This is a genomic window from Ruegeria sp. AH7, assembly GCF_056541325.1.
This window is the reverse complement of record NZ_JBQFYF010000008.1, coordinates 1-57,671: the sequence shown is the minus strand read 5'-3', so window position 1 is coordinate 57,671 and position 57,671 is coordinate 1. Positions and strand designations below refer to the sequence as shown.

Here is a 57,671-nt window from a genome sequence, read left to right as displayed (position 1 = left end):
ATTGTTGACCAGAACATCCAGACGTCCGGCCTTGGCGATGACTGCGTCAATCACGCGCTGCGGCGTAGCGGGATCGGTGAAATCTGCGGTGATCCCTTCGAAATCATCATCCGCCCCGCGTTGTGCCGTAAAAACGCGCGCGCCTTCTTGTTGCAGCCGTATCGCGACAGCGCGGCCAATGCCGCTGCGACCGCCTGTTACCAGCGCTGTTTTGCCTTCAAATCGCATCATGAAACAGGTTTGCCTCCGTTCACTTCAACCAACGTGCCGCACACATAGCGCGACGCGTCTGACACAAGGAACAGTACGACATCGGCAATGTCTTCGGGCTCGGCGATCCGGCCCAGTGGTACGGTTTGCCCTAGCTCAGCCACCGCTGTGTCCGGATCAAACCCCCGTTTTTTAAAACCAGAGCGCAGCATGGGCGTATTCACTTCGTTCGGACAAACCGCATTGATGCGAATGCCCTGGTGCGCGTGATCCATCCCCATACATTGGGTCAAGGACGCAATGGCCGCCTTGGTCATGCAATAGACCGCATGGTTAGGCCCCGGACGCAAACCCCAGCATGAGGCCGTGTTGACGATAGCTCCGCCCCCGACATTGGCCAAGATTGGGATTGCGGCGCGGCAGATGCGAAACGGGGCCTCGATATTTACACCCAGCGACAAAGACCAATCATTGTCTGACGTCTCAGTAACGGATCCGCGTGTTATGACACCGGCATTATTTATGACGATGTCCAAACCGCCCAAAGCCGAAGCCGCCGCACTTGGCAGACCATCGGTATAATCGGGGTCCAAAAGATCCCCCGGCAAATGCGCTTCGGCACCGATCCCGTCGACATCTCGATCCGCCACTGCGATACGAGCGCCCGCGTCGCGCAAACGCTGCACCAAGGCCATGCCAATTCCACCCGCAGCACCCGTTACAAGCGCCGATTTTCCATTCAGTTCCATATTCTCATCCAATGCATCAGGCCAATGTCAACCATACGCCGCTCCGATCTTTTTCAGCTTCTGCAAGCTTCACATCTGCCGCCAAGACCTGATTAAAAAAGAGCCCGCCTATATGCAGACGGGCCAGGTCGGGGAGATTGCTTAGTAGCTTTGATTCAGTTCATCCGCTGCCGGTATCTCTCGCTCACGCCGTGCGATATAGTCCAATAACTCTTCATTCTTGGCGATATCCAGCGTCGGTTGTTGATACTCGGCCAACAACTTACGCGCATGGTTCAGGGCACGTTCGGTGATCTCAACTTCACCTTCGGCCACCCATTGTTCGATCGAGTTGTTATCAAACATCTCGGGCATGAAGAAAGCCGTCTGGAAATTGTCCTGCGTATGCGGATGGCCCAGATAGTGCCCGCCGGGTCCGACGTCGGGAACCGCGGCAAGCGCTTCGTCAAAATCACCCCATTTTGGCCCCTCGGCCATGCGATAGGCCATCGCGCATTGCTCGGCGTCGACAATGAATTTGGCAACGGAACAGTGCATCCCGGCCTCGTTCCACCCGGCGCTGTGCCAGATATAGTTCGCGCCCGCATGAATGACCGCGCTCAGCGTTGTGGCCGACTCATACCCCGCCTGCGCATCAAAGGTTTTGGCCCCGCCCAAAGTGTTCGATGTACGCCAAGGCACGTCGTAGTATCGCGCCATCTGACCGATCATGAAGTTCATCAGGCTGATTTCCGGCGTGCCAGCCATCGGGGCGCCGGACTTCATAGAGACGGTCGACAGATAATGGCCATAGATCGCCGGAGCCCCTTTGCGGATCACTTGCGTGTAAGCCAACGCACTCAACGCCTCGGCATTCAGCTGTGCGACCGTGGCGGGAACGGAGGCAGGCGTGTTGGCCCCGCCCAAAACGAACGGAGAGCACAAAACCGGCTGATTGCGACGACAGAAGGCCCGCATTGCCCCCAGCATCGTCTCATCCCAGACCAACGGCGAATTGCCGTTGCAATTGCCGGTGGTGACTGGGTGATCCTCAAGGAAATCCTCGCCAAACAGGATCGCGCACATGTCCATCACGTCCTCGGCATTCTTGGGGCTGGTCGTCATGCCCATGAACGTCTTGTCCGAATGTTTCATCGACGAATAGGTGATACGCAGATGCCGCTGGCTGATCGGGTGATCATACGGTTCGACGATGTGATGCGCCGAGGAATGCAGCGCGGGCATCATGTGGCTGAGTTTGTGAAACATTGCCAAATCGTCCAGTGTTGGATTCCTGCGCACATCGTCCAGATCGCGCAGGAATGGTGCACCGGTCATAGGCACAAAGATCGAGTGCTTCCCACCCAGCCGCACGTTCTTATTCGGATCACGCGCGTGATATGTGAAATCCGACGGGATGGTTACGAGCAACTCGCGCACCAGGCCACGATCCAGATAGACCAACTCACCTTCGACTTTGGCCCCTGCACGCTTCCAATCTTCCAAGGCAATTGGGTCGCGGAACTGCACGCCTACGTTTTCAAGGATGTCCATCGATGCAGTGTCGATGCGCTCAACTTGGCTTCCGTCCATCACTTCGCACAGAGGGATGCCGCGGGTCAGTCCTGGCAGCATCTCGAAGTTTGGAGCGGTACGTATGGCGCGGCGTGCCGAGCGCCCACCGGCGCGTGTCGTAGTACGCATGTTCACGGGGCAATCCTCCTTCTTCCCGCTTACTTTGGCGGGATCAATCGGGGATTACCTCTCTGATTGCGATATGTGATTGCAGGAAGCGACACGAAAAACGCCGCCCAAGGGGGCGGCGTTCTGGTTTTGTATATTCAGGCTTGAAGCTTATTCAGCGGCCTGCGCGTTTGTGGCTTCGTGTTTGTCGCGTTGACCGTCGCGGAACAGTGCCTTGGCCAGCGAGATGCACATCAGCCCCATCACCATCGTGAACGGAAGCGCGCCGATGATCATAGCATTGCGCAAAGCGTCCATCGGATTGTTGTCACCTGCGGCCAGGATCAGCGCACCGATTACGGCCGTCAGGATGACACCCCAGATGATACGATGCTTGATCCCGGTTTCCTGGCTGCCACCCGACATGATGGTGTTCATCACCAGAATGCCCGAGTCCGCCGAGGTTACCAGGAAGGTCATGATCAGGATCACGCACATGACATTCAGCATGGACAGCAGCCCACCATCGATCATGTAGGACAGCGTCACAAACAGCTTGTTGGTGTTCGATGCACCAATGATCGCACCTTCAGCAGCGCCTGCCAGTTCCAGATCAATCGCAGTGCCACCCAGAACGGTCATCCATGCAAAGCACACCAGCGCTGGTGCGAAGACACAGCCCAAGATGAACTCACGCACCGAACGACCCTTGGAGATACGCGCCAGGAACAGGCCCACGAAGGGCGAGAACGCGATCCACCAGGCCCAGTAGAACGTGGTCCAACCGGCCTGCCATCCGAACTGGCGGCCCTGTTCACCAGCTGCGTAGACTGCAGCCAGCGTCTCGGCATCCAGCTCGGCGGCTGCACCTGTCAGGCCATCCTTGAAGCCATCAAAGCTGCCCCAGGCATTGGTCGCGCCTGCCATCAGATCACCAGCCATCGGCTGTGCCGCTTCCGGCAGACCAGCGGCGAAGGCATCCGCAGACATTGGACCATAGGCGCTAAAGCTCAGTGACAGGAAGTGAAGGATGTAGTCCACCATCGCTGTACCATAGGTGGTCATCGCGAAGACGAACGACCCAAACACTACGAATGTTCCCAGAAGGATGATCGACAGAACCAGGTTGAGGTTCGACAGGTACTTAACCCCGCGCCCAACACCTGAAACCGCCGAGATGATCGACAGGCTCATGATGACCAGCAGACCCGAGATCAGACCCACTTTGCTTGGCGTCGGGACTTCGCCACCCAGGTCCATCACCCATTGCATACCGGTGATCGCGTATACACCATCGATGAATTGGCTGACGCCATATCCAATCGTCACCGAGACGCCGAGGATTGTCGCCACAACACCCAGTACGTCGACCACATGACCCAGGAACCCGTTCATCAGGCGACCGAACAAGGGTGTCAGCGCCGACCGGATGGTCAGTGGCATGTTGCGGGTATAGGCGTAGTAAGCCAGCGACAGGCCGGTCACCACGTAAATGGCCCAGGCATGGAAACCATAATGCAGGTAGGTAAAGCGATAAGCCGACTGCAAGGCTTCGGGGCTGTTACCCTCGACCGCGCCCGAGACAACAACGGGGTTCGAACCCCACAGACCCAGCGGTTCAGCCGTTGCAAAGACCATCAGCCCGACGCCCAAACCGGCGCCGAACATCATCGAAAACCATGAGAAGTTCGAGAACTCGGGCTTTTCACCCGGTGTACCCATGATCCGCTTACCGGTTGAAGGAATAATGGCGACGATCGCCAGAAAGAAGAAGAACAGGCCAACAATAATCACATAAAAACTATTGAAGCTTTCCAGCAAGCGGCCGTTCCAGCTGCCCAACGTGCTGTTGGCATTCGCGGGGAAAACCAGCGCCCACAGCACAAGAGCCACCATGATGCCCTTACTGATCAGCGCAATCGGCACGCTGTAATTTTCATAGAAACCGGCATCAGCCGTTTCTATCTCAAGATCCGTGAATGGTTCAGGTACCGACATATCTCTCCTCCGTGTTGTCGATCCGAGGGGACGGAGAGCTGCCGCAGGAGCGATGCCCTCTCATTATTCTTCAAGTTATCGTTTGCTTACTGCTTCCCAAGCCGTGTGTTCAGACGCGCCTACAGTTCTTGTTTTCTTGGAATACGCCCACGAGGCTTCACCGTTCCTTGATTCGCGATAGCGACAATTCAGACCCGCATTTTTCGGGTCGTTGGTGAAGCGGCCCACAGTTTCGGCGAGTGTGTTTCATGTTCTATACCGAATGTGATCCAAGTTCTTCTGTTTGCGTAAAGCGCCCCTTGCTAAATTGTCGCACCAAAACCGACCTTTTTACAGGTTTAGACGACCCGTGGATCGCGGTTCCGGCAATTTGCCGTATTCTCGATGCATCAATTGCTTTCTTTCAATGGCAAAAATTTTCATAGTCACGCGAACAAGACTAATCTGTAATCAGCCAGGTCTGAAATGTCCCGACGCCACTATAAACTGCCGCCTCTGACCACCCTTGCGGCTTTCGAAGCTGCGGCGCGCCACCTCAGCTTTAAAAACGCCGCCGAAGAGCTTTCGGTGACGCCCGGCGCAGTCAGCCATCAGATCAAAGCACTCGAAGGGTATCTGGAGGCACCGCTGTTCCAGCGCAAACACCGCAGCGTTGATCTGACCGATGATGGCAAAGCATTGTACGAGGCGCTGTCGACCTCATTCGCCCGTATCTCAAAGACCCTGTCTACCATACGGGATCGCTCGCTTGGCGGAAAAGTGACCGTGGGCTCAACCACCGCAGTTGCAGCCCTTTGGCTGTCCCCATCGGTGATCCGGTTCTGGCGAGACGCGCCCGAGATCAGCGTTGACCAGATCTCGCAGGACCGGCCTTTTCGGGATCGTCCTGACTTGGATTTCTTTATCCGCTACGGGCGCGACAGTGACGCAAACTTGGACCACACCCCGCTATATCGTGACAACCTGATCCCGGTTGGCAGCCCGGAATTGGCCGAGCGCCTGAACCGAACAGGGTTAAAGGATATTGCAGCCCAACGCCTGATACATCTTGATTCCGAAGACAACAGCTGGACCACATGGCCAGATTGGTTCCGCGAACTGGGTTATGAGGAACGACTGACATCCGAGGCGCGGGTCAACAGCTATTCGGTCGCTTTGCAACTGGCCCGTAAAGGGGCTGGTCTGGTACTGGGGTGGCAGCGGTTGATTCAGCCCATGTTGCAGTCAGGCAAACTGGTTCCCATCGGCTCACATTATCTGACGGCACCCAACCAGTTTTACCTTGTCGGTCGGCCAGATGATGAGCTGTCCGACAACGCCCGAGCGCTCAAAGATTGGATCATTCAAGAGGTGCGCGAAGGGACGGTTTAATTCAACTCAACCTGTGATGAGGTTTTCTGATATTGATGAAAACCCATTCTGTCCGCCAATAGGTTTTGCAATGCAATCCAGCCGCAGGAGAGCCTGATGAACAAACATAGCCCGCTTTCGTCGGTTCTGGCCGATGTGAACACCGCCAACGGCCTGCCAAACGAACACTATGTCGACCCCGGCGTTTTCGCCGAGGAGCGACAATCGGTTCTTTATGCAAACTGGTCCGGCATTGGATTTGGCAAAGACGTCCCAGAACCCGGTGATGCAAAACCGGTGGATTTTCTGGGCATGCCCCTGCTGATCGTCCGTGACCGTGATGGCGAGATTGGCGTGTTTCAAAACACCTGCCGCCACCGCGGGATGATCCTTGTGGATGCACCCAAGAAAATCGGCGGCGCCATTCGCTGCCCCTATCACAGCTGGTGTTACAGCCTGAAAGGCGAGCTGCGTGCGACACCCCATGTCGGCGGCCCTGGTCAGAACAAACATGAAGATGTCAAAAACGAAGACCTTGGGCTGGTGCGTATCCGTTCGCATGTGTGGCGCGATGTGATCTTTGTGAATGTCGACGGCAATGCCCCGGCCTTTGAGGATGCGCATGGAGAATTGCTGGAACGCTGGAGAGAATTCGAAACTCCCCTGTTTCATGGCGGCGATGAATCCTCGTTGAAACTTGAGGTCAAAACCAACTGGAAGCTGGCGGTTGAAAACTATTGCGAAAGCTATCACCTGCCGTGGGTCCATCCGGGGCTCAACAGCTATTCCCGGCTGGAAGATCACTACAACATCGAAATGCGCGGGCATTATTCGGGTCAGGGCACGTTGGTCTATCGGCAGTTGACCGATCAGGATGGCGCAACAATGCCTGATTTTCCGGGCCTCAGCGACAAATGGGATGAAGGCGCGGAATACATCGCTCTATACCCGAACGTCTTGCTGGGCGTTCAGCGCGATCACAGCTTTGCAATCATCCTGGAACCTGTCGATCAGGGCAATACGGTTGAGCATATCGAGCTCTACTATGCCAAAAGCGAGGCTGATACACCCGAACATGACGGGCTGCGCGCCTCGAATGCACAACTATGGAAAACCGTTTTCGAAGAAGACGTTTTTGTCGTCGAAGGCATGCAAAAAGGGCGACATGGTATGCTGTTTGATGGCGGCCGGTTCTCGCCAGCGATGGATGGCCCAACGCACAACTTCCACCACTGGGTGGCAACGCAGATCGAGAACGGACGCTCCGAATAATCTCGACATCGCAGGTGGATTTAGCAGAAATGGACAGGGCAACGCTGGATGACTTGTTGCTGGATGCGCATGCGCGCAATGATCCAGCTGCCCTCGTCACATATTACACGATGGCCGCAGATGAGCGCGAAGCCGCGGGCGACATCGACGCGGCCTGTTTTTTCCTGACCCACGCCTTTGTTTTCGCGCTCGAGCATGGCGCGCCCGAGGCCGACGGTCTCAATCAGCGTCTGGTGCGCCATGGTCGGGCTGATCGCCTAAAGCTCTGATCTCCGCAATTCCGCCCGCCGCATTTTGAGATGCGCCCGTCGTTTTGATCCGAACAAACGACAGCTTGCTTCTTACTTCAGCATCCTTATCTATGCTGGGATGATCACCATATGGTTGTGCTAAGGGGCGAGGGCTTGGATCAAAAAACGGATATGTTGATCATAGGCGCTGGCATCGCCGGGATGACCATGGCGCTTGAGGCGCGCAAACTGGGCATCCGCGACATCACCATTCTGGAAAAGGCCGATGATATCGGTGGGACATGGCGCGAAAACACATATCCCGGTGTTGCCTGCGATGTCCCTTCGCACCTTTACAGCATGGCGTCTCATCCAAACCCGGATTGGAGCCAGGTCTATGCAGGTGGGGCCGAGATACAGGCATATCTGCAAAACATAGCGCAAAAAGAAGACTTGTATGACCTCTGCCAGTTCAACCAGCGCCTGAAATCCGCCAAATGGTGCGGCGATCATTGGTACGTTGAAACCGACGACGGACAGCGCTGGACCGCTCAGTTTCTGGTTTCGGCCATCGGGGCGTTGCACATTCCCAAAATCCCCAAAATTCCAGGCGCCGACAGTTTTACAGGACCCAGCTTTCATTCCGCCCAGTGGGATCACGATGTTGATCTGACCGGAGCGAATATAGCTGTTGTTGGCACCGGCGCTTCAGCTATCCAGTTTGTCCCGGAAATCGCCAAGATCGCGAAGCGGGTAACTGTCTTCCAACGCAGCGCCCCTTACGTGCTGCCGCGCATGGATGGACCGGTCGCACCATGGGTCAGACGGCTGTACCGGCGGGTTCCGCTGCTGGCGCGGATAAGGCGGAGCCTGATCTTTGCCTATTTCGAATTCCGCCACCGCGTGTTCCGGCGCGAGAAGCTGATGGTTAAATACGCCATGCACCTTTGGCACAAAGCGTTGCATTCCGCTGTATCGGACCCGGCAGAGCGGGAGAAGCTGACACCGAACTACCAAATCGGATGCAAACGGATCCTAAGTTCGAATGATTGGTATCCAGCCTTAATGCGCGACAATGTCGATGTCATCCCATCGGGCGTGGCGGCGATTGAGGGTGATACGATCACAGCCAGCGATGGGACAAAAGTAAAGGCCGATGTCTTGGTCTGGGGGACCGGTTTTCACGTAACCGATATTGCGGAACGTCTGGACATTACAGGCGCAGACGATCTGACGCTGCGCGACGCCTGGTTAGACGGGATGCAAGCCCACCTGGGCACTGCAGTCGCCGGGTTCCCGAACTTTTTCATACTTTTAGGACCGCATACAACACTGGCCCACAACTCGGTCATTTTGATGATCGAGGCGCAGGTGCGCCATATCGGCGAAGTGCTTACGTCGATGTCGGATCAAGGCCTTCGCACAATCAACCCGCATGCGGAAAAGCAGGCCGCATTTACAAAGGAAATGCAGGATCGGCACGCAGACGCTGTTTGGCAAGACGGTGGTTGCACATCGTGGTATCAGGATGCCAAAGGCCACAATACGGCCCTGTGGCCCGGAACCGCTGCTGAGTTCCAGAAACGCATGGCCGCCGCAGGCATCGAACACTATATGCCCTTGCCCGACGCAAAAGGAGACTGATGAGATGACAATTGTTCTAAGCTTGCTGGCGCTTCTCGTGGTCTTTCTTTTGGGCATGCACCTCTGGACGCGGCATCTGACCAAGGTTGGCCTTCAGACCGTTCCTCAATTGGGCCAGATCATCCCGGTTTCGGGCGGTAGTATTCACTACGTCGAAAAAGGTGACCCCAACGCACAAACGATTGTAATGATCCACGGACTGGCCGGGCAATTGCAGCACTTCACCTATGGGCTGATGGATGAGCTTGCGGATGAGTATCACGTGATCGCCTTGGATCGATCAGGTTGTGGATATTCCACCCGCGACACGGCCGAGATGGGCCGTTTGCCGGATCAAGCCCGCATGATCACCGAATTCCTCGATGCCAAGGGCGTCACGGACGCCGTACTGGTCGGGCATTCACTGGGCGGAGCGGTCTCACTTGCCATCGCTCTGGACTACCCAGACCGCGTGTCTAGCCTGGCCTTGCTTGCGCCCTTGACCCATCAAATGCCAAAGCCGCCAGAGGTGTTTAAGTCCCTCGAAATCCGCACGGCCTGGATACGCCGCCTGATCGGAAACACCTTGGCTGTTCCCATTGCGTCCAAGACCGCACCCCATGTCTTGCAGGTGGCCTTTGACCCCGAAACAGCCCCTGATGATTTCCTGGAACGCGCTGGCGGTGCGCTTGGCTTACGCCCATCAGCCTTTATCACCGCATCCCAGGATCTTGTCGGGGTAGATGACAGCATCGCAGCCCAAAGCGCGCGCTATCCCGAGCTGAAAACACCCGGAGGTGTTTTGTACGGTTCACAGGATACGATCCTGTCCCCTGCAATGCATGGGCCGCAAATGCAGCAGTTCGGACTGACATATCAAGAGGTTGAAGGCCTGGGTCATATGACCCCCATCACCGTGCCAGAAACATGCGCCGATTTCATACGCAAGGTGATCCAGAACGCTGCGAAGGCAGACAATACATCAACTGATGTCGGTTGAGGTTAGATCAGGAAAATTCCCTGTCGAAGCGACGATTTCCCCCTTGACCCTCTCCAACGGCTCGCTTACATCGCCTTTCACTCATGGCGGAGTAGCTCAGTTGGTTAGAGCAGCGGAATCATAATCCGCGTGTCGGGGGTTCAAGTCCCTCCTCCGCTACCACTAAACCCCCCACTTTTTTGGAACGGTTTGAAACCAGGGCGCTAAGGCGGCCTTTCACTTCGACCGGCACGCTGCCTTCCTCGGTCGGAGACACAACGATCTCCGAAATCAAGCCGCGCACCGCATCACGTGCTTTTGGATTCGGATTGCCGTCATGCGACTGCATGGAAGAGATCATTTCATCCAGTGCCGTGACATAACTGGTTGCTGTCGCAGGATTGAATTCGAGCGCCTTCTCCTTCTCGTCAAAGCTGGCCAATACGTCCGCGGCAACTGAGGCGCGTTCTTTGGCCTCGGTCAACTTTGCCTCGCCTTCGACTCCTTCAAGAATTTCCATCTCAAAAAGCTCGATACGGCGCGATAGCAGCTTGTTAGCTTCTGCTACAGCGCGTTCGAGCTTCTTCCTGTCCGGTTTGTCCGCTGCGTTGAGTTTGCGACGTTCTTCATTGTAGGTGCGGATGAACTCATCGATGTAGGTTGGCTCAGACAACTCCTTTCGCAGTTCGGTCAGCAGAGCGCTCTCGATCTTGTCGAGGCGAACCTTCCCGTTATTGTTGCAGGAGCCACTCTCTTTGGCCGTTGAGCAATGGATGCGGATGGTATTGCCGTTTCTGTCATGAATCGACATGCCGCCACCGCAGCACCCGCATTTGATCAGCCCCGAGAACGGGCGCACAGGGTTTCGGGTCGATTTTCCCGATCGCTTGGCCGCAGACTGCGTGGCCAAACGCCGCTGAACTGCGTCCCAAAGATCCTCTTCGACAATACGAAGGTGCGGAACTCCCACAAATTTCCAGTCTTTGACCGGCTTTTCACGGCTGACCCTTTTGCCTGTTATCGGGTTTCGTACCATTTTGACGCGATCCCAAACGAGTATGCCAGCATAAAGGGAATTTCTGAGAATACCGTAGCCGCGCTTGCCGTTTCCATTCAGCGTTGACGCGTTCCACTTCGTCCCACGAGGCGGTAACTCACCGCGAGCGTTGAGCTCATGAGCAATATCTCGCGGGGAGGCTCCTTCTGCGTAGGCCTTATAGATTTGGCAAATAACTTCTGCTTCGTGTGCCTTGACCTGGAGCTCCCCGGGTTTTCCCGCAATAGGTGAGTAACCATAAGCCTTACCGCCGGCACTCAAACCTTTGGCTATGTTGCCTGACATTCCGCGATGCACTTTTTCACGCAGATCTTTGAGGAAAACCGTACCGACGAAGCCGCGAAGGCCAATCTGGAGTTCCGACTGTACCCCCTCGCTGGCTGAAATGATTTCGACGCCGGCTTAGCTAAGCAGTTTATGCACCTTATGAAGATCACCTGCGTCCCGGCTGATCCGATCAACACACTCCACGACCAGTGCATCAATTTCCCCCGCACTCGCCGCTTCGAGAAGATTAGCAAAACCAACTCGCCCAATCAGAGTCTCAGAGGTTTTGGCCCTGTCTTCGAATGTCCGGACCTCCCTATAGCCTTCACTTGTCAGGTAGCGTCGGCAGAGCTCCACCTGATCTTCAATGGAGCGCTCCGACTGGAGCGTGGTCAAATAGCGGGCGTAGATCGCAGCGCGGCGTTGCATTCTCTCGAGTTCCTCGCGTCTTGTTGTGCTGCCGCCCGGGCCAATTCCCGGACGAGCTCAAGCAAACCAACATCTGGCGTCGGGTTTTGCTTTGCTGCCGGGGACTTGGTGATCTCTTCACAAATCGAAAAATCGGTTTGGATCGGTTTTTGAACTGTCATGGTGCTCGCTTTATGTTTCAACGAGCGTGAGATCGGTCTCCTTTAGAAAATTTAGAAACGCAGTTTAAACCGAACGGTTCGGAGAGCGAGAAACGCTCTCCGATAGCGGCAAGCTAAGTCTGCGCTTCTGCGATCACTCGACGAGATATGCGGTCGGCACGACGCAGGTTCTGGATGAGTTGAAGACGCCTGCGAAGCGTTACCAAAGGTTCAACCGTCAGGTTCAATTCGGCTGCTTGATTTGTCAGCCGCCAATTTATCCACGCACCGCCCAGGCAATTCTCATCCGTGATCACCTCGCTCACCCATCCGGCTTCTATCTAAGCCAAGACAGGCTGGAGCAGAGATTCGAGATCGTCGAGATCGCGATCACCGAACATTTCGCCCGCACCGAGGCGCGAGCCAAAACGATAGGCTATGCGCGCGCCGCTGGGCTCCAGACTGTCGATCAGCATGTCGAGTGCCTTTGACGCTGAGGGCACCATGTTGAGCGCTTCGAGGATCGCGGCCTCGATCGGCAATAGCTGCTGTGCGATGCTATCATACATAGCGCACCTCCCGCGTATCCGGCCGTCCCTTGCGACGCGTTTCCACCGTGACGGCGCGTATCTTTCGACCCGAGCCTCTGCTGCCGAACCTACGGGAGCGCCGGATATCGCGTTCTGCATGTATTCGTGCGCGAACGCGATGAAGTCGATCCAGCGCTGCGTCGGCGAGTTCACCCAATACGGGCGTTCCATCGGAGTTTCTGTCGAAGCCGCTGTTGTCGACAGATACGGAAACACGTCGAGCCGCATTGAAGCGTGTTGGCGCCCTCAAAGAAGCCTGTTCCCGCTCCTCTTCCGAACGCACATCGACGCAATAGGCCTGCTTACGTGGACAGGGGTTCGTTGTGCCGTAAGCCAGAACCGCAAAGCGCTCACCGGCCATTTCCTCGACATCAATAACCAGCGTCGGCCGAACTTTGGGATCATCCTCTCCCATCGTTTCATGGGGGAAGCGAAACGCGACGACATCGCCAACTTTCAAACGGGATTTCCAGTTCTCGGAGGGCAGCGCGATTTCAGTTTAAGTGTCATGAGACATCCTTCATCGAAGTTGAAAAGAGCAGCGTCTTCCACCGTGTTTGGGCTGGTTCCCACTTTCGGCTGCGCGACATCCGGACTGCGCAGTCGAAGGTGGGCGACCTGCTTTTTCCGCTGTTTCGGTTCTCGTCCGTGCGCTGTTGTCCGGTCTGTTGCAGCTTTCCGATCTGTCGCCAGCGTGTTCGAAGTGTTTCCAATGGGTCGGTTGACGGGTGTTTCCGACTGCTGTGCCTCTGTTGGAGGTCCACAGAGTTCTCTGTGTCCAGAATGGTTCCCCTGTAGTGGACATGGACCTGTCCGGTCCGGAGCAACGGGCAGCTCTGGGAGTGTTCCTACCTTCTTGCGCGCGTAATACTGGGACCTACCGAGACCATAGTTCAGCCAGGGCTTGTTTCTCGATGCGTTGTTTTCCAGTAGGTACTGATCTCGCGAGGTACTCCCCTGAACAGCACGTCGTGCTCGTTCCCGTTCAGCTTTTCTGCGGTGGCGCTCTTCCGCTGGCATCACCTGACGCATGCTCAACTGACGCGCCATATCCGCTGATACGTCGAGACGCTCCGCAACAGTCGAGCCGCTGTAACAATATCTCTCGCTCTCGCGTGCATTGTCGCAAGCTTGCAGCTTTGACTTAGCAAGAGCCTGCTTGATGATTGCGTTTGTTTCATTCCTGCATAGCCTGGGGGTTGCCGTATCTGCCGCTCGTTGAATGTGACCTTCGATGCGTTTGGTGTCTGACTGATGGGTCAGGCAGGTGGCATAGAAGTGCAGCCAGGTGTTTCGGTATCCCACAGGGATCACCCCACCGTGGTAAATCCGGTAAGCCTCGAGATCTTTCAGGATCTGTTCAAATCGCTCAGCTTGGGTCAATCCCCGCGGCATTGTCTGACTACCCGGCTCCCGATCCTGACGCTGCTTGCGGCGCTCCGTAAGCTCGGAACGGGTGGGCCGCCCGACGGCGGCAAAAATCTGATCAGCAAGGACATCAAAATCCTGGCGTTGGCAATTCCCACCAGACACCCGAACGACCCGGCCCGATTTCTCGTTTCGAGTGCCAGGAATGCGAAAGACGCGAGCTGGGTCGTTGCAAGTACGATCCGAACCAAAGGGAGCAAGCAGATCCATCAATGCCCGGATTGCCGCCTGCCAGCGGGATAGTGCAGCAGGTGGCATCGAATGGATCAACCAGATTGCCGCCAGTCCTCGTCCCGTCCGCAAATAGAATGATGGCTCAGAGACACTGCGCATCAGAAGATGGTCTGCGACGGCTGCCTGAACGTTCTCTTCACCCTCAGCGCGCCAGCCGGGATCGTTGTGAAAGTCCAAATTGACATAGAGCGTATTCAGACTTGCCAGGCTGGAGTTCCTGCGTCGACCATTGAACCGGTTCAACGAGATGAACGATGTGCGATCCAGCAGCGCATGAAGGCACGCTACAATCCCATCCGGAGAGCGGGTGAATTGTTGGCTGGCCTCCCCGGAATTCTTGATCAGAACGGCAGGCTTACCAACCGCACCGACGGGATGGAGAAGCTGAACATACTCCTTTGGCGAAACGGTGTGGGTGTCATCTGAATGCGGGGCAAAGTCGCGCGGATCGGTGTGCTTCATCCGCGGGAATTGGCTCTACGGTTGTAGGCACAGAAAAATCCAAGCAAAGAAAGGCAAGGCCCGGGTGACGTCCCATGCTCGTCAACCGATCAACGGCTCGAGTCCAAACAATATCGATCGCATCCAGTATTGTGCCCTGCAAAAACGGGATTCGGTGTCATCTTGTACGCTGACGCGGCTTGCGTGTTCTTACACGCCGTATGTTGGAAACCCGATCATTCTGCTGGAGCTGAGGTAGGTGATACGCCTCAAGGTCGACATCAGAGGAGAATTCCTCATCGAGGATGTCTAATGGCACGACGTTTATGCCTTCTGTCGCCCATCGAACCGCTTTCTGGTATGCTGTCTCAGTTCTTAGACATTCTATTTGCGACGAAGCTTCCAGCGCAGCTTTCACTTCGCGATCGGATCTCGCCTTCAGCATTCGACGTTTCTCATCGCTGGCCGTTTTCTTGCGGGCAGCCTCTCTCTCCTGCGCGATACGCTCCGCTTCGAGGTCGTCTCTCTGACGCTCCAGGGCGCGCAGCTGCAACCAGGAGTGCCAGAGTGTTGAATTGTGTTCTTGGACAGCCTGGCGCCGTACTCCGGCAACGGTGTCGTCGCTTCCGCTTTCTTGCAATCTGCGGCGCGACCTGGCGGATCTGCGTGGCCCGACATGATCTTGTCTTGCCAGGCCTTGCGGTGCATCGCCTGTCTTGGCCATCTCGGCATACGAACGAAGATCAACCCGCGCTGGAGAGCCAATCTTGCGCAGGGCCGCGTTGGTCCGCTTTTCCCATTCTCCGCGGATACGCTTGATTTCTCCGGGGCCTGAGGTTCTGTCGTCAAGAACACGCGTTTTCTCTCCAAAACCACCCGTGATCCTATCAACCTTCCGCGTCGTCATCAGGATGTGAGCGTGGAAATTCAGGTTGGTCTTCGATGGATCGAAGAGCCTCTGCTCGTAGTCTTCCCGCGTCAGTTCGAGTTTGCCCGCATTGTGCCGTTTCTCTTCCTCAGGACACAGGAAACGCGTCGCGTGAACGTCGGCTTGAACGGCAACGCCGTATTCATCGCGAAGCCAGAGGCAGAAGCCGCGGACAAGCCCGACCTGCTCGAGAAGCGGTAGCTCGCGTGGCAGGGAGGGGCGCAGTTCGCGGATGACTCTTGCATTCCTTCGGCGTTCAGAACGCTCGGCTGCGTTCCAGAGCTCCTCGGCACTTCCTGTCCAGTTGATCAATTCATGCGACAGGAGGCCACCCTTTCTGCCCGGCGAAAACCGTCGTCCAACCCGCGCATCCCGGAAGGTGGTGCGTGCGGTGTATGTGGCGGATTTGACGGCGGAGCGGCCGTCAGCACGAGAATGTAGGATGACTTCGAGTCTGCTGGCGGGGTGTATCATGTAAAGGACATCGGGCCCCAACCCGATCTCCGCACAAAAAAAGCCCGCGGCAGGCGCGCAAGCAAACCCCAAGTTTGCGTAACTGCGCGCATTGCCCAGCGGGCATGCGGACGGCCGCTCACGAGGCGGCCTGGCGAAGCCACATTTTCCCGCCCGGGTAGCGAAGCCGGGATCCAAGCCGCATTTCTTGTCCGACCACTGAAAAGGGAGGGCGAATTGGCGGACCTGGATCAACAAATCGAACAGGCGCGCGCGAGACTCAGGGACCTTCAAGCCCGGGCGAGCAAACAACGACGACGCGATGAAACGCGCAAAAAGATTATCTATGGCGCTGCTGTTTTGAAGCTTCTCGAGGAAATTGAGAGAGACAAAGCTGATCGGTTGCTCAAGCTTCTGCACGAACGTATCTCACGCGACTCAGATCGAGAGCTGTTAGGGCTGTAAACCCAGTTAGATCCTCTTGAGGCACTGCCCGCTCTCAGAAGGGTTGGCTGACTTGGGCCTATTGAAAGAAAAAACTGGCGCGGCTTACCGCGCTCAGTATCGTCAGGTCGCGACGTGCGAAACATCCCTGTCTGGCGAATAGATGTCGAGAATATTCCAATGCCCGGTTGTTGGTGTCGGGTTGTTGATCATTGGCACATCGAGCACGGTTGGTTTGCCACTGGCGATTGCCGCTTCCAGTGCGGGCAACAACTCGTCAGCAGCGCTGAGTCTGTGCCCTTCCGCGCCATAGGCTCGCGCTATGTCAGCATAGCCCGGTCCGTTTGCGGGTGCGGCGGCTGATCCGGGGAACATGGTTCCATAGGTCAAACCGTAATGCGCTTTTTGAAGGCCGGCGATCGTTCCGAAGGCGTTGTTGTTCATAACCAGCCAGATGATGCCCAGATCGAGTTCGACGGCCGTTGCGAGCATCGACGGGTTTTGACCGAAGCCACCATCGCCCACCAGACTGATCACCACGCGATCAGGTGCCGCCAGTTTCGCGCCGATCGCACCCGGCGGGCCAAAACCCATCGTCGCGAACCCGCCCGGGGTCAGTATTGAACCGGGTGTCAGGATATCGAATTGCTGTCCGACTCCGTTCTTGTTCCACCCAACATCCGTGGTGATGATGGCATCCTCGGGCAGTGCTTTGCGAGTATCTGCCAGAATACGTTCGGGCATCATCGGAAAGGCCGATGAGGTTGCCATTTCCACGTTGCGCGCTTTGAAGTCCGTCCGGAAGTCAGCGATCTTCTGTTCCAGTGCGGGGCGTTCGAAGCCCTCAGGATATATCTCGCGAGCGACCCGGTTGAGGACGCGCAGCGCGGCTTTGGCATCCGCAACGACTCCGATCTCGGTGGGATAATTCCGGCCGATTTCCTGCGGTTCGATGTCGATATGAATGACCTTTGAGCCGGGAATGTTGAACGTATAGCCGGGATACCAACTGGAGCAATCGGCCTCTTTGAACCGGGTGCCCACGGCAAAGATGTAGTCGGCATTCAGGCAGGACTGGTTCACCAGTTCGGTGCCCCAAAACCCGGTCATGCCCAGCACAAGCGGATGGTCGTCCCGCAATGCGCCCTTGCCCATCAGGGAATGCGCGACGGGCAGACCCATATGTTCGACAAACTCGCGCAGCTCCTCGCTGGCCTGCGCCAGAAGGATACCGCCGCCGACATAGGCGACCGGGTTTTCGGCTTTAGCCAACGCTTCGACAATCTCTCTCGCTGTCTCGTCGTCAATCGATGGTTTCTTGAGCGCGCGCGTGTTGTCGCGGATACGGTCGAAACTGTCTGAGGAGATCACCTCTGAAAAGATATCCATGGGGACATTGACTAGTACCGGCCCGGGCTGGCCGCTTTCAGCGAGATGAAACGCCTTTTCCAGAATCTCGGCCATCAGGTCCGCCCGATCTACGCGCCATGCACGTTTGACAAAGGGCCGATAAATCTCCCACTGGGCAGCGTCTGCGTGCAGGTTCACTTCCTGATGTGGATGTTTGCCGTAGTAGTGCGAAGGAATATCGCCCGCGATCACGACCATAGGGATACAGTCCAAGGCCGCGTTGGCGACCCCGGTGGCGCAATTGGTCAGTCCCGGGGAGAGGTGGGACAGCACCACCGAGGCCTTGCCCGTCACGCGGGCATAAGCATCCGCCGCGTGGCTGGCGATTTGTTCGTGTCGTACTGTGACAAAATCGATAGGACTTTCCGCCAGCGCAGCCAGAACCGCGATGTTCGTGTGCCCGCACAGGCCGAACACATGTTTGACCTCACGACGCTCAAGGAAATCAACGATGTGTTCGGCGACGGTTTTACCGTCCAGTTTGCTTGCGTCCATCACGCGACCTCCTGTCCGTAGAACTCACCGAACAAGTCCGGCTCCGAGGGGCGATCCTCGGGGATGGGACGGCTGACCCAAGTGTAGTTCATCATGTGTTTCATCGTGACGTTTTCGTTGGTGATGTTGCCGCCCCAGATGCCGCAACCCAGACTGCTGGTCATAGGCATACCATTGGTCCAAGCACCCGCATTGGCCTTGGATTGAGGCTGCCGAACCATCATCCGGCTGACCGGAGCCAGACGCGCCAACCGGTCGATATGATCGTCATTGTGGCTGTAGATGCCGCAGGAATGGCCCTTGCCCCCGGTGTTGTAGATCTGGCTGACCGTTTCCAGCGCGTCATCAAACGTGTTGAAGTGATAAAGCGCCATCAGCGTGGTCAGTTTTTCCTTGGAAAACTTGTGCTCTGGCCCGATTTGCCCCTGATTTTCAACCATCAGAAACTTGCGATCTTCGGGGATGCTAAAACCGGCGACTTTGGCCGTTTGCTGCGGCGGACAGGCGATGGTCGGGAAGGTGCGATTGCCCTTTTCGTCCCACATGGCCGCTTCAAGCATGGCCTTCTCTTCATCCGAACACAGGTAGCCGCCCTCGGCTTGAAGCGCCTTGACCATATCGTCGTAAACTGAGCGCTGGATGATGATGTTGCCGTCGGCCGAGCAGCCCGAGCCATAGTCGGAGGTCTTTGAAAGACGAGTGTTCTGCGCGGCGATGTCCAGATCGGCGGTTTCATCGATGACGATGGACGAATTGCCCGCGCCGACGCCATAGGCCGGGCGACCAGAACTGTAGGCCGCTTTGACCATCGGCTTGCCACCCGTTGCCAAAGTCAGGTCGCAGATCTCCATCAGATGTTGCGTCAATGGGATCGACGGTTTGCGGATCGACTGGAACAGGTCTTCGGGTGCGCCTGCTGCTCGACAAGCTGCGCGCATGACCTCGACCATCTCAAAGGTAGTATGGGCGGTCCGAGGGTGCGGACTGAAGATAACCGCATTTCGGGCGTTGGCGGCGGACACGCCAGTCACCGGTGGTGTCATCGCTGGATTGGTCATCGGAATCAGGGATGCGATCACACCGGCAGGCTTGGCATATTTTACCAGACCCTTTTCTTCGTCTACTTCTACGATCCCGGTCGATGGTGTCCGCAAGACATCACGCAGCACCATGTGAATCTTGAATCGCTTCGCGGGGCGCCCTTCGCGATCTCCGATACCGCTTTCGTCCACGCCTTGCTGGGCCAGACGCGTGAAGGTCTTCTCGTTCCCAGCATACCACGCAATTGCCTGAGACAGGCGGTCCAGCCTGTCCTGATCCCAATCCTCGATTTCGGCCATGGCAGCGCAGGCGCGCGCCAGCATATCGGCCGCGAGTTGTCGGTCGTTTTCAGTGAGCTCTTTGCCCATGATGATCCTCTTGGTGTATTAGAATTGCTGCATCGGGCATGCGGCGCTGTGACCGCGCCTCGCCGAATGTTCGCTTGGCGTGGCTGAGACAGCGACGCGCGTGTTCTTCATATCCCAACTCGGCAACGCGGCTTTGGTTGGGCAGTTCTATGGAGTAGTCGACGGGTGGCATCCGTTCGATGATGCCGGTGAAGTCAATCCAGCCTTCGCCGGGGTACAACCTTGCATCACGGGCCAACTGGATCATGCCCTCACGCGTATCGGCGATGCCGGGCAGACAATCAGAGATATGCAGGAAGTGAAACAGGTCCGAAGGGACGTGCAAAAGCTCCCCGAGATCCACTCGGCTGAGGTGCAGATAAAGCGTATCGACCAGAATACCGCCATTCGGCTGATCAGAGGCGCGGACAATATCCAACGTCTCGTCCAGCGTGCGCAGGCGGGAAAAGCTTGGAAACTCCAGATCCACTGTCAGCCCATAGGGCGCTGCCAGTTCGCAGGTCTCGGAATAGACGTCGATCAGGAAGTCACGATCATCACGGGTGTTGGTCCACGCGCTCATGATCATGCGTTTTGCGCCCAGCTCTCCGCCAATTTCCAACGAAGGCTCAAAACTGCGCGGGTCGACATCTTCGGTGATGCGCGCAAGTTCGACATCAAGGACTTTCAAGCCGGTGGTAGACAGAGCCGTTTTGGTGGCCTGCACCTGCGCCTTGTCGATTGGGGATTGGGTGAATTCACCGGGCACATGCATCGGAATAAACCGGGGGCTGACGGCATCGTACCCGGCCCGCGCGGCGATATAGACCAACTCGGGCGGTGTGCAGCCAATCAGCGTCAGATGCGCCAAGGAATAGAGAGAGGGGCTTGCGCCAGCCTCTTCGGGTTTCACCATGAACGACAGCTCCACGTGTCTGCGAATCTCAAATTCATCACACGTAGTAAAAAATATCTGATATTTTTTAAAATATCAACTTTTATTGCTGGGCAGGAAATGAAAACGCCCGAGCAATAGCCCGGGCGTGTTTAACCTTTGTGTTGGCGGGGCTTTAGATGGCGACCCAGTCCCCTCCGGACTGGTGAGAGCGCACAGAGGCATCAATGAATCGAACACCGTCTGCGCCTTGATCGACACTGGGATAAGAGAGCCAATCGGCCGGAACGGTAACGCCATCCCGACGCGCCGCGACGGCCATGGCAAATTCCGTATAGAGATTGGCCCAGGCTTCGATAATCCCTTCGGGAAAGCCGCGTGCGGTACGGATCAGACGTTCCGCACCGGGGCCGATGCCGTGCCCGTGACCTCGACTGATCACACGGTCCGGCTCACCGAACCGATTGAACTTCAGCCGTTCCGCATTCTCCAGATCCCACTCCAGACCGCCTTCGCTGCCGAAGACCCGCAACCGCAATCCACCCCGATTTCCGGGGGCAAGACGCGTCGCCATCAGGGTTCCCGGAACCTCGTTTTGATAGCGGGTGAACATGAACACAGTGTCTTCCAAGGGCTTGGGCGCGCCGCAAACATGGAACTCGGCCCGCAGGTCGGTCATGGGCAGACCCGAGACAAAACTGGCGAGATGCGCGGCATGGGTTCCGATATCGCCGACACAACTGGTTGGACCTGAAATCTTGGGGTCCAGCCGCCATTTCACATGGGGCGCATCGGCCACATCATCGGGCGTCATCCAGTCTTGCATGAACTCAACATGGATCTGGTTGATCTTGCCAATACCGCCTTCCGCCACGATTTGCTTGGCTTGCCGGATCACCGGAAAACACGACATCGCATATCCGACGGCAAAGACCTGTCCCGTGCGCGCGGCGACCTCCTCAAGCCCCTCGGCCTCGGCAACTTCGTTGGTCAGGGGCTTGTCGCACAGTACATCAATGCCTGCCTCCAGAAACGCTTTGGAAGCTTCAAAATGAACGTGGTTCGGGGTAGTGATCATGACGGCATCTACGCCATCCGGGCGTGCCGCCTCGGCCTGTGCCATCTCCTCGAACGACGCATAGCACCTGTCTGCTGGCAGGAACCACTCGGCCCCGCGCGCCTTGCTGCGCTCGGCATCTGAACTGAGCGCGCCTGCGGCGACGTCCCATCGGTCGCTCATCCGCGCTGCCATCGCTTGCATGACAGAAATCCGTCCACCGCCAACAACGCCCAGCCGCAAACGGCGAGACAACCGGGGGAATGGGCCGTCAAAGTTCAGGTCTTCGGGTAAAAGTCTCTCAGCCATTCTGAACCTCCATTTCCGGGACCCGTACGCCTTCCGGCAGCATTTCCACCGCCATGAAGATGCTGGGGGTAATCGTCTCGTATTGATGCCAGGGATAGTTGCCTTCGTCGTCATACATCGGCTTGTGGGTCGTGCCGGGGGCCATGAATTCTTCGAGGTAAAGCGTCTCAACATCCCGCTCTCGGCATTGCTGCATTTTACCGAAGCCAACGATTTGCGTGTGCACTTCGCGAAAGCCGGGAACCGGGCAGAACGGATGATCCTTGTGCAAACCGACATTCAGCGGAACCGAGCCCGAGTGGTACATGGTCAGACCAACGTTACCCACGAAGACCTTCGGCGACATGTAGTGGCTGACACCGCGCAAACGCTCCTCTTGGCGAACATCAAAAGCAGATGGCCATGTATCTTTCACCCATGCGAACAACTCATTCTCATCGGCATGGGCGTCGAATCCGTGGACAATGACGGCACGTTCCACGCCGTTAAGCGCGCTGTCTTGCACGATCACAGACGAAAGCGGTGCAACGGTCTGATCCACGACTGAAAGGTCTCGTCCCCCAAGGTTCAAAACAATTGCACGACCCTCGACAGGTATTCTGTCTTCATCGGTGATATGATGGACGCGAAAGAATGGCTGGGCAAAGTCGAGTGTCTCAATCGGCATTCGCCAACTCCTTCCTCTCATCATTCAGGAAATCGACCGGCAAAGGCTCCGGTGCTGAGCAATGGCTTTCTATCGTCTGATAGGCGCCAAATTTCGGTGCCCGTTCTATCGCGTCCATGACCTCGAAAACGTGGTAGGCAAGCGCTCCACTTGCACGGGGTTGGCGTCCTTCTTGTACCGCCAGAGCCAGATCCAAAAGGCCAAGCCCGCGGCTATCCTCATTGAACCCATGTTTGTTTTCGACCACCTGCCAGTCTTCGCGACCGGTTGGACGAGGTTGATGAGACCAGCGCGAGGTGTCCCGCGTTTTCAGCCAGACATCCCCTTGAAAGATATTGGCACCATGAACCGGGTCAGCATCAGGAATGCTGATGGTGCCGTTTTCACCGTAGATCTCGAACCGAGGCGTTTCGCTGTCCCAGACGTCGAAGCTCATGGTCATCGACCCTATGGCTCCGGATGAGAACTGAAGCAAGCTTAGGGAGTGCGTGTCGACCTCGACATCCATCCATTCACCGTTGCGCGGGCCATTTTCGATCATTCTTTTGTCGAACGTGCGTCGCGCCATTCCGGCGACGCAGTCAACGGGGCCAAGGCAACAGACCATCGCCGTCAGGTAGTATGGCCCAAGGTCCAGCAAGGGCCCGCCACCGGCTTGATAGTAGAAATCCGGATTGGGATGATGTCGTTCGGTGCCGTGGGTTCCGACATGGGCAAAAACCCCGGTCGGTATGCCAATGGCACCTTCATCGATCAAGCGCCGAACGGTCTGCCAGCGACCGCCCAGAAACGTGTCGGGTGCGCAGCCGACCAGCAGCCCCTTTTCCGAGGCCATGTGCAGGATCGCCCTTCCATCCGTTCGGTTCATAACCAGCGGCTTCTCGGAATAGACGTGCTTGCCCGCCTCCAACGCGCGCAAACTGATTTCCGCATGCGCCGCCGGAATCGTCAGATTCAAAACGCAGTCGATCGTCGGATCATTGAACACCTCATCTGGCGCACAGGACTTGGCGATACCGTATTGATCTGCTTTGGTGCGGCTTTCCGAAGGATCAAGGCTTGCGCAAGCCACGACCTCAACGTTTGAGAATTTGGATAGTGTTTTTAGATAAATATCGCTGATACGACCACAGCCGATAAGGCCGACCCGGAAGGATTTCGATGTCTCACCTGTCATCATTCCTGTCTTCGTAGAGGGGTAAGTAATCCGGGGGCATCGGCCCTTTGTTGCGGCCACCCTGGTTCATCTGTTCCCAGGCGTGGGCGAGTATTCCGACCGAACGGGACAGGCAGAACAACCCGCGCGACAAGGGCGCAGGAAAGCCAAGTTCGCAGAAGATCACAGCTGTCGCGCCATCAATATTCATGGCAATGGGCCGACCGCCGCGTTGGCGACCGAGTTCGGCCTGAACCTCTTCTCCTATATTAGCAAAGCGACCCGATACAGTGCCTTCTGCCGCCGCATCACGAACAAGTTGCATCAACCGGGGTGCGCGTGGGTCGACGGGCTTGTGAAACCTGTGACCAAAGCCCGATACGATCTTGCCGTAGGTCTCGCGCCAGCCGTCCAAGCCATCCCGAACAGCATCATTCAGCGAAACTCCCGCATCCATGCGGACTGCGATATCATAGTACAGCTCTGCACACTGCTCGCCTGCCCCGCCGTGCACGTCGCCCAGCATGTTCACCGCAGTTGCCATCGCATTATTGAGACCTACCCCGCAGGTCGCAGCCATTCGCGCCGCCGCGATCGAGGGAGCCTGCGGGCCGTGATCCACGCCTGCGACCAAAGCAGCCTCGAACAGGCGCGCCTGCGCGTCGCTGGGCAGATCACCCCGCACCATCAGCCAGATCATCTGCGGGAAAGATACGCTCCCGATCAGATCCTCTATGGCGTTGCCGCGAAAAGCGATCTGTCCGGGTTTCATGTCGATGATCGAGGTGCGCCACCATTGGCGAACAGCCCGCTCATCCATTGTCATGTTTTCATCCAGCACGGTCATTGAGTCTGCACCTCTTTGAGCGTCTGGGTTTTGCTTTGCGCAGCAAGGCGAATGGGCGCGTTACGCGCGCCATAACCGGCATACCCCAAGCGCCGCTCAACAATTTCGAAGAAGAAGCCGTTGAAGATGGGGCAGCTGTATATCTGAAAATACTCGGAACCCGCTGCCCGATCGTAGAGAATGTTGCCTCCGCGCAGTTGGGCAACCAAATCGTCATCCAATCCAAAAGCCGCTTGCAGATCAGCGTAGTAGTTTTCAGGGATGGACAGGCTGGGAAAGCCGGACTTGAGCAACTGGGCTGAGGTTTCAAAAATATCATCCGACTGGAAGGCAATGTGCTGAACACCGGCTCCAAAGCCATCTTCAAGGAATGACGCCGCCAGTGTTCGACGCCCAACTGCCCCATTCAGGTTTAAGCGCACTTCGCCTTCGGGACTTTCGATAGCCTGGCTTTGCACGACACCAGACGGGTCGGCGACGTTCACGATAGGGGATTTTGCCATCTCGAAAGTCGAAATGTAGTAGAGTAGCCAGCTTTGCATCTCATCATGACGCATCGTCTGGGCCAGATGGTCGATACGACGCAGACCGGCAGGTTGGGTGGCTTTGGTTTTCGCAACCGGCTCGAACTCGATGTCCCAGACACGGTGTAGATCGGATTTCTCATCGATGAAATGGACAACACTACCACCGACACCTCGGATTGCGGGAATGTCCAGCTCGCCGGTGCCCACCGGCTGTGAGAAATTCGGCGCGCCCAGTGCAGTCGCGCGTTGAACCGTTTGATCCGCATCCTTGACACGCAATCCCATATCACAAACCGAAGGGCCGTGGCCCAGAAACGCCGAGTGGGCAAAGCCTTCCTTTTCGGTATTCACGACGATGTTTATGGCACCCTGCCGCCACAGCTCGACAGACTTGGTTACGTGCTTTCGTTCCATGCGAAAACACATGGCCGAGAGCATATCGGCCAGCTGCGCACCGCTTACTTCATCAGAAGTAAATTCGACAAATTCAAAGCCTGACGCATAGACCCGTTCCGGCAGGTCCGGGATGCCAAAATCAGTTCCCGGCTCGGTCCGGGATACCTCATCCAGGAGGTACAGCAGCGACCTGTAGCTGTCTCGGGCCAGTGTCCGGCCACCGGGTTGAGGAGCTGCTTCATTGACACGCGCAATAGACCAAGGCCCCTTGTACCCAGCGCGGGACAACACCCGCACAAAGCCCGCAAGGTTCAGCGACCCAAGCCCCGGCAGAAGCCCAAAGTGCCGTTTGAGCCGACGTATGTCCATCTCAAGTCGGGGTGCATCGGACAGTTGCACATGGAACAGCCGCCCTCCGGGAATATCCCGAAGGCGGGCGGGTTTGGACCCGTCGGCAAGCGAGAAGAAAGAATTCAAAGCCAACCCCAGATGAGGGCTGTCGACAGCATCAACGACGCCTAACGCCTGTTCATCCGAGTGAATAAGATCCGACCATGGCAAGCCCATATAGGCCAGACGCATCCCCATTTCTTTAGCGATTTGGGCCGCCTCGCCAAGATCTGCGATTACCTGTTCTCCGGTCGCAGCGGCATCGACCTCGAATGCGGACCCAATTAGCAGCAGATCCGTACCCAACTCGCTCATCAGATCGAGTTTGCGCTTAAGCCGATCAAAGGCGCGCTCCCGTCCGGCGCCGGCCTGACCTTCAAGGTTATGGAAGGGTTGTAACAGGCAAATCTTCAGGCCGAGATCTGATGCAATTTTCCGAATTTGCGATGGCGGCCCGTCAAAAGCGGTCAAATCCGGTTCGTGCAATTCGACGCCACCGAATCCCGCGTCAGCGATAGCACTCAGCTTTTCAGCCAGATCACCGGGGATCGACGTTGTCGAAACCGACAGGCACATTATCCCTGATATCCAAACATACGCGGCAACCACAGGACCAGATCCGGCATCAGCATCATGATCACCAAGGCGAAGATGAGAACCGCGAGGAATGCCCAGATTTCGGAGATGATTTCGCGCAGCGGAATGTCCGTCACGGCGTTGATCACAAAGAGTAGAATGCCATAGGGCGGCGTGATCAGACCGATCATCGAGTTCACGACAACCAGCACTCCGAAATGCACCAGATCAATCCCGAGCGCTTCGCAGGTTGGAATGAACAGGGGCACGATCACCAGAATGATCGTTGTTGCGTCCAGCACGCATCCCAGCGCAAGGATCAGCAGGTTGACGAGGATCAGAAACACAATCGGGCTGACATCGGAACCCTCCAGCAGGGCTGAGATCGACTGTGGAATTTGTTCCTGAATGACGATGAAGTTCAGGATGAACGCACCACCAATGACCACGCCCACAGCGGCGGAAGACCGTGCGCTGTCGACGAACACCTGATATAGCCCCCGGAAGGTCAGCGCGCGATAGAACAACGCTGCCAGCAGCAGGGCGTAGAAGGCAGCAACTGCGGCGGCCTCGGTCGGCGTGGTGACGCCGCCATATATGCCGTACAGCAGGATCGCGGGCATCAGCAGCGCCGGGAACGCATTGGCGGTTTTTGCGGGCAACTCGCGCAACGGAACAGGTTCTTCCAGTGCAAAGTTCCGCTTTCCGGCCAGATAGTAGTTCATCGCCATGAGGACGACGCCCATGATCAGGCCGGGCAGAATCCCTGCCAGGAACAGCGACCCGATAGAGGCTTTCGACACCAGCGCATAAAGGACCATCGGGATCGAGGGCGGAATGATCGGGCCAATCGTCGCCGACGCCGCTGTGATTGCGGCTGCATAGCCCCGGCTGTAACGACCATCCTTGGTCATCATCTCAATGATGATCTTGCCGATCCCGGCAGCATCCGCGACGGCAGAGCCGGACATGCCGGAGAAAATCAACGACGCAACTACGTTGACGTGCCCGAGGCCGCCCTTGAAACGACCGACCGCAGCGACGCAGAAGTTCAGCAGACGGTCCGTGATCGACCCCGCGTTCATGATATTGGCGGCGACGATGAACAACGGCACGGCAAGCAGGATCGTGCTTTTGTAGAAGCCTTGCAGGATTTTTTCGCCCGCCAGCGCGACGTCCAGACCAGCGACACCCAGATACATCAGTGACGCCAAAAGGATGGAATAGCCGATAGGGGTCCCGATACCTGCCAGAACAAAAAGGGCCAGCAGGCAGGAAAGAAGTTCAAAACTCATTTGCTTGCGTCCCCGTCGTCTTCCACGTCAACGCGGGGATGTTCGTAGACCACGTTAAATCCCACGACCATTTCAAGTTCAGTTTTAGGTGGGCCGTTGCGCATGATGTCAAAGAACAGCCATCCATAGCGCGCGGCTACGACCAGCATGAACACCGCGTAGATCGAAAACACCGTGCGCAGCGGTACCTTCTCGCCCGAGAAGGGGTTTCGCACGGTCGCGGTCTTGCGGATTTTCATCCAATCGATGTAATCCCACGTCGGCAGGAAACTGTAGAGCATCCCAATGACGATGGCGGCGGCTGCGAGCATCGCAAAGACCTGACGGACACGTCGGGGTACCGACAGGTAAATGATGTCAAACTTCACGTGATCCCGCTCGCGCACGATGAAGGCGCAGCTAAAAAAGATCACCCAGACCCACAAAATGCCGATCAGTTCAAGCGTCCATCCAGCGGGGGTAAAGAAGTACCGCAGAAGAATTTGTAGAAGGAAGATCAGGAAGATTGCCGCCAGCATCCCGCCGGCAATCGCCTCGGTCAGTCGGGAGAACCCTTTGATAAAGGCTTTCATTATGGTTCTCCCTCCCTTGTCTTACTGGGCTCAGTTGCCCAGAGCGTTGATCTGATCCAGAACGCCTTCGGGCCATGAACCTGCAAACTCGCTGTCCAGATACATGGACTGTACCTGATCACGGAACGCTGCGAGATCGGGTTCGTAGATCTCCATCCCCTGCTCTTTCAGGAAGCTGACAAGGTCCTCTTCTTTCTGAAGCTGCTTCTGGCGGCCGGATTCAGCTGCAGCATCCGCAGCTTCCTGAACCTTGGCCTGCTGTTCCGGTGTTAGCCCGTCCCAAACCTCTTTGCCGATTGCGATATAGTTCAAGTCGACCAAGTGCGATGTTAGGATGATCTGATTGGTCACTTCGTAGAACTTGGCATCCACCACGGTCGGCAGCGGGTTGTCCTGACCATCTACGGCGCCGGTCGACAGAGCTGTGTAAACCTCTGAGAACGCCATTGGTGTCGGGGCGGCACCCAGCGCTTTGCCAAGGAACTGCCACGCATCTGTGCCCGGCATCCGCAGGTTCACACCCTCCAGATCAGCCGGAGTGCTGACGGTCAGTTCATCCTTGGGCTGGCGCAGGTTCACCTGACGACGGCCCAGATACATGACCGACAGCAGTTTGACGCCCAACTCTTCTTCGGCCTTTTGCTTGAAGGCATCCATCAAGGGATCGTTGAAGACAGCCACCTGATGCGCGGCGTCCTGGTGGACATAGCCTGCGGTAAATATCGAAAACTCGGGGAAGAACTGTGCCAGCTCCTGCGCCGAGGTGATCGACATTTCCAGGTTGCCCCGGCTGATGGCGTCCAATTCGGTTCCTTGGGCGAAGATGGTTCCGTTGTAGCTAGGCTCATAGCTTGCGAAATCAGCGACCATGGGTGCGAAAACCTCGGCCATGGCGACCGAGCGCTGATCGGTTTCCGACCCCGACGTTGCGAGGCGAAGTTGCACTTTGTCGTCTGCAAGCGCACCACTTGTTGCGCTGAACAGAACACCGGTTGCAACCAGGGCTGATACAGCAGCCCGGCGGGTAAGTTTGGTAATCACTTTGCTCCTCCCTGAGACATCATGATGCTTTTTTCCGATTCTGAGTTTTGACCTATTTTGGACATTTTGCAAGATTTTTTACAAAATATCAGATATTTTGTACAGCTGGTACATTAGCGATCGGTGTCTGCTGAAACCTATCTATCCTGATCGTTCCACCGGTTCTGCAAGAATTCTGAATGGCCTCAATGACTTGAAGCGTTCTGAAACCTTCCCATCCAGACACAATCGGCTCGGCTTCGTGCCGAGCTACTTCAACAAAGTGCCTAAGCTGATTGACCAAAGGATCAGAAGCGCCCTTCTTGAGCGCTGTGGACGAGATGGGAGTCCACCAGTCTCTTTGCTCATCCCGATAGCTCCAGAGCCGAAGGTCAGGGACGGATAGCGACCCATGAGAACCGCCGATCATGTAGCTGCTTTCGGTGGTTGGTGGATAGATTGGATATTCCTGAGACGTCATCTCCCAACTCCATGGCGCGACGATGCTGTCGGACACGCTTATGGTACCAATGGCTCCGCCTTCGAATGTCAGCAACGCGCCAGCAACATCCTCGTTGTCGTACCCGCGTTGCGATGCAGCCGACTGAGCCTGCACGGTCACGACCTCTCCGGCCAGATACCGAAGAAGATCCACATCATGGACAAGATTGACCGAGATGGGCCCTGCACCGGGTTTCTTTCTCCAGGGCGCAGCATCAAAATATTCGTCTGGCTTATAGAACCAACAATTCGCATGGACAGCGCGCACATCTCCAATCCTCCCATCGACAATGGCTTCCTTAGCTGACCGAATCAGGGGATTGTGCCGACGATGATGCCCAACCATCAGAGGCACATTCGCCTTCTCCGCTGCTTGAATAAGCTCAAGTGCAGCGGTGGCTTCGACGGCGATCGGCTTTTCGACAAGAACGGGACAACCATGTCGAACACACGTGAGGCCTTGTTCAACATGAAGAGTGGTAGGGGTCGCCAGAACAGCTCCGTCCGGCGTCTGATTTGCAAACATTTCCTCCAACGTCTCGTAACACGCGATCGCGTGCTCAACGGCGTAGGCACGACCTTCGTCGCTGGGATCGACCACCGCGACGAGATCAACATAGCGCAACGCTCGGATAGCGTCTGCGTGGCGGCGTCCAACAAGACCAATGCCCACAATGGCAATGCGAAAATTCTTAGACACTTTGCTTCCTTCCGGAGGGTCCGGAAAATCCCGAAACCGAAGATTGTGATCGAGCTGCTTTACCCAACTTGGCCACGACCGTATTGGGCTTTTCGCGATTCCGCAATAATGTATGATATTTTTATTTTTACCATACATCGGTTTGGATTGCTGATGTCTCTGAAAAATGCTAATTGAACGAGGAAACTGATAATATCGGGTGAAACGCATGGTGAAACAGCCGTCTACGATAGGTGCAAGCACCTATCAGCGCATCAAGCGGGACATCATCTTCGGGGAACTGCAGCCCGGCTCCAAACTGAAGCTGGACGCCTTGAAGGAACGCTACTCAGCAAGCCTTTCGACACTTCGTGAAACGCTGAACAGGCTCGCTAGTGACGGATTTGTCGAAGCTCCCGAGCAACGAGGTTTCCTGGTCACGCCGGTTTCACGAGATGACCTAACCGAGATATCAGAGCTGCGCGTTCTGTTGGAATGCCACGCGTTGGAGTTGTCCATTGCGAACGGCGACACAGACTGGGAAGGCAACCTTGTTGCCGCACACCACAAACTGCACCTGATGGAACAGCAGCTTCTCAAGGGCGATGAGTCCGAGAAAGAAACCTGGAAACGATATGATTGGGAGTTTCATCAAGCAATGATCGCGGCCTGCAACTCCAAAAACCTTCTGTCTCTGCACTCGATCATATACGACAAGTACCTGCGGTATCAGATGCTCGTGTTGACTTATCGAGGTGAAGAAGCGGTCAAGGAGCACAAGGGCATGTTCGATGCCGCGCTGGCCAGAGACGCCGACACGGCGAAGAGGCTGTTGGAAGATCACATTCGAAATGGCCTCCAGCATACCTTGGAGGCTATGTAAGACGTTCCCCTTGCCGCAATAGCGACAGCCTTCAACGCAGAGCACCCCGGTGAAGGCCAATTTCTTTTGATCGAATTCGCCAGTCAGGGCACCGCTACGACAATTGACCTTTCGGCTTACCCCTTGAAGGTCACGGCACCCATATTTTACAGAGTGTTAATGTGTGGGGTTTGTGTCCAAGACGGACCTCCGCTACCAGTTCCCCAACAGGGTCGATCGATGAAGTAAAGATCCCTACGCGGTTGCGCGATTATACTGCTATCTACGTACCTTGTGTACCTTCAAACTATCCAGATAAGCCCGTTTTTCGATCTGAACCTCTTCATCGCCTAAACCTGACCGGTTGAGCTCAAGGAAATACGCAGCAGCCCCAGAGGGTTGGACATTCGCATTCTTGACAGGAATCAGATCATCCGACCGCACATTTATTACGGACAGCACCTTTGTAAGTGCCAGGAATCGGTCGTCAGTGTCTGAGACATTGATCCGTAAGACATGCGCTTGCGCAGAAACCGTCTGTTCAACCCTGCTCACAACTGCATCCAGATCGGACGCAGGTTTGAGCTGTTGGGTATAGTCTGAAAGGTGCTCCAGAATTCTGTTGGATTGAATGTTTTGCCAATAAACACTTTTGATCCAGTCAGACGGGTTTCTGGTTGTGTAGAAAAAGGTCACGCGGGCTTTGCCGCCGGCGAACAGCTGCACTTCTTCCAAGAGAACCTGAGCAAGTACATGTGTTTTTGTGTATGACCAGACATTCTTCCGCCCCGGGATCATGCCTGCGAATTCTTCGCTACTGATCAGCAGGGGTTTGTCTTCCTGATCTACAAAGGGTTCAAGCGCCGCACGCAGCTTCGTGCGAAAGCCCTGGAGTACTCGGTCTTGCGATAGAACGGCGTATCTACGCGCCGAAAACCCGGCCTCTTTCAGATCGCGCGGCAGAAGGATGTTAACGCGTTTTTTCAGAAGCTCCCGGTTTCTGAAAAGCATCGATTGAAAGGTTCTGGTTCCCGTTTTGTGAAAACCCTGATGAATAACCACCTTCATGTCAGAACCCTAGTCTACACCGCGCGACGGTCTGAAAAGCCAAACTCTACCGGGCAAAAACTTATTTGTGAGCGACTGATAAAGACCCCAAGCGATAACCAATTGCGAACAATGGCCAGCATATATCCATTAATGTTTCTAAAGACCGGTCAAATCGATCAATGGAGTCGCGCGCGTTACCTCAAACTCATGCGAGCTATCGGGCAGGGCAATGCTGATCTCAAGGCTTTGAGCACGTTCAAAGCGGCTGAAATAGGCAAACTCGATGGTCGTCAGCGCTGCGATGTCCTGACATTGGATTACATAATCAGCTCGAAACTCAGAATGTTCGGCATCTTCATCCGGCTCATTGCTGGATTCAACAACCTGCGTTTGATCAACGATCCCCTCTGATGTCAGCGCCACATTGGCCGATGCGGTAAAACAGCCCGCATCTTCGGCAAGGACAAATAACTCCAATGGCTTAGATAAATCCGAAATCGCGACCGCAACCTTAGCGCGATCCTCATCTGTCTCTGCTTGGCTTTCAAACCCGACAATATCCGCGCTGGGCACGGTTAGTGACAGTGAGAATTCCGCCCCTGAGAACACCATGCTCAACTGCCCAGTGCCATGTTTGTGCTGGTAGTCTTGCTGTGTTGCATGGGCCATCACGCCCGTCGACAACAAAGACAAGAAAAGAAACAGGCGCATCATCAACCACGTACCACCAAAAATAGAATCACAACGCCGAGTTTAGCCCGAATCGCAAGGTGCGCAACGCAGGTCGCTACGGCAAGTATCGCCAGATATGGGGATGTGCGGCAGTTTGCCCATACGTGAGCGTATATCCGACAATAAAACTCAGGTTGACATTTCCGACTCATTCACTCAACTTTTTGGGTGTAAAAAACAGTGTGGCCACTCAGCCCGCACCGCCCTTTATTGACAGGAAAGATCAAACCACATGTCCAAGTCTATTGCCGCTGCCAGCGCCCTAGCCTTCTGCGCCGCAACCACCGCATCGGCCGCCGATGCGCCTGCAAAAGCAGATGTCCTGAACACCTACGCGAATATTGCTGAAGCCAAGTATGACGATAGCCTGATCGCTGCCAAGTCACTGCAAGCGGCCGTGAACGCTCTGATCGCAGAGCCATCGGATGCCACCCTGAATGCGGCCCGTGCCGCCTGGCTTGCCGCGCGCGTACCTTATCAGCAAAGCGAGGTTTACCGTTTCGGCAATGCCATCGTCGATGACTGGGAGGGCAAGGTGAACGCCTGGCCGTTGGATGAAGGTCTGATCGACTATGTTGACGCGTCCTACGGTGGCCCGAGTGATGAGAATGAGTTTGCCGCTCTGAACGTCATCGCCAACCCCAGCTTTGAGCTGTCTGGCAATGCGATTGACGCCTCTGAAATCACCCCTAAACTGCTGGCAGAAACCCTGCACGAAGCTGATGGCATCGAAGCCAATGTAGCAACCGGCTACCATGCGGTCGAATTCTTGCTGTGGGGTCAGGACCTGAACGGCCACGGCGGCGGCGCTGGCAACCGCCCTTGGACTGACTTTGCACAAGCGGACGAATGTACCAACGGAAACTGCGACCGTCGTGCCCAGTATCTGAGCGCCGCAACAGACTTGTTGGTTAGCGATCTGGAATGGATAACTGCACAATGGGCCGAAGATGGTGAAGCCCGTGCTGCACTGACCCAGAACGAAGACGCGGGTATCAGTGCGATCCTGACAGGCATGGGGTCGCTGTCTTATGGCGAAACCGCAGGTGAGCGGATGCGTCTTGGCGTAATGCTGAACGACCCGGAAGAAGAGCATTCCTGTTTTGCCGACAACACACATAACGACCACTACTACAACGGCGTTGGCATCCAGAACGTCTATCTGGGCAGCTACACCCGGATTGATGGCACCCCGGTCAATGGTGCGTCATTGTCCGATCTGGTCATCGCAACCGACCCTGCGCTGGATACCGAGATGAAAGCCAAACTGGCGAATACCATGCTTGCCCTGGGCGTGATGAAATCCACCGCCGAAGCCGGGTTCGCCTATGACCAGATGTTGGAACGCGGCAATGCCGGTGGCGAAGCATTGATCATGGGGGGTGTGAACGGCCTGATAGACCAGACCAAAACGATCGAACGTATCGTTACCGCGCTTGAGTTGGAGAATATCGAATTCGAAGGTTCGGACAGCCTGGATAACCCGGATGCAGTGTTCCAATGAGCTAACCCTGGGACCAGAGACGCAAGGAGGCGTCTCTGGTCAAGTTGGCACTGCTACGTGCCAAGTCGTTGATCTTGATCTCGAACCCTACGCTGCGACCAAATGAGATCACCACAAGAACCTTATAGACGGATATGCAATTGGCGGACGAACGCAATCGAACCCATCTGTAAGGTGCTGATCAAACAATTGATCGCTGATGAAGAAAGTCACATCGATGCTTTGGAAACGCCAGCTGATCTGCCTGAGCGGCACAGCACAGCCATCTATGCATAGCTCAATACCGCAGAATTGGGCAAAGGCGTACACCGTTATCGTGCTGACGTTCTGCACACTTGTCGCCACCCCCGCAGTGCCAAACCAGCTGCAAGATCTGCACCTGAACGTCATTCCTCGCACCGCCGAAGAACAGGATCGCATTTCCAAAGTTACTGCGCCACCGCTGGACTTTTTCGCTCCGCAACGCTTTGAAGACCTGCCCGGAGGGGCGGCGACCGTCCGTGTGCGCAATGATGCCGACGCATTTTCCCAGCCTTCGCGCAATCTGAGCTTTGAACAGGAGCTGGACTTCAAAGTCGGAAACGGGTTGTTCAGGAAAATCTGGGTTTCATCACCATCCTCGACGCTCGCCTCGGATGGTTTGGGGCCGCTCTACAACGCACGCTCTTGCCAGCGCTGTCATATCAAGGACGGGCGCGGGCATACACCGAACGGGCCGGATGACACCGCGATTTCGATGTTTCTGCGGGTTTCCATCCCCGGCGCGGCGGAAGACGGCTATGCCGAGATCGCGGACTACATCGCCACCTTGCCTGAGCCTACCTATGGCGGTCAGATGCAGGACTTCGCAATGGCGGGACATCCGGCAGAATACCGGCTGGATATCACATATGAAGAGGTTCCCATCACCCTCTCAGAGGGCGAAACTGCGTCACTGCGCAGCCCAACCTACCAAGCCGCCGATCTGGGCTATGGCCCTTTGCACCCGGATGCCATGCTTAGCCCTCGCGTGGCGCCGCAGATGATCGGCCTAGGATTGCTGGAGGCGATCCCGGTCGCCGACCTGCTGGCCAAGGCCGATCCGGACGACACGGATGGGGATGGGATATCAGGCCGCCCGAACATCGTTTGGTCTGCGGAATATGACGCGCCGATGATGGGACGGTTTGGCCATAAGGCCGGGATGCCAACCGTCATGGAACAATCTGCAGCGGCCTTTGCGGGCGATATTGGCATCGCCAGCCCTCTGTTCCCTACGCCTTTTGGGGATTGCACCGATACGCAGATCGATTGCGTGCAAGCCCCCCATGGCGATGATGACCACAGAGGTTTCGAGATTGATCAGGTTGGGATGGATCTAGTGGCTTTCTACAGCCGTAACCTAGGCGTACCCGGTCGTCGTGATGTAGATGACCCAGAGGTATTGCGCGGAAAAGAAGTGTTTCATAGCTCGGGATGCGTTTCGTGCCACTCGCCGTCCCATGTGACCCACCGTCTGGAAGACCGCGAAGAACACAGCTTTCAGCTGATCTGGCCTTACACCGACCTCCTGCTGCATGACATGGGCGAAGGTCTGGCCGACAATCGCCCCGAAGCGCGCGCAACAGGCCGCGAGTGGCGGACGCCCCCGTTGTGGGGTATTGGCCTGACCAAGCGTGTCTCGGGCCATACAGAATTCCTTCACGATGGCCGCGCGCGCAATTTGCTAGAGGCCATCCTTTGGCATGGCGGCGAAGCGCAGGGGGCCCGAGACCAGGTCGTTTCTATGCCCAAATCCGACCGGGATGCCCTTATCCGTTTTTTGGAGAGCCTGTGACACATGCATAAACTCGCCCTGATCGCAGCCTTGGTTTTTCCGTTGTCCGCAGCGGCGCAGAACCACACGCCCACGCTGATCGACGTGACCGAAAACCACATCCTGCCACGCTTCACTATGCTTGCCGAAGCAACAGAAGCTCTGAATGCGACCGCGCAGCAGGATTGTGCCCCAGAATCGCAAGACCTTCGGGCCGCTTACGGCACCGCATTCGACGCGTGGATATCGGCCAGCCACCTACGATTTGGGCCTACCGAAACCGATGATCGCGCCTTTGCGATGGCTTTCTGGCCGGACACCAAGGGCTTTACGCCCAAGGCCCTATCAAAACACATTGCATTCGAAGATAGCGCCGTCGCCTCACCTGATGCCTATGCCGAAACCTCGATCGCCGGGCGCGGGTTCTTTGCACTGGAACGGATGCTATATGACCTTGAGTTTGCCCAGCAAGGCAGCGCTGCATATCGATGCACTCTGATCCAGGCGATCAGCGCTGATATTGATGCAAATGCCGATGCTATGGTGGCCGACTGGCAAACCTATGCGCCTGAACTGACGCAACCAGAAGCAGATGGCCTCTATCGCACGCAAGATGAGGCCTTGCAGGAATTGTTCAAGGCATTGTCGAGCGGGCTGCAGTTCACATCCGAGACACGCTTGGGCCGTCCGCTGGGTACATATGACCGACCGCGCCCCAAACGGGCCGAGGCGCGCCGTTCCGAACGATCCTTGCGCCATGTTGAGCTTTCACTTGTCTCCACGCGCGATCTTGCGGCGCGCCTGTCTGCCGAACACCCGGAAATCGCCGCCGATCTGGAAACAGCTTTTAACCGCGCGATCGAAAGTGCTCGGTCTATCGACCACCCGGCGCTGGCCGGTGTTGCGGACCCTCAAGGCCGCTTTCGGATCGAAGCGCTGCAACAGTCGATCAATGATATTCGCCAGATTGCAGCGACTGAGCTTGGCCCGACGCTGGGCATCAGCGCCGGCTTCAACTCATTGGACGGAGACTAAGTCCTTGACCAGTCGCAGGCATTTCCTCGCCGGTCTCGCCGCCGCCAGCATCGCCCCGATCCGTGGATGGGCCGCGGCAGGTGCACCAGACTATCTGGCGGCAGGGCTGTTCCCGGATGGGTCATTCCGATTGGCGGGTCTGAGCGCCGAAGGCGATATCCTGTTCGACGTGCCCCTACCTGCCCGCGGTCACGCCGCCGCCGCCCATCCGACGGAACCGCTGGCCGTGGCCTTCGCGCGCCGTCCCGGAACCTTTGCTATCGTGATCGATTGCGCCGGTGGTACAGAACGGATCCGGCTTCAGGCGCCTGAAGGCCATCATTTCTATGGGCATGGCACGTTCTCAGCAGATGGTTCCAAGTTCTTCGCAACCGAAAACAACTTCGAAACCGGAGAAGGCCGCATCAGTGTCTGGGATACAAAAACCTTCGAACGACTCGGCGAGTTCTCATCAGGTGGCATTGGCCCTCACGACATACGCTTGATGCCAGATGGGCAGACCCTCGTGATTGCCAATGGCGGCATTGAAACCCGCCCCGAGACCGGTCGCACCAAGCTGAATCTGCCAGTGATGCGCCCGAACCTCAGCTATGTGACCCTAACGGGCGGGCTGGTAGAGCAGATGGAGTTGCCCAGCGCATTGCACAAGAATTCGATCCGGCATCTGGCCGTACGCGGCGATGGGCTGGTCGGATTTGCTATGCAGTGGCAAGGCAGCCGGACCGAGCATCCGCCACTTCTGGGTCTGCACCGAATGGGCCAAGACCCGGTCTTGCTGTCCGCCCCGGCTGCAAACCAACGCCATCTACAGGGTTATGCAGGCAGCGTTGCCTTCTCGACCGATGGCGCAACGATCGCCATCACCTGCCCGCGTGGCAATGCACTGCACCGATTCGACGTGCAGACCGCCACATTCACAGACGCCTCAGCACTGCAAGACGTTTGCGGGCTTGGCGCGGGCCTCGATGGGTTGATCTTCACAACTGGATCCGGGCTATTTGGCGCATTAAATCAAGCAGAACCAAAGGTTCTGACGCGTTCGGATTGCCAATGGGACAACCATCTGATCCCGATCCGTACCTTCGCGTGAAATTCGGCAATCCCCTTCACATAGTTTACACTTGGAAGAATCAAACTGCTGCCGTATTGGCGGGCGCGAAACTGGCACGCTTATGTTAAGGATCGACCTGATTGAAACAGACGCCCGACGCACCGCATTCCATCTACGGGGTTGAGAAATGGGGCAAAGGCCTCATCGAGGTGACGGAGCAGGGCGAGGTCGGTCTGCGCAATCCGATGTCTCCGGACACGGCGGCGATCAGCCTGCCCGGTATCCTCAGCGATTTGGATGACCGGGGTATCAAAGCGCCGATGCTGCTGCGCGTGACGTCCTATCTGGAACATGAGATCGCGCATCTGAATGAAAGCTTCGCTGAAGCCATCGCGCGGGTAGGCTACAAAGGCCCCTATCGTGGCGTGTTTCCGATCAAGGTGAACCAACAGGCGCAGGTGGTCGACCGGATCGTCGAGTTCGGCAAGAAGTACAATTACGGGCTCGAGGCCGGGTCCAAGCCCGAACTGGTGGTGGCTTTGGCGCACCGGCTGGCGTCTGAGGCGTTGATTGTCTGCAATGGCGTCAAAGATGCCGAGTTCATCCAACTGGCGATCCTGTCACGTAAAATCGGGTTCAACACCGTCATCGTTCTGGAAAGCTCGAAAGAGGCCGACACGGTGATCGATGTCTACAACGAGTTGGGCATCGAACCCCTGATCGGCGTTCGGGTGAAACTGACCAACCAGATTAGTGGGAAGTGGGAGGAAAGCTCGGGCGACCGCTCGGCCTTTGGTATGAATACCGACCAGCTTGTGGCAACGGTGGACAAGTTGCGCGAGGCGGGACTGTTGCATTGTCTCAGGCTGCAGCACTCGCATCTGGGCAGCCAAGTGCAGGACGTCAACGATGTCCGCCGCGCCGTGGGTGAGGCCTGTCGTTATTATACCGAACTCACCCGCGAGGGCGTTCCGCTGACCCATCTGGACCTCGGCGGCGGTATGGGCGTGGATTATACCGGCGAAAAGAAGGCCGCAGAAAACTCGATCAACTACACGGTTGAGGAGTATTGCAGCAACGTGGTCGAAACCGTCGCTTATGCCATGGATGAGGCCGAGATTGCCCACCCGACATTGGTGACTGAAAGCGGGCGTGCAGTCGTTGCGACGTCTTCGATGCTCGTGTTCAATGTGCTGGAAACCACGCTCTACGATGCACCGGATGGCCCCGAAGTAGAACCAGACGACCACCACATGGTCTCGGACCTCGCTACGGTACACGGTTACCTCAGCAAAGATCGCCTGCAGGAATGCTGGAACGACGCCACATTCTATCGCAACGAATTGCGCGCCCTCTTCCGACGCGGCTATGTTGACCTGCGCCAAATGGCCCGCGCCGAACGCATCTACCTGTCGCTGATGGCCCGCCTCAAGGCACTGGCCGCCAGCGATGAACTGGACACGGATGTGGATGATCAGCTTGAGAAAGTGGCCGATATCTACCACTGCAACTTCTCGCTTTTCCAATCCCTACCCGATGTCTGGGCCATCGACCAACTGCACCCGATCGTGCCGCTGCAAGGGTTGAACCAAATGCCCGACCGCCGCGCCGTTCTGTCCGACATCACCTGCGACAGCGACGGCAAGATCGACCAGTTCATTCTGGCCGACGGTGTCTCACCCAGCCTGCCGGTGCATTCGCTACCAGATCAGGGCGAGTACTTCATGGGCGTCTTCTTTGTAGGTGCCTATCAGGAAACGCTCGGCGATCTGCACAACCTCTTCGGTGATACCAATGTCGTCACCATCGACCTGCGGGCAGATGGCGGCTTCGACCTGCTCCATGAACAAGAGGGCGACACAATCAGCCAGGTCCTGTCTTACGTTGAATTCGACCCCCAAGACTGCGTCGCCGCCTTCCGCAAAATGGTGGACGAGGCGATCTCGACCGGTACTCTGCAAGCCAAGGACCGCAAAACCCTGATGGGCGCCTATCGCGACTCGATCAACGGCTACACCTATTACGAATAAGAAGGAGACAGACCATGGGCAAAACACTGGTTGTCGGCGCGGGCGGCGTATCCCACGCAGCCGTACATAAGATGGCGATGAATTCGGACATCTTCACCGAAATCACTCTGGCCAGCCGCACGAAATCGAAATGCGACGCCATTGCCGCAGCCGTCAAGGACCGCGTCGGCGTGGAGATCAAAACCGCCGAATTGGACGCCTACAAGGTCGCGGACACGGTCAAGCTGATCAAGGAAACCGGGGCGGAAATCCTCGTGAACCTTGCCCTGCCCTATCAGGATCTGGTGCTGATGGATGCGTGCCTTGAGGCCGGTATCCACTACCTCGACACCGCGAATTATGAGCCCGAGGATGAGGCCAAGTTCGAATACCACTGGCAATGGGCCTATCAGGAACGGTTCAAAGAGGCTGGCCTGACCGCCATCCTCGGCTCGGGCTTCGATCCGGGCGTGACCTCCGTCTTTGCCACATGGCTCAAGAAACACAAGCTCGACACCATCCGCCAGATCGACGTGCTGGACGCCAATGGCGGCTCGAACGATCAGGAATTCGCCACCAACTTCAACCCGGAAATCAACCTGCGCGAAGTGCTGGCCGAAGTGCGCCACTGGGAAAATGGCGAATGGAAACACTCCCCCGCCATGACCCACAAGGTCGAATTCGATTTTCCCGCCATCGGCCCCAAGAATATGTACCTGATGTATCACGAGGAGTTGGAATCGCTCAGCACCCACTTCCCCGAGATCGAGCGGGCCCGCTTCTGGATGACCTTCGGCGACGCCTATATCACCCACGCCAAGGTGCTGGAAAATGTCGGCATGACCCGCATCGACCCGGTGATGCATGACGGCAAGGAAATCATCCCGATCCAGTTCCTGAAAACCCTGCTGCCCGATCCCGGCGATCTGGGCGCGGAAACAAGGGGCAAAGCCTGCATTGGTGACATCGCCACGGGTCAGGCCAAGGACGGCTCGGGCGAGAAGACCTTCTACATCTACAACATCTGCGACCACGAAGAATGCTATGCTGAGGTCGGCTCCCAGGCCGTCAGCTACACCACGGGCGTCCCCGCCATGATCGGCGCAGCACAGGTTCTGAAAGGCAATTGGACAGAGCCGGGAGTCTGGAACATGGAACAGCTCGACCCCGATGACTTCATGGACATGCTAAACACCCACGGCCTTCCATGGCAGGTCCACGAACTCGACGGCCCCGTAGAATTCTAGATCCAGAACTTCATCTGGCTATAAGTATCCTGGGGGTCCGGGGGCAGCGCCCCCGGCCTCTCTAACAATCGGAGACGCCGGACATGTCCGACATGATGACTACCCAGGCCGGAGACGCCGGTGCCTTCCGCAATTTCGACCTCAGCCGCGTCCCCACACCCTGCTTCGTGGTCGACGAAAAAGCGGTCGAGCGGAACCTGACCATCCTCTCCGAGATCGGCAACCGGTCCGGCGCGCATGTCCTCAGCGCGCTCAAGGCGTTTTCGATGTTCTCGCTGGCCCCTCTGGTGCGCCAGCACCTCGGCGGCACCTGCGCCTCTGGCATCTTTGAGGCCCGTCTAGGCCGCGAAGAATACGGCGGCGAAGTCGCAACCTTCTGCGCCGGCTACAAGGATGCGGATATCGATGAAATCCTGTTGCTCTCCGACCACATCATCTTCAACTCACCCGCTCAAAAAGACCGGTTCCTCGCCAAAGCCCAAGCGGCCAATGTGCAGATCGGCCTGCGCATCAACCCGGAACATTCCGAAGGCGAGATTCCCAAATACGACCCCTGCGCGCCCTGTTCACGCCTCGGGACACCCGTCAGCCAACTGTTCGAAGACACTCTGATCGGCGTGGACGGTCTGCACATGCACACGCTCTGCGAACAGGGCTTCGAACCGCTGCAGCGCACATGGGCTGCCGTTGAGCCGAAACTCAAACCCTTCCTCGGCCAGCTCAAATGGCTGAATTTCGGCGGCGGACACCATATTACTCGTGACGACTACGACCGTGACGGGCTGGTGGAATTCATCAAATCCATCCGCGCGAAATACGATGTCGCCATCTACCTCGAACCCGGCGAGGCTGTCGCGCTGGACGCGGGCATTCTGGTCGGTGAAATCCTTGACCTACCCACCAATGGCATGACCCTCGCCATCACCGATATCTCGGCCACATGCCACATGCCCGACGTGATCGAGGCCCCCTATCGCCCCGCCTTGATGGACGAGGCCGAGGCGGGCCACACCTACCGTCTGGGCGGGCCCTCATGCCTCGCGGGCGATGTGATCGGCGACTACACATGGGATCAGCCGCTGGAGATCGGGCAACGCTTTGCCTTCCTCGATCAGGCACATTACTCGATGGTCAAGACCAACACCTTCAACGGCGTACCTCTGCCAACCATCGCCCTATGGAACAGCGAAACGGACGAACTGAAGATCATCAGACAGTTTGGTTATGACGACTTTAAGGACCGCCTCTCATGAGCATTTTCCTCGACAGTGAACTGACCGCCGCTGAGCGTTCGGAAGATGCCCGTTTCCGCGTGATCCCGGTGCCGCTGGAGCGCACCGTTTCCTACGGTTCAGGCACGGCCAAAGGCCCTGACGCGATCATCGAAGCAAGCAATGAGCTGGAACGCATCACCGGCCATGCCGAACCCTGCGTCGAAGGTATCTTTACCGAAACCCCGCTGAATTGTAACGGCCCATTGCCCGAGGTGATGGAACGCCTCGCCCAACGGACCGAAGCCGCCATTCGCGCGGGCAAAGTGCCGGTGACGCTGGGCGGAGAGCACTCGCTCAGCTACGGCGCGGTGATGGGTGTGGCGCGGGCGCTGAACCAACCCGTCGGGATCGTCCAGATCGACGCACATGCCGACTTGCGCAATGCGTATCAGGGCGAGAAACACTCCCACGCCTCGGTCATGCATCTGCTGGCCGAAGAAGGCGTGCGGCTGGCGCAGTTCGGCGTGCGTGCCTTTTCCACCGAGGAGGTCAAAAGCCGTCTTAAAAACCACGTCTTCCACGTCGACGCCGAGGAACTGGTCACCGGCAATATCCACGCTGTCGACCTGCCCGAGGACTTCCCCGAACTGGTCTATGTTAGCTTTGACGTGGACGGTCTGGACCCCTCACAAATGCCTGCCACAGGAACACCCGTACCGGGCGGTTTGGGCTATTACCAGGCACTGCACCTTGTTGAACACGCGCTAAAAGGCCGTAAGTGCGTTGGCTTTGACGTAGTCGAACTGGCACCGGATGGCAACGCTGCATGGGAATTCACTGCCGCACAGATCGTCTATCGCATGATGGCATCCTGCTAGATTTCGAACGCTCCGCCGAGCCTGGACCCACGTGAAAAACGACCTCAGGTCGGAGAGGCCAAAGCCTCCTCTGGTCTGGCGCGTTTTTTCAACACCGGTCGGCCTGCGACAAGCAAAAACAAGACCGAAATGAGTATCCCGATCACCGCTGGTAGATAAAGCAATCCCCAAAGCCGTGGATCATCGATCACAACCGGCGACACAAACCCTCTGACACCTTCCAGCAGGACCAGAATTGTGAAGGCCCCCAGAATCTGTGGCCATAGCCCAAAACGAGAGAAGCTGCCAAGCATGAGCGTCGCATACCCCGCCAGCGACACCGCGATACAGATCGCAACCCACGAGAAACGCTGATGCAATTCTTCGATCAGATGCCCACGGCTGTGGAATTCCGTTTCCTCGATGGTCTTCATGGAATAGAGCAATTCGGCCGTCGAAATCGCCTCGAGGCTGCGCCGGGTCATGCCGCCTGTATTGGCCAGTTCCGATATGTCGTAGGATGCATCCTGAAACAGGGTCGAGGACAGCGTCCGTCCCTCGGCATTCAGGCGCAAAGCCACGCCATCGACCATCACCAGATGAATACCGGTGCTGTTGTTCACGAGATAGGCCGTGGCGCTGGAATAGCTGACTGCATTCTCTGGATCACGCCGGTCGGACACAAACACCTCTTGCAGTGTTCCATCCAGATCAATGCCCCCGATATAGACCGTTACATTTTCGGCCGGGTGCATGAATTCACCTTCGTTCAACAGCTGTGCTGTCACATCCCCGGCAACCTCGGCCTGTCTGATCTCAAGCTGCTCGACCGAGGCCGGGCGCAGAAAAACACTGATGATCGCCATCATCAAACCCGTGATCAGGCCAAACAGAACCACAGCGCGCGCCAACCTCCAGGGGCTGGATCCGGTCGCCAGCATCACTGTCAACTCGCTTTCCCGGCTCAATCGGTTGGTGACGTAAACCGCCGCCGCAAACACAGCCATGGGCATCACCGTGCGGATCAGGGTTGGCAGTGTCAGGGCAGTGAACTCCAGAAACACCATCGCCGATTGCCCGCCGCTGATGACACGATCAAACAGGCTGACGGATCGAGTGATCCAGAATACCCCGACAAGGACCAAAGTGAAAAAGCCGAACAGAATCAGCAACTGTCGCAGGAAATATCCATCAAAGCGCGACATGGGTCCTCGTGTGTCTGTGTCTACCGGGTCTGACCATAGGCCATTCGATTGGCAGAGGAAACCTGTCGTCCTTGCTAATGCTTCGCCCACTCCAATCCTTGCGAGATTACGTTTTGTGAACTCTCAAGTTCATGCGACACTCAGCAGATTATGAATAACGGAGTTTAACAAATGGCCTTATTTTTCTCGCGCCGCACTTACAATGCACAGAAAAAGAAATTCACCCTGAAACCTGCCGCGAAATCGCGTTACGTCCATATCACTCAGAAAACCGCCGACGGGCGTATCCGTAAAGGCGGCATTATCAAAAAGGCAAAATGGCTGAACCTTGTGCAGCAGCAAGGCGGAAACTCTGCCGTTTTGATCTATGTTCACGGCTTCAATACCAGCCAGAAGGATATGCTGGATCGGTTGGACAAGATTGAGAAGGGTGTCCGGGCCAATGGATACAAGGGTGCGGTTGTCGCCTTTGACTGGCCCAGCGACGGGTCACTGCATACCTATGACAGCGACCGCGCAGATGCCAAAGCTGTGGCCCCGCATCTGGTTGGGGATGGGATGTTGCCAATTCTCGGCATGGCTCCTAAGCCCAAGGTGCACATTCTGGCGCACTCCATGGGGGCTTTGGTTGTCTTACGCGCTTTCTCGGACTTCGGTGATTCCGCAGGACCCGGCAATAAAATCTGGTCGGCAGATCAGGTGACTTTCGCCTCAGGCGATGTTGATGCGGATTGGATGGAAAAAGGCGCCTGGGGCGATCTGGTGCTGAAAAAGCGCAGCAAACGGTTCACCAACTACTACAGCGGCAAGGACAAGGTTCTGGCGCTATCCGGCGGCCTTGTTAACGGTGGCAGGGAACGCGTCGGTCGCGTTGGAATGCCCAAGCTGACCTCTAAAGGGCATTGGGACATCTATTGCGAGGAACAATACAAGCGCGACGTGCCGAAAGGGCAGCGCAAGATGGCCAAATCCCATCGCTGGTGGTTCGATAGCGAGGGGTTTTACAAAGATCTGTCACTGACCATCGACGGGCGGGATGCCAAAACGATGCCGACCCGGCACAAGACAAATATCGGGGACCAGTTGTTGTTGGCTTGATGGTGTGTGGGTCTGGTTAATGCGGTGATGTCCAATCTGAGCGGATGGCATTCGTTCAACCAAGGCCTCTGAACCCCAATCGGATCAAGGCTCGGGAGTTTGCAGTTCAGAGAGTGCCCACGGCACAGCGCACAAGGCCCCAGCCTTTATCGACACCGGACGCCTTAAGCCCCTGAACCAGCGCATCAGACAGGAACAGTATTTCTGGGACTATGGGGTCGAGCCATATGTCTGGCCCACACAAGGCTTCAGGGATGACAACAAGTTCTGCCTCTTGGCCACTTTGAGGACGAAAACGAATTCCGTGCCGATTGTTGAGCGGCGCGCTATAGTCGCCTTTCGGCCCAAGCACGTCGTAATTTCCCATGGAACGTTTATTGGCAACATTTAGCAGGTAGTAGGGTTCAGATGTGGTGCGCTGGGTTTCTTCTGGATTCATCAACGTGATCGGATGAAAGACGGTATTGCCCAGATCATAAGCCTCCAATACTTGCTTGGCAGTTTCGGAAACCATCGGAAAGCCACCACCAGACATAAACGGGGGGGTATGGTATTCAGCCTTGGAATTGTAGTACCAAACCTCACCGACCATCTCTGATGTGAGAATCTCACCAGTCTTCCAGCTTCGGTCAGCCTGGTGCAGCAGCTCGGTGAACTTTTCACGCTGATCCTCAGGCATCGCTTTTATGCGATGTAAACCGAACTCTCTTCGGCTTACCGGCGTGATCGCATTAATGTTGTTCAATGTGGTTGCGATCCAGACACATTGGTCCGGGTCAATGTTGGCTGACGCTGACAAAGGCACGACCTCAATAAAAAACATACGAAACTGAAGCGGAGGAATGGCAGGGGCAGCAGGGTTCGAACCCGCGACCTACGGTTTTGGAGACCGTCGCTCTACCAACTGAGCTATACCCCTGTGGTGCGCCCCCAGATATGCCAGCCGCGCGACGGACTCAAGAGGCTTTTTTGCAATCCTCGTTAGTTCTTCACCAGACAAACAAGTTGCGCGGCGCGCGCAGTGCGGTAAGACAAGGGTCGGGCAACAAAGGGAACCCAGTTTGAGCCTCCGCACGAAAATCGCCGACAGCGAAGCTGTACTGAATTGGACTGCGCGGCGGATCGCCAGTTACATCCGGATGGTCAACCGCAACACCCGTTGGCAGCGCATCGGATATGAGGAGCTGGATCAACTGGCCGAACAGGGTGAGCCGGTTATCGTTGTGCTTTGGCACCAAAGATTAGCCCAATCGCCCTATTTTTTCCCACTGGACAAGGGAGAGATCTGTTCGATCACATCCTCGGCACGTGCAGGCAGCATGGTTGGACGTGTGCAGAAACTGTTTGGCATGGACACGATTGCCATGACCAGCAAGAACGCGAACAATATCGCGGTGTCGCGCGAAGTGATTGGCAAGATCAAGCGGGGAATATCGATCGGGATTGCTGCTGACGGCCCGCGAGGCCCGGAACGGGTGTTGTCGACTGTGCCTCTGGTCTGGGCGCGCACTTCGGGCAAACGAGTTTTTGGCATTACCTTTTCTGCCAAACACGGGCGAGAGGCCGGCACCTGGGACCGCCTGCTGATGCCTCGCCCCTGGCGCAATGAGGGCGTGTTTCTGTGCCGCGAGTGGACCGAAACGGTGCCGCGTAAGGCAAGTGAAGAGGAGATCGAATCTCTGCGGCTGAGTCTTGAGCAACATATGAACGACATTACGGCCGAGGCCGACCGGATGGTCGGGCGCGAACCGTGGTCGCCCGAGGCCTAACCGCCCCTTAAGCGTTGCATCAGGTAGATTTCGCTGCCTTCAGGGATGGGTTCGGTTAGCCCCGTGGCAATGACGCGTCCGTCGACAGCAATAGAAACGCCTGCATCAATCGGCGCCTGCAACTGAGGGTGAGCAGCGACCAAAGCTTGCAGAAGCTCTCCGGTGGTCTTGGCCTCAACCTTCACCACCTGTTGGCCCCCGGTCAGTGACCGGAGGCCGGACCAAAGATGGACCTCAACCATTGTCCTTAAGCGCCGCCAGAATGCGCGGCGGGGACATCGGCAATTGCTTCATCCGAACACCAGCCGCATTTGACACCGCGTTGGCGATGGCTGCAAGGGGTGGAACGATGCCGGTTTCACCCACACCACGCACTCCAAACGGGTGGCCGGGGTTGGGCACTTCGACAATCACCGTGTCGATCATCGGCAGGTCGCTGGCCACCGGGATGCGGTAGTCAAGGAAGATCGAGTTCTGCAACCGGCCATCCTCGCCATAGATGTACTCCTCGTTCAGCGCCCAGCCGATACCTTGCGCGGCACCGCCTTGGAACTGGCCTTCGACATATGTCGGGTGGATCGCCTTGCCGGCGTCCTGAATGACTGTGTAGCGAGTGATCGATGTTTTTCCGGTTTCCGGGTCGACCTCAGCATCGACGATGTGAGTACCAAAGGAGACACCCGCACCTTCCGGAGTTGCCTCGAAATGGCCCGAGATCGGGCCGCCGGTGCGCCCCATATCCGCCGTGATGTCGGACAGGGCCAGCGGGTCGAAATCGCCTGCGTTGGGGCCTGAAGGCACAGCACAGCCATCTTCCCATTTCACGGCCTCGACCGGGATACCCCACTTGGCCGCAGCACGTTCGCACAGTTTTTCGACTGCGTGTTTGGCCGCCTTGATGGTCGCCAAACCCGACGCGTAGGTCACGCGCGAGCCGTGGCTGACGTCGTTGTAGCCTAGCGTCGCGGTGTCTGCGATGGTCACGCGGATGTTTTCATAGGGAATACCCAAAACCTCAGCCGCCATCAGCGCCATCGACGCGCGTGAGCCACCGATATCGGGCGTTCCCACCATCAACTGCGCCGAGCCATCCTCGGACAGTGCCAGTGACACCGAAGTTTCACCGCCATGGTTGAACCAGAAGCCACAGGAAATCCCGCGCCCCTGCCCCGGCTTCAGCGGTGCTAAGTAGTGCGGGTGCGCCTTGGCGGCCTCAAGCGTTTCGACCAGACCAATGCGTTCGTAGGTCGGACCGTAGCTGGCCTTGGTCCCCTCGTGGGCGGCGTTCTTTAGACGCACATCGACGGGGTCGAGACCAAGCTTGTTACACAGCTCATCAATCACCGATTCGACGGCAAAGGCCCCCATTGGGGCGCCCGGCGCGCGATAGGCCGCCTGTTTCGGGCGGTTGGCCATCACGTCATATCCGATCTGTTTAACGTTGGTCAGATTGTAAGGGGCAAAGGCGCACATGGCGGTCATATCACCCGGCGCGCCGGGGAAAGCCCCACCTTGCAGACGGAATACGCCCTGCGCTGCCGAAATCGTGCCGTCCTTCTTCATCCCAATCTTGATATCCATAGACGCCGAGGCCGTTGGCCCCGTGGCGCGGAACACCTCTGACCGGGTCATCACGATCTTGACTGGGCGGTTCGCCTTGCGGCTCAGTGCGAGCGAGACAGGTTCAATGAAGACGGTGGTCTTACCACCAAAGCCGCCGCCGATTTCGGATGCGGTGACACGCAGTTGGGAGGTCTCAATCCCCAGCAGAGCCGCACAGGTTTTCTGAGCGATCCAGTGGCCTTGCGTTGTGCACCACAACTCACCTTTGCCATCATTGCCCAGCATGCCCAGACAGGCGTGCGGTTCGATATAGCCCTGATGAGTGGCCTCGGTGACAAAGCTGTCTTCGATGACCAGATCAGCCTCGGCAAAACCCGCTTCGACATCGCCATGGCCGCTCTCGTGGTAGCGTACAACGTTGGGATGCATCCCCTCGGATACTGAATAGTCCGCCGCCCCTTCACGAATGACCGGCGCGTCGGGTGCCATCGCCTTGTCCACATCGGTGACATGGGGCAGGACCTCGTATTCAACCTCGATCAGTTTCAACGCATCGCGCGCCGCGAGGGCAGAGGTCGCCGCGACAGCTGCCACCGCGTGACCATCATAGAGCGCTTTTTCACCCGCCATGACGTTTTCCAGCACGTTCCAAAATTCGCCTTCCAGACCGGGCTTGAACGGGACATCGGCGAAATCGGCGCGGGTGATGACGGCTTTGACGTCCTTATGCGCTTCGGCTTTGGATGCATCGATTTTGATGATCTGCGCATGGGCATGGGGCGAACGCAGGATAGCGCCGTGCAGCATGCCGGGCGCGGTGATATCCGCACCAAACTTGGCGCGGCCTGTCACCTTATCCAGACCGTCCGGGCGATCTGGGCGGGTGCCAACAAAAGTGAAATCAGTTTTGCGATCGTCCAGAGCCATTATGACGCCTCCCGCATCTCAGCCGCCGTGTCCATCACAGCGCGAATGATTTTGTCATAGCCCGTGCAGCGGCAGAGGTTTCCTGCCAGCCAGTACCGGGTTTCCTCTTCGGTCGGGTTGGGGTTCTTTTCCAGCAGCGATTTGGCCGCGACCAGAATGCCCGGAGTGCAGATGCCGCATTGCAGGGCGGCATATTCGATCATCTTCTTCTGCAACGGGTGCAGAACGTCCCCGGCCGCGATACCTTCAACCGTCTCGATCTGCTTGCCTTCAGCTTCGACGCCCAGCATCAGGCACGAGCATACCAGACGGCCATCGACCGTGACGGAGCACGCACCACAATCGCCGGTGCCGCAGCCTTCTTTCGCGCCGGTCAGGTTCAGCTTGTCGCGCAGACAATCCAGCAGGGTTTCGCGCGGATCGCACAGATAATCGACTGCGTCCCCGTTCACGGTGGTGGATACGTGGAGCTTGCTCATACCTGTTCTCCCTTTGCGCGGGCGTAGGCGATTTTCGCGGCGCGTTTGGCGAGCACGCCGGCGACCTCAGTGCGGAATTCGATCGTTCCGCGTTTGTCGTCGATCGGGTTGCAAGCCTCCGAGGCCGCAGCCGCCAACGCGTCCAGCGCGGCGTCATCCAACGTGCTGCCGATGAGGGCTTTGGCGCAATCTTCAACCAGCAAAACGGTCGGGGCGACAGCGCCCAACGACACGCGCGCCTCGGTGATCACGTAGCCGTCCAGCCGCAGGCTGACGCCTACACCAACAACCGCGATATCCATCTCGGTCCGCGGAATAAACCGCAGATAAGCGTCGCCTGCATTCTCGCCGCGCGCCGGGATGTTGACTGCAGAAATCACCTCACCTTTCGCCAGCGAGGTCTTGCCGGGTCCGGTGGGGATGTCCTCAACAGCAACCTCGCGCGAACCATCCGGTCCGGTGACCGAAACGGTCACGCCAGCGGCGACCATCGCAGGCACGGAATCAGCCGCCGGAGAGCCATTGCAGAGGTTCCCAGTCAGCGTTGCGCGCCCCTGCACCTGAGTCGATCCGATCAGGTCCATCGCCTCGACCACACCGGGCCAATCACGTCCAAGCTCGGGATGCTCGCTCATCTCGGCACCCGTAGTGGCCACGCCAAGCGTCCAATTGCCATCAGCGTTGCGGGTGATGTCGTGTACACCGTTGATTTTCTTTATGTCGATCAGCGTATCGGGCGTCACCAGTTCCGAGCGCAGCTGCACCAAGACATCGGTGCCGCCGGCCAGAAACCGTGTGATGCCCGTCGCTTTTGCGGCCAGCGCCGAAGCTTCGGCAAAGCTGGCAGGGCTGTGATAATCCATGATTTTACCTCGCGCCTGTGGGTCAGGATTCACTGGGGTTCGGATGGACGTTAGTTCAGCCATCCTCCGGCGTCCATGGCCCGCACGACCTATTTTGATGTCAAATCATGTCGCTTTCAGACCCTAGTCAAAGGTCGATCTCGATCACGCCGTCGGGATCTGCCGCGCGGCTTTGGCACAGGATCATTGCTTTTTCGCGTTGTTTCGCTGACAGAACGAAATCGCGGTGGTCAACTTCGCCCGCCAAAACACCGCATTTGCAGACACCGCAGATTCCATCTGAACATTTCACATCCACGTGAAACCCAGCCTCATTCAGGACCTGAGCCGCATCCTTGTTGGCGGGGACAGACAAAACCTGACCCGAACGCGCAAGCTTGAGGCGGAAGGGGTGATTTTCATATTCAGGCACTTCCGGAGCTGAGAAATACTCCAGATGCCGCGCATTATCAGGGAAACCTTGTCGAGCGGCCGCTTGCATCACCCCGTCCATGTAGCGATCCGGCCCACAGGTATAGACGTGCCATCCCTCGTGATAGCCCGATAGGATAGCATCCAGATCGGCACGGGTTCCTTCGTCAGAGAAATGATAGTGAACGCGATCTGCCCAAGGGGCAGCGGCCAGGTCTTCAATGTAACCGGCACTGTCGCGTGCGCTGGCAGAGTAGTGCAACTCGAACGCACGACCCAGCGCATGCAGACGGTGAGCAAAGGCAATCATCGGCGTGATCCCGATGCCGCCACCCATCAGGAAGGTCTTGGTCGCGGTCTCGTCCAGTTCGAAATGATTGATCGGATTTGAGATGAAAACCTTGCGCCCTTCGTTGAAGATCCGGTGCAACAGGGCGGACCCGCCGCGCCCCTCATCCTCGCGCAGCACGCCGATCTGATAGGTTGCCCGATCCGATGGATTACCCGACATCGAGTATTGCCTCAGGAATTCGGGCGCGACCAGCACGTCCAGATGTGCGCCCGCTGTCCATCCCGGCAGGGGCGCACCGTCCAGCGATGCAAACTCGTATTTCGTGACATCCGCTGTCATCTTTTCGACCTTGGTCACGGCAACCCGCATCACAGGTGCGTGGCCAGCGATCTGATAGCGATGTACAACAGAGAGATCCCCTGCAACCTTGCGGGATTTGTATTCGCCCGCCGAAACCATCGCCTGATACGCGGCGATCCCGGCCTCTCGGTCCATTGCAAAGGGATAAGGCCACGGGTGTGGGGCCAGATTGGCGGGGTACACCGCCAAAGTCTGATCCTCGTACTTTAGGTCAAGGTCCCGTTGCAGATCACGCCGGTTGAGTGGATGGGTTGAGGGTCGATAGGACCCATCACCCTGCAATTCGATGTCCCACCACCATTTCTTGGTGTCATTCAGCCCGCCATTTCCAACTGCGTCATCCAGTCTGGCCAATGCGGGGGCCGCTTGCGGAATGTTCATCGCAGCCCAGCGAAAGGGGCGTTCCTTGAAGATGCCTTCTAGGTTCCAGGGGCAGGTTTTCATACAGCGTCCGCACATTGATCCGCCGGGTGTGGTGATCCGGTAGGTCGCACATTTCTGGCTGTCGGACTTCCAGATTTCATAGCCGTTGAACATCAGCTTGGGTCCAGCCGTGATCGCGCCCGAGGGGCATTCGCGCGCGCATTTGTTGCAGGACTCGCAAAAGGACTGCAGGCCAAAATCGATGGGCTTGTCGTGATCAACCGGCATATCGGTCGTCACCACACCTGATTTCAGACGTGGGCCCAGATAGGGGTTCAGAATGACCTCTCCAATGCGGCTGACCTCACCCAATCCCGACAGCAGCAGCAATGGCGGTTGCAGCACTTCGCCATCCATCACCGTATGCGCTTTGGCCTTGTAGCCCATGTTCCTGATCTGCTGCGCGATCACCCCGCCAAGCAGTGAAAACCGCAGATAGGCCCGCATAGATTGTGCGACGCTGATCCAGTCATCGCCGCTTGCGCCTTCCATCGTTTCATAGCCCTGGTCGATGATCATGCTGACGGCCTGATCATGGGGCGGAACGATTTCTTCGCCTGTCGCGTCGTGGGAATACCAGCTCCAATCCGGGCATCGGCTGAGGCCAACCGCATCGACGCCCAGAAAGTAGCTGGCCGCCTTGATGTTGACGGCGTTGCGCGCGGCGTCCGAGGGTTTGGGCACATCCGCACTCTCGCCATCCTGCAAAAGAACAAACGCACCAAGGGCCCGGCGTTGGGCAAAACTCGGGGCGGATTTGCGCACGTAGTATCCACCCTTTGCGGCATCTTGCAGATGTTTGCCCATATCCCCGAACTGGGCGCGGGCGAACATATCTGCGCGCTTGGGAACGCGGGCGACATTTTCTTCGTCGATATAGGTGGTCGGCGTTTCGACGCGCTTTAGTTTTTCAAACGAATGAGCGCCGTCCACATAGCGCCGTTTGGCATAAGGATCGCGGTTCAGAGCGTTTTTGGCGAACCCAGCCCCCAGCCACCAGGCGGGGCCTTGAGTGTGGAACCAGGGTTGTTCTGCCATCGGGGCCAAGGGTAGATCATGGGCAATCTCCATCTCGGTCGTAACCGCAGCCAGACCAAAACGCCGCCCCAGCCACGGGGCCACCAGTACCGAGTTTTCAAGCGTCGCCAATCCTGCGGCTACTGCCAGCTTGCGCAAATCAACCTCAGACGACATGGCTGAATGTGCCCGTGCATCAAAGCCAAGCAATCGGATGTAGTTCGCAATAACGGTCGCGTTTTCAGTCGCCAGAAGGCAAGCACGGTGGTCCTGCGCATCCATGATCCAATCCGCACCGGGTTCATCCGGCTCAGGATCGCGGTTGTATTCGTACAGAAAGACGATGGCGTGACGATGGCTACCTATCGGACCGGGTGTTGCTTCGACGCTTTCCTTCAGATCCGCCATGATCACATCAATGCCCGAGGCAAGCGTCTTTGTCTGACGACTGCGCAGAGCTTGCGCCAACCGGTGGATATCCGGGTTACGGCGGGGCTGTTCCAAGAAAGCGTCGCGCGGCAAAGGTCCGCAACCCATCATCGACGCGTCACTAAAATATCCAAACGCTTTCAGATGGTTCGCGCGGATCATGGGATCAGCTGGGAAATCCGATATAGTCGGGTTCACCAGACCATCGCGGATCGTGTCCAGCATCGCCTGAAACTCACCCATCGCATTGACGATGCTTTCGGGCTGTTCATTCCGGTGAAAGCTCAGTAGCGGCATTTCGGGCAGCGCCGACAGGTCCGGCATGGCGCTTTGGCGCGCCAGACGTTCCAACGGATATGGACCCAAATGCACCGGTCGGTTTTTATCCGAGAAAAAGCGAATGCCCATTGAGCCTCCTTGCCTGAGAAGTGTCTAGCGCCCGGTGGACAGCAAATCCATTCATGCCTAATCATATATCATATGAAGAAAATCGATTTTTCTGACCTTGATGGTAAGGTTCTCCGCGCGTTTCTGACGATCCTCGAGGAGAGTTCCGTCTCGAAAGCTGCCGACCGATTGGGCGTAACCCAATCCGCGATCAGCCACACATTGGGCAAGCTACGCCATGTGCTTGGTGACCCGCTCTTTGTGCGATCGGGACAGGGGCTGACGCCGACAGAACGCGCTTTGTCACTGAAAGAACCGGTACAGACCGTCCTCGACGGCATGCGTGCGCTGACCGATGAACGCCCATTTGATCCTCAGTCAGAAGAGATCGAGATTTCCATCGCAACCAATGATCTGCCGCGCGAGTTGATCTTTCCCGACCTCCTGCGCGAAACCCGCACCGAGGGGGTTCAGCTAAGGATCGACTTCATCGCGTCAGGCGTGCCAGACCCAGACGTGCTGCGCAGTGACAGGTGCCAATTGATGCTGACCCCGCTGCCCCCGGACGGGCCGGATATTCTGCAGAAACGCCTGCTGCACAGCCCTTTGATGGTATTTTTTGATAAAACCCAGCGCGATGCGCCCGACAGTTGGGAAGGCTACTGCGAAAGCGACCATATCGAAGTGCGATTCCCCGATGGCCGCAGCGCGCGCGCCGTGATGCGTGGGGTCGACCAGAACCAAATCCGACCACCCGTCGTGACCCTGCCCCATTTCAACGCCATTCCCTCATTCGTAAAGGGCAGCCCCCTGATATCGACCGATACGGCCTTGATGAAACAAGGCCCACTATCCGAGCTGGACTGCGCGCCCCTACCCTTTGAGTGCGAACCTGTGTCGATCTACATGGTTTGGCATCAACGGATGGCCAACGACCCTGCGCATCGTTGGCTGCGCAAAAGGATTGAAGAGATCGCGGCTCGGCTGCGAAGCTAACTGTCAATCAACCAGTTAAAACCGCGCTTTAACTAGATGCGTCAGTGCAGCACCCGTTTCAAAATAGACCCGTCGCAGGCGAGGCCATCGCTCTTGGTGCTCGCGTACCACTGGAACAGGCAGGCAAGAAGGATCACCCTTCAGAAGGCTTTGCGCCATCAGACGTCCAAACACTGTACCGGGTCCGATGCCCCGACCAGAAAACCCATGCGCCGACAAGGCATTGGGGCCAATTTGAGTGATCTTCGGGATATGGTCAGACGTCATGGCAATGCGACCATGCCACCCTTCGACAAGGGGCTGATCTGAGAGTTGCGGATATATCTGATCCAGTTTTCGTCTTACCCAGGCCGAGTGTATTCCGCGCCCGGCATGACTCAAATCACCCATGCCACCGATGATCATCCGCCCGTCGCCATCCAGACGGAGCGATGTCATGATCAGACCCGTATCCCAGCATCCCTCACCAGACGGTAAAATGCTGGCGCGCAGATTGTGTGACAGGGGGGCGGTCGCATACTGGAAGTAATAGACAGGGACATAGTCAGGTGCAGTTTCTTCAGAGCCCTGATGATACGCATTGGTGGCCTGAATGACAGCCCGCGCCCGCACACTTCCCTGAGGTGTCTCAAGCAACCATTCCTTGCCTTCGCAGCGCAGGCTTCGGACCGGAGTTTCCGTATAGATGTGCGCTCCTGACTCTGCAGCCGACCGCGACAGGCCCATGACATATGCCATCGGCTGGATGGTTCCCGCTCGCGGATCATATAGCGCTCCGTGGAACGCACTGCTGCCGGTTCTTTGTGATGCATCCTGCGCCGTTATCAACTCAACTGGCGCACCGCTGGCAACCAACTGCGCATGTCGTTTCTGCAGATCGCGGCGCCCTGCTCCGGAATGCGCACAGTGAAGCGTGCCCTGCCGTACCGGTTCACAATCGATCCCATTTTGATCTATTAGATCGAAGACATCCGCAGGTGCCTGCGCCAACAGATCGATCAGCCGGTCACCGGTTTCCTGTCCCAGATGATTGCGGATATCGTCAGGCGGTAGCCAAAGGCCTGCATTGACCAGCCCCACATTTCGCCCAGAGCCGCCATGCCCGATGCTCTTTGCTTCGAGCAGACAAACAGACGCACCCTGCTGCGCCGCATATAAGGCCGCCGAACAGCCCGTATAGCCACCTCCTACGATCGCAAGGTCCACACTTATGTCAGACAACAACGGTGTCGCCGCGACAGTTTCACGGCAGGTGGTTCGCCAAAGAGGTTCATCGGGATCGGTCATGGCGCGCTTTCAATCATTCTGCGCAGCCTTAGCGCGTCCATGCGACTGTTACCAATCAAAGATCAAACCCGATCGAAAATCTGCGCGGTCTTCGACCTTGCGTCCTGCGGACGGCAGGGGCCGGGCCGGCGCGGGCATTGCCCGC

At 57.0% G+C, this 57,671-nt stretch carries 49 protein-coding genes and 2 tRNA genes (1 of these 51 running past the window's edge); 18 read left to right on the top strand and 33 right to left on the bottom strand.

The window, feature by feature from the left end; genetic code table 11:
• From ACR0JX_RS17565 to ACR0JX_RS17550, 4 genes are all read right to left on the bottom strand, one after another.
• Positions 1–231: the beginning of an SDR family NAD(P)-dependent oxidoreductase gene (locus tag ACR0JX_RS17565; RefSeq protein ID WP_480545074.1), read on the bottom strand. Its footprint begins 504 nt before the window's first position; only the first 231 of its 735 coding nucleotides appear in the window; its start codon is at positions 229–231; the stop codon falls past the left edge of the window.
• The gene (locus ACR0JX_RS17560) at positions 228–959 is read right to left on the bottom strand and encodes an SDR family NAD(P)-dependent oxidoreductase (RefSeq protein ID WP_480545073.1); all 732 of its coding nucleotides are present in this window, start codon (positions 957–959) and stop codon (positions 228–230) included. The genes ACR0JX_RS17565 and ACR0JX_RS17560 overlap by 4 nt, the downstream gene beginning before the upstream one ends.
• 141 nt (positions 960–1,100) lie before the next feature.
• Complete coding sequence (locus ACR0JX_RS17555; protein ID WP_480545072.1) at positions 1,101–2,642, bottom strand: trimethylamine methyltransferase family protein; 1,542 nt, start codon at positions 2,640–2,642, stop codon at positions 1,101–1,103.
• 150 nt (positions 2,643–2,792) lie between these two features.
• Positions 2,793–4,619 (bottom strand): BCCT family transporter, encoded by a 1,827-nt coding sequence (locus tag ACR0JX_RS17550; protein WP_480545071.1) that lies wholly within the window; start codon positions 4,617–4,619, stop codon positions 2,793–2,795.
• 465 nt (positions 4,620–5,084) lie between these two features.
• On the opposite strand from ACR0JX_RS17550, the gene ACR0JX_RS17545 reads away from it, so the two are divergent.
• The 6 genes from ACR0JX_RS17545 (at position 5,085) to ACR0JX_RS17520 (ending at position 10,256) form a co-directional block, all read left to right on the top strand.
• On the top strand, positions 5,085–5,990 hold the full coding sequence (locus ACR0JX_RS17545; protein WP_480545070.1) for a LysR substrate-binding domain-containing protein: 906 nt from the start codon (positions 5,085–5,087) through the stop codon (positions 5,988–5,990).
• A 96-nt stretch (positions 5,991–6,086) separates the two neighbouring features.
• Positions 6,087–7,241: an aromatic ring-hydroxylating oxygenase subunit alpha gene (locus ACR0JX_RS17540; RefSeq protein ID WP_480545069.1), complete on the top strand. Its 1,155-nt coding sequence runs from the start codon at positions 6,087–6,089 to the stop codon at positions 7,239–7,241.
• Positions 7,242–7,270: 29 nt separating this feature from the next.
• Positions 7,271–7,510, top strand: a complete 240-nt coding sequence (locus tag ACR0JX_RS17535; RefSeq protein WP_480499565.1) for a hypothetical protein — start codon at positions 7,271–7,273, stop codon at positions 7,508–7,510.
• Positions 7,511–7,645: 135 nt separating this feature from the next.
• Positions 7,646–9,115, top strand: a complete 1,470-nt coding sequence (locus ACR0JX_RS17530; RefSeq protein WP_480545068.1) for a flavin-containing monooxygenase — start codon at positions 7,646–7,648, stop codon at positions 9,113–9,115.
• Positions 9,116–9,119: 4 nt separating this feature from the next.
• Complete coding sequence (locus ACR0JX_RS17525) at positions 9,120–10,094, top strand: alpha/beta fold hydrolase (RefSeq protein ID WP_480545067.1); 975 nt, start codon at positions 9,120–9,122, stop codon at positions 10,092–10,094.
• 85 nt (positions 10,095–10,179) lie between these two features.
• A tRNA-Met gene (locus tag ACR0JX_RS17520) sits at positions 10,180–10,256 on the top strand.
• Here ACR0JX_RS17520 and ACR0JX_RS17515 read toward each other — a convergent pair.
• The 18 genes from ACR0JX_RS17515 to ACR0JX_RS17430 form a co-directional block, all read right to left on the bottom strand.
• On the bottom strand, positions 10,213–11,415 hold the full coding sequence (locus ACR0JX_RS17515; RefSeq protein WP_480545144.1) for a recombinase family protein: 1,203 nt from the start codon (positions 11,413–11,415) through the stop codon (positions 10,213–10,215). The two genes, ACR0JX_RS17520 and ACR0JX_RS17515, sit on opposite strands and share 44 nt — an antisense overlap.
• A 117-nt stretch (positions 11,416–11,532) precedes the next feature.
• On the bottom strand, positions 11,533–11,826 hold the full coding sequence (locus tag ACR0JX_RS17510; RefSeq protein WP_480545066.1) for a recombinase family protein: 294 nt from the start codon (positions 11,824–11,826) through the stop codon (positions 11,533–11,535).
• A 481-nt stretch (positions 11,827–12,307) separates the two neighbouring features.
• Positions 12,308–12,535, bottom strand: coding sequence for a hypothetical protein (locus ACR0JX_RS17505; RefSeq protein ID WP_480545065.1), 228 nt, complete (start codon positions 12,533–12,535; stop codon positions 12,308–12,310).
• Positions 12,528–13,016, bottom strand: coding sequence for a hypothetical protein (locus ACR0JX_RS17500; protein WP_480545064.1), 489 nt, complete (start codon positions 13,014–13,016; stop codon positions 12,528–12,530). The genes ACR0JX_RS17505 and ACR0JX_RS17500 overlap by 8 nt, the downstream gene beginning before the upstream one ends.
• Entirely contained in the window at positions 13,013–14,680 is a 1,668-nt protein-coding gene (locus tag ACR0JX_RS17495) for a hypothetical protein (RefSeq protein WP_480545063.1), read from the bottom strand. Before ACR0JX_RS17495 ends, ACR0JX_RS17500 begins: the two co-directional genes overlap by 4 nt.
• Positions 14,681–14,837: 157 nt before the next feature.
• Positions 14,838–16,460: a MobA/MobL family protein gene (locus tag ACR0JX_RS17490; RefSeq protein WP_480545062.1), complete on the bottom strand. Its 1,623-nt coding sequence runs from the start codon at positions 16,458–16,460 to the stop codon at positions 14,838–14,840.
• A 147-nt stretch (positions 16,461–16,607) separates the two neighbouring features.
• Positions 16,608–18,389 carry a thiamine pyrophosphate-binding protein gene (locus ACR0JX_RS17485; RefSeq protein ID WP_480545061.1) on the bottom strand — a complete coding sequence of 594 codons (1,782 nt, stop codon included), beginning with the start codon at positions 18,387–18,389 and terminating at the stop codon, positions 16,608–16,610.
• Positions 18,389–19,798, bottom strand: a complete 1,410-nt coding sequence (locus tag ACR0JX_RS17480) for an aldehyde dehydrogenase family protein (protein WP_480545060.1) — start codon at positions 19,796–19,798, stop codon at positions 18,389–18,391. The genes ACR0JX_RS17485 and ACR0JX_RS17480 overlap by 1 nt, the downstream gene beginning before the upstream one ends.
• Positions 19,779–20,693 (bottom strand): sugar phosphate isomerase/epimerase family protein, encoded by a 915-nt coding sequence (locus ACR0JX_RS17475; protein WP_480545059.1) that lies wholly within the window; start codon positions 20,691–20,693, stop codon positions 19,779–19,781. The genes ACR0JX_RS17480 and ACR0JX_RS17475 overlap by 20 nt, the downstream gene beginning before the upstream one ends.
• Before the next feature lie 154 nt (positions 20,694–20,847).
• Positions 20,848–22,038, bottom strand: coding sequence for a Gfo/Idh/MocA family protein (locus ACR0JX_RS17470; RefSeq protein WP_480545058.1), 1,191 nt, complete (start codon positions 22,036–22,038; stop codon positions 20,848–20,850).
• Complete coding sequence (locus ACR0JX_RS17465; protein ID WP_480545057.1) at positions 22,031–22,705, bottom strand: hypothetical protein; 675 nt, start codon at positions 22,703–22,705, stop codon at positions 22,031–22,033. The genes ACR0JX_RS17470 and ACR0JX_RS17465 overlap by 8 nt, the downstream gene beginning before the upstream one ends.
• Entirely contained in the window at positions 22,695–23,882 is a 1,188-nt protein-coding gene (locus tag ACR0JX_RS17460) for a Gfo/Idh/MocA family protein (RefSeq protein ID WP_480545056.1), read from the bottom strand. The genes ACR0JX_RS17465 and ACR0JX_RS17460 overlap by 11 nt, the downstream gene beginning before the upstream one ends.
• Complete coding sequence (locus ACR0JX_RS17455; RefSeq protein WP_480545055.1) at positions 23,872–24,708, bottom strand: citryl-CoA lyase; 837 nt, start codon at positions 24,706–24,708, stop codon at positions 23,872–23,874. The genes ACR0JX_RS17460 and ACR0JX_RS17455 overlap by 11 nt, the downstream gene beginning before the upstream one ends.
• Positions 24,705–26,597 (bottom strand): bifunctional sugar phosphate isomerase/epimerase/4-hydroxyphenylpyruvate dioxygenase family protein, encoded by a 1,893-nt coding sequence (locus ACR0JX_RS17450; protein WP_480545054.1) that lies wholly within the window; start codon positions 26,595–26,597, stop codon positions 24,705–24,707. Before ACR0JX_RS17450 ends, ACR0JX_RS17455 begins: the two co-directional genes overlap by 4 nt.
• Positions 26,597–27,892 carry a TRAP transporter large permease gene (locus ACR0JX_RS17445; protein ID WP_480545053.1) on the bottom strand — a complete coding sequence of 432 codons (1,296 nt, stop codon included), beginning with the start codon at positions 27,890–27,892 and terminating at the stop codon, positions 26,597–26,599. The genes ACR0JX_RS17450 and ACR0JX_RS17445 overlap by 1 nt, the downstream gene beginning before the upstream one ends.
• Positions 27,889–28,464, bottom strand: coding sequence for a TRAP transporter small permease (locus ACR0JX_RS17440; RefSeq protein WP_480545052.1), 576 nt, complete (start codon positions 28,462–28,464; stop codon positions 27,889–27,891). The genes ACR0JX_RS17445 and ACR0JX_RS17440 overlap by 4 nt, the downstream gene beginning before the upstream one ends.
• Positions 28,465–28,494: 30 nt before the next feature.
• Positions 28,495–29,505: a TRAP transporter substrate-binding protein DctP gene (gene dctP, locus ACR0JX_RS17435; RefSeq protein WP_170787610.1), complete on the bottom strand. Its 1,011-nt coding sequence runs from the start codon at positions 29,503–29,505 to the stop codon at positions 28,495–28,497.
• 88 nt (positions 29,506–29,593) lie between these two features.
• Positions 29,594–30,895, bottom strand: a complete 1,302-nt coding sequence (locus ACR0JX_RS17430; protein WP_480545051.1) for a Gfo/Idh/MocA family protein — start codon at positions 30,893–30,895, stop codon at positions 29,594–29,596.
• Here ACR0JX_RS17430 and ACR0JX_RS17425 point away from each other — a divergent pair.
• Positions 30,894–31,547, top strand: a complete 654-nt coding sequence (locus ACR0JX_RS17425) for a GntR family transcriptional regulator (protein ID WP_480545050.1) — start codon at positions 30,894–30,896, stop codon at positions 31,545–31,547. The two genes, ACR0JX_RS17430 and ACR0JX_RS17425, sit on opposite strands and share 2 nt — an antisense overlap.
• A 258-nt stretch (positions 31,548–31,805) precedes the next feature.
• Here the strand turns inward: ACR0JX_RS17425 and ACR0JX_RS17420 are convergent, their stop codons facing one another.
• A complete protein-coding gene (locus tag ACR0JX_RS17420) occupies positions 31,806–32,537 on the bottom strand; it encodes a hypothetical protein (protein ID WP_480545049.1) in 732 nt (243 codons plus the stop codon).
• 195 nt (positions 32,538–32,732) lie between these two features.
• On the bottom strand, positions 32,733–33,287 hold the full coding sequence (locus tag ACR0JX_RS17415; RefSeq protein WP_480545048.1) for a ZrgA family zinc uptake protein: 555 nt from the start codon (positions 33,285–33,287) through the stop codon (positions 32,733–32,735).
• 253 nt (positions 33,288–33,540) lie between these two features.
• Between ACR0JX_RS17415 and ACR0JX_RS17410 the strand changes: the two genes are divergently transcribed.
• The 8 genes from ACR0JX_RS17410 to speB all read left to right on the top strand — a co-directional run bounded on the left by ACR0JX_RS17410 (position 33,541) and on the right by speB (position 44,041).
• Positions 33,541–34,812: an imelysin family protein gene (locus ACR0JX_RS17410; protein WP_480545047.1), complete on the top strand. Its 1,272-nt coding sequence runs from the start codon at positions 33,541–33,543 to the stop codon at positions 34,810–34,812.
• Between the two features lie 199 nt (positions 34,813–35,011).
• Positions 35,012–36,628, top strand: a complete 1,617-nt coding sequence (locus ACR0JX_RS17405; protein WP_480545046.1) for a di-heme oxidoreductase family protein — start codon at positions 35,012–35,014, stop codon at positions 36,626–36,628.
• Positions 36,629–36,631: 3 nt separating this feature from the next.
• Complete coding sequence (locus ACR0JX_RS17400) at positions 36,632–37,642, top strand: imelysin family protein (protein ID WP_480545045.1); 1,011 nt, start codon at positions 36,632–36,634, stop codon at positions 37,640–37,642.
• Between the two features lie 4 nt (positions 37,643–37,646).
• Positions 37,647–38,732, top strand: a complete 1,086-nt coding sequence (locus tag ACR0JX_RS17395) for a DUF1513 domain-containing protein (protein ID WP_480545044.1) — start codon at positions 37,647–37,649, stop codon at positions 38,730–38,732.
• A 101-nt stretch (positions 38,733–38,833) separates the two neighbouring features.
• On the top strand, positions 38,834–40,723 hold the full coding sequence (gene speA, locus ACR0JX_RS17390) for a biosynthetic arginine decarboxylase (protein WP_480545043.1): 1,890 nt from the start codon (positions 38,834–38,836) through the stop codon (positions 40,721–40,723).
• Positions 40,724–40,737: 14 nt separating this feature from the next.
• Positions 40,738–41,949 carry a saccharopine dehydrogenase family protein gene (locus ACR0JX_RS17385; RefSeq protein ID WP_480545042.1) on the top strand — a complete coding sequence of 404 codons (1,212 nt, stop codon included), beginning with the start codon at positions 40,738–40,740 and terminating at the stop codon, positions 41,947–41,949.
• Between the two features lie 83 nt (positions 41,950–42,032).
• Complete coding sequence (nspC, locus tag ACR0JX_RS17380) at positions 42,033–43,202, top strand: carboxynorspermidine decarboxylase (protein ID WP_480545041.1); 1,170 nt, start codon at positions 42,033–42,035, stop codon at positions 43,200–43,202.
• Entirely contained in the window at positions 43,199–44,041 is an 843-nt protein-coding gene (speB, locus tag ACR0JX_RS17375) for an agmatinase (protein WP_480545040.1), read from the top strand. The genes nspC and speB overlap by 4 nt, the downstream gene beginning before the upstream one ends.
• 44 nt (positions 44,042–44,085) lie before the next feature.
• Here speB and lptF read toward each other — a convergent pair whose 3' ends face one another.
• Entirely contained in the window at positions 44,086–45,225 is a 1,140-nt protein-coding gene (gene lptF, locus ACR0JX_RS17370) for an LPS export ABC transporter permease LptF (protein ID WP_480545039.1), read from the bottom strand.
• Positions 45,226–45,396: 171 nt separating this feature from the next.
• Between lptF and ACR0JX_RS17365 the strand changes: the two genes are divergently transcribed.
• Positions 45,397–46,323, top strand: coding sequence for an alpha/beta hydrolase (locus tag ACR0JX_RS17365; protein ID WP_480545038.1), 927 nt, complete (start codon positions 45,397–45,399; stop codon positions 46,321–46,323).
• A 106-nt stretch (positions 46,324–46,429) separates the two neighbouring features.
• Here the strand turns inward: ACR0JX_RS17365 and ACR0JX_RS17360 are convergent, their stop codons facing one another.
• On the bottom strand, positions 46,430–47,146 hold the full coding sequence (locus ACR0JX_RS17360; RefSeq protein WP_480545037.1) for an imm11 family protein: 717 nt from the start codon (positions 47,144–47,146) through the stop codon (positions 46,430–46,432).
• Between the two features lie 20 nt (positions 47,147–47,166).
• Positions 47,167–47,242: transfer RNA gene (locus tag ACR0JX_RS17355), tRNA-Trp, on the bottom strand.
• Positions 47,243–47,384: 142 nt separating this feature from the next.
• Here ACR0JX_RS17355 and ACR0JX_RS17350 point away from each other — a divergent pair.
• Positions 47,385–48,092, top strand: a complete 708-nt coding sequence (locus tag ACR0JX_RS17350) for a lysophospholipid acyltransferase family protein (RefSeq protein ID WP_480545036.1) — start codon at positions 47,385–47,387, stop codon at positions 48,090–48,092.
• Here ACR0JX_RS17350 and ACR0JX_RS17345 read toward each other — a convergent pair.
• The 5 genes from ACR0JX_RS17345 to ACR0JX_RS17325 all read right to left on the bottom strand — a co-directional run bounded on the left by ACR0JX_RS17345 (position 48,089) and on the right by ACR0JX_RS17325 (position 55,264).
• On the bottom strand, positions 48,089–48,334 hold the full coding sequence (locus ACR0JX_RS17345; RefSeq protein ID WP_480545035.1) for a MoaD/ThiS family protein: 246 nt from the start codon (positions 48,332–48,334) through the stop codon (positions 48,089–48,091). The genes ACR0JX_RS17350 and ACR0JX_RS17345 overlap by 4 nt on opposite strands.
• Positions 48,327–50,582 (bottom strand): xanthine dehydrogenase family protein molybdopterin-binding subunit, encoded by a 2,256-nt coding sequence (locus tag ACR0JX_RS17340; protein ID WP_480545034.1) that lies wholly within the window; start codon positions 50,580–50,582, stop codon positions 48,327–48,329. The genes ACR0JX_RS17345 and ACR0JX_RS17340 overlap by 8 nt, the downstream gene beginning before the upstream one ends.
• Entirely contained in the window at positions 50,582–51,061 is a 480-nt protein-coding gene (locus tag ACR0JX_RS17335) for a (2Fe-2S)-binding protein (protein ID WP_480545033.1), read from the bottom strand. Before ACR0JX_RS17335 ends, ACR0JX_RS17340 begins: the two co-directional genes overlap by 1 nt.
• A complete protein-coding gene (locus tag ACR0JX_RS17330; protein ID WP_480545143.1) occupies positions 51,058–51,924 on the bottom strand; it encodes an FAD binding domain-containing protein in 867 nt (288 codons plus the stop codon). Before ACR0JX_RS17330 ends, ACR0JX_RS17335 begins: the two co-directional genes overlap by 4 nt.
• Before the next feature lie 127 nt (positions 51,925–52,051).
• Positions 52,052–55,264 (bottom strand): reductive dehalogenase, encoded by a 3,213-nt coding sequence (locus tag ACR0JX_RS17325; protein WP_480545032.1) that lies wholly within the window; start codon positions 55,262–55,264, stop codon positions 52,052–52,054.
• Between the two features lie 72 nt (positions 55,265–55,336).
• Here ACR0JX_RS17325 and ACR0JX_RS17320 point away from each other — a divergent pair, with 72 nt between their 5' ends.
• Positions 55,337–56,239, top strand: a complete 903-nt coding sequence (locus ACR0JX_RS17320; RefSeq protein WP_480545031.1) for a LysR family transcriptional regulator — start codon at positions 55,337–55,339, stop codon at positions 56,237–56,239.
• A gap of 15 nt (positions 56,240–56,254) precedes the next feature.
• On the opposite strand, the gene ACR0JX_RS17315 is transcribed toward ACR0JX_RS17320, so the two are convergent.
• Positions 56,255–57,526: an NAD(P)/FAD-dependent oxidoreductase gene (locus tag ACR0JX_RS17315; protein ID WP_480545030.1), complete on the bottom strand. Its 1,272-nt coding sequence runs from the start codon at positions 57,524–57,526 to the stop codon at positions 56,255–56,257.
• Positions 57,527–57,671: the final 145 nt, after the last annotated feature.

Bases quoted from the DNA above. Each gene is read 5' to 3' on its own strand.
- ACR0JX_RS17560 (WP_480545073.1), bottom strand. From the start codon at position 959: ATGGAACTGAATGGAAAATCGGCGCTTGTAACGGGTGCTGCGGGTGGA.
- ACR0JX_RS17555 (WP_480545072.1), bottom strand. From the start codon at position 2,642: ATGCGTACTACGACACGCGCCGGTGGGCGCTCGGCACGCCGCGCCATA.
- ACR0JX_RS17550 (WP_480545071.1), bottom strand. From the start codon at position 4,619: ATGTCGGTACCTGAACCATTCACGGATCTTGAGATAGAAACGGCTGAT.
- ACR0JX_RS17545 (WP_480545070.1), top strand. From the start codon at position 5,085: ATGTCCCGACGCCACTATAAACTGCCGCCTCTGACCACCCTTGCGGCT.
- ACR0JX_RS17540 (WP_480545069.1), top strand. From the start codon at position 6,087: ATGAACAAACATAGCCCGCTTTCGTCGGTTCTGGCCGATGTGAACACC.
- ACR0JX_RS17535 (WP_480499565.1), top strand. From the start codon at position 7,271: ATGGACAGGGCAACGCTGGATGACTTGTTGCTGGATGCGCATGCGCGC.
- ACR0JX_RS17525 (WP_480545067.1), top strand. From the start codon at position 9,120: ATGACAATTGTTCTAAGCTTGCTGGCGCTTCTCGTGGTCTTTCTTTTG.
- ACR0JX_RS17515 (WP_480545144.1), bottom strand. From the start codon at position 11,415: ATGTCAGGCAACATAGCCAAAGGTTTGAGTGCCGGCGGTAAGGCTTAT.
- ACR0JX_RS17510 (WP_480545066.1), bottom strand. From the start codon at position 11,826: ATGCAACGCCGCGCTGCGATCTACGCCCGCTATTTGACCACGCTCCAG.
- ACR0JX_RS17505 (WP_480545065.1), bottom strand. From the start codon at position 12,535: ATGTATGATAGCATCGCACAGCAGCTATTGCCGATCGAGGCCGCGATC.
- ACR0JX_RS17495 (WP_480545063.1), bottom strand. From the start codon at position 14,680: ATGAAGCACACCGATCCGCGCGACTTTGCCCCGCATTCAGATGACACC.
- ACR0JX_RS17485 (WP_480545061.1), bottom strand. From the start codon at position 18,389: ATGGACGCAAGCAAACTGGACGGTAAAACCGTCGCCGAACACATCGTT.
- ACR0JX_RS17480 (WP_480545060.1), bottom strand. From the start codon at position 19,798: ATGGGCAAAGAGCTCACTGAAAACGACCGACAACTCGCGGCCGATATG.
- ACR0JX_RS17475 (WP_480545059.1), bottom strand. From the start codon at position 20,693: ATGGTGAAACCCGAAGAGGCTGGCGCAAGCCCCTCTCTCTATTCCTTG.
- ACR0JX_RS17470 (WP_480545058.1), bottom strand. From the start codon at position 22,038: ATGGCTGAGAGACTTTTACCCGAAGACCTGAACTTTGACGGCCCATTC.
- ACR0JX_RS17465 (WP_480545057.1), bottom strand. From the start codon at position 22,705: ATGCCGATTGAGACACTCGACTTTGCCCAGCCATTCTTTCGCGTCCAT.
- ACR0JX_RS17460 (WP_480545056.1), bottom strand. From the start codon at position 23,882: ATGACAGGTGAGACATCGAAATCCTTCCGGGTCGGCCTTATCGGCTGT.
- ACR0JX_RS17455 (WP_480545055.1), bottom strand. From the start codon at position 24,708: ATGACCGTGCTGGATGAAAACATGACAATGGATGAGCGGGCTGTTCGC.
- ACR0JX_RS17450 (WP_480545054.1), bottom strand. From the start codon at position 26,597: ATGTGCCTGTCGGTTTCGACAACGTCGATCCCCGGTGATCTGGCTGAA.
- ACR0JX_RS17445 (WP_480545053.1), bottom strand. From the start codon at position 27,892: ATGAGTTTTGAACTTCTTTCCTGCCTGCTGGCCCTTTTTGTTCTGGCA.
- ACR0JX_RS17440 (WP_480545052.1), bottom strand. From the start codon at position 28,464: ATGAAAGCCTTTATCAAAGGGTTCTCCCGACTGACCGAGGCGATTGCC.
- ACR0JX_RS17425 (WP_480545050.1), top strand. From the start codon at position 30,894: ATGGTGAAACAGCCGTCTACGATAGGTGCAAGCACCTATCAGCGCATC.
- ACR0JX_RS17430 (WP_480545051.1), bottom strand. From the start codon at position 30,895: ATGCGTTTCACCCGATATTATCAGTTTCCTCGTTCAATTAGCATTTTT.
- ACR0JX_RS17420 (WP_480545049.1), bottom strand. From the start codon at position 32,537: ATGCTTTTCAGAAACCGGGAGCTTCTGAAAAAACGCGTTAACATCCTT.
- ACR0JX_RS17415 (WP_480545048.1), bottom strand. From the start codon at position 33,287: ATGCGCCTGTTTCTTTTCTTGTCTTTGTTGTCGACGGGCGTGATGGCC.
- ACR0JX_RS17410 (WP_480545047.1), top strand. From the start codon at position 33,541: ATGTCCAAGTCTATTGCCGCTGCCAGCGCCCTAGCCTTCTGCGCCGCA.
- ACR0JX_RS17405 (WP_480545046.1), top strand. From the start codon at position 35,012: ATGAAGAAAGTCACATCGATGCTTTGGAAACGCCAGCTGATCTGCCTG.
- ACR0JX_RS17400 (WP_480545045.1), top strand. From the start codon at position 36,632: ATGCATAAACTCGCCCTGATCGCAGCCTTGGTTTTTCCGTTGTCCGCA.
- ACR0JX_RS17385 (WP_480545042.1), top strand. From the start codon at position 40,738: ATGGGCAAAACACTGGTTGTCGGCGCGGGCGGCGTATCCCACGCAGCC.
- nspC (WP_480545041.1), top strand. From the start codon at position 42,033: ATGTCCGACATGATGACTACCCAGGCCGGAGACGCCGGTGCCTTCCGC.
- speB (WP_480545040.1), top strand. From the start codon at position 43,199: ATGAGCATTTTCCTCGACAGTGAACTGACCGCCGCTGAGCGTTCGGAA.
- lptF (WP_480545039.1), bottom strand. From the start codon at position 45,225: ATGTCGCGCTTTGATGGATATTTCCTGCGACAGTTGCTGATTCTGTTC.
- ACR0JX_RS17365 (WP_480545038.1), top strand. From the start codon at position 45,397: ATGGCCTTATTTTTCTCGCGCCGCACTTACAATGCACAGAAAAAGAAA.
- ACR0JX_RS17360 (WP_480545037.1), bottom strand. From the start codon at position 47,146: ATGTTTTTTATTGAGGTCGTGCCTTTGTCAGCGTCAGCCAACATTGAC.
- ACR0JX_RS17345 (WP_480545035.1), bottom strand. From the start codon at position 48,334: ATGGTTGAGGTCCATCTTTGGTCCGGCCTCCGGTCACTGACCGGGGGC.
- ACR0JX_RS17340 (WP_480545034.1), bottom strand. From the start codon at position 50,582: ATGGCTCTGGACGATCGCAAAACTGATTTCACTTTTGTTGGCACCCGC.
- ACR0JX_RS17335 (WP_480545033.1), bottom strand. From the start codon at position 51,061: ATGAGCAAGCTCCACGTATCCACCACCGTGAACGGGGACGCAGTCGAT.
- ACR0JX_RS17330 (WP_480545143.1), bottom strand. From the start codon at position 51,924: ATGGATTATCACAGCCCTGCCAGCTTTGCCGAAGCTTCGGCGCTGGCC.
- ACR0JX_RS17325 (WP_480545032.1), bottom strand. From the start codon at position 55,264: ATGGGCATTCGCTTTTTCTCGGATAAAAACCGACCGGTGCATTTGGGT.
- ACR0JX_RS17320 (WP_480545031.1), top strand. From the start codon at position 55,337: ATGAAGAAAATCGATTTTTCTGACCTTGATGGTAAGGTTCTCCGCGCG.
- ACR0JX_RS17315 (WP_480545030.1), bottom strand. From the start codon at position 57,526: ATGACCGATCCCGATGAACCTCTTTGGCGAACCACCTGCCGTGAAACT.